General features: G+C 71.1%; 50 protein-coding genes and 1 pseudogene (2 of these 51 running past the window's edge). 14 read left to right on the top strand and 37 right to left on the bottom strand.

What is annotated here, in order from left to right:
• The 6 genes from WCE37_RS09275 to WCE37_RS09250 all read right to left on the bottom strand — a co-directional run.
• Positions 1-587, bottom strand: partial view of a riboflavin synthase gene (locus WCE37_RS09275; protein ID WP_343279092.1) — the 5' portion only. 7 nt of this gene lie to the left of the window's left edge; the window shows 587 of its 594 coding nt (coding positions 1-587); its start codon is at positions 585-587; its stop codon lies beyond the left edge, outside the window.
• 10 nt (positions 588-597) lie between these two features.
• Entirely contained in the window at positions 598-1,716 is a 1,119-nt protein-coding gene (ribD, locus tag WCE37_RS09270) for a bifunctional diaminohydroxyphosphoribosylaminopyrimidine deaminase/5-amino-6-(5-phosphoribosylamino)uracil reductase RibD (protein WP_343279091.1), read from the bottom strand.
• Positions 1,716-2,435, bottom strand: a complete 720-nt coding sequence (locus WCE37_RS09265; RefSeq protein ID WP_343279090.1) for a DUF4272 domain-containing protein — start codon at positions 2,433-2,435, stop codon at positions 1,716-1,718. Before WCE37_RS09265 ends, ribD begins: the two co-directional genes overlap by 1 nt.
• 5 nt (positions 2,436-2,440) lie before the next feature.
• Positions 2,441-2,974, bottom strand: a complete 534-nt coding sequence (nrdR, locus tag WCE37_RS09260) for a transcriptional regulator NrdR (protein ID WP_343254300.1) — start codon at positions 2,972-2,974, stop codon at positions 2,441-2,443.
• Between the two features lie 77 nt (positions 2,975-3,051).
• On the bottom strand, positions 3,052-4,320 hold the full coding sequence (glyA, locus tag WCE37_RS09255; protein ID WP_343279089.1) for a serine hydroxymethyltransferase: 1,269 nt from the start codon (positions 4,318-4,320) through the stop codon (positions 3,052-3,054).
• Positions 4,321-4,447: 127 nt separating this feature from the next.
• Complete coding sequence (locus tag WCE37_RS09250) at positions 4,448-4,933, bottom strand: RcnB family protein (RefSeq protein WP_343254302.1); 486 nt, start codon at positions 4,931-4,933, stop codon at positions 4,448-4,450.
• 170 nt (positions 4,934-5,103) lie between these two features.
• Here WCE37_RS09250 and ettA point away from each other — a divergent pair, with 170 nt between their 5' ends.
• From ettA to WCE37_RS09235, 3 genes are all read left to right on the top strand, one after another.
• Complete coding sequence (gene ettA, locus WCE37_RS09245) at positions 5,104-6,765, top strand: energy-dependent translational throttle protein EttA (protein WP_343254303.1); 1,662 nt, start codon at positions 5,104-5,106, stop codon at positions 6,763-6,765.
• 37 nt (positions 6,766-6,802) lie between these two features.
• Positions 6,803-7,642: an orotidine-5'-phosphate decarboxylase gene (gene pyrF / locus WCE37_RS09240; RefSeq protein WP_343279088.1), complete on the top strand. Its 840-nt coding sequence runs from the start codon at positions 6,803-6,805 to the stop codon at positions 7,640-7,642.
• A gap of 105 nt (positions 7,643-7,747) precedes the next feature.
• The gene (locus WCE37_RS09235; protein ID WP_343279087.1) at positions 7,748-8,404 is read left to right on the top strand and encodes a hypothetical protein; all 657 of its coding nucleotides are present in this window, start codon (positions 7,748-7,750) and stop codon (positions 8,402-8,404) included.
• Positions 8,405-8,473: 69 nt separating this feature from the next.
• Here the strand turns inward: WCE37_RS09235 and pncB are convergent, their stop codons facing one another.
• The 15 genes and pseudogenes from pncB to gspE all read right to left on the bottom strand — a co-directional run bounded on the left by pncB (position 8,474) and on the right by gspE (position 22,892).
• On the bottom strand, positions 8,474-9,655 hold the full coding sequence (gene pncB / locus WCE37_RS09230; RefSeq protein WP_343279086.1) for a nicotinate phosphoribosyltransferase: 1,182 nt from the start codon (positions 9,653-9,655) through the stop codon (positions 8,474-8,476).
• Complete coding sequence (locus tag WCE37_RS09225) at positions 9,652-10,521, bottom strand: glycosyltransferase family 2 protein (protein WP_343279184.1); 870 nt, start codon at positions 10,519-10,521, stop codon at positions 9,652-9,654. The genes pncB and WCE37_RS09225 overlap by 4 nt, the downstream gene beginning before the upstream one ends.
• A gap of 17 nt (positions 10,522-10,538) precedes the next feature.
• Positions 10,539-11,402, bottom strand: coding sequence for a glycosyltransferase (locus tag WCE37_RS09220; protein ID WP_343279085.1), 864 nt, complete (start codon positions 11,400-11,402; stop codon positions 10,539-10,541).
• A 26-nt stretch (positions 11,403-11,428) separates the two neighbouring features.
• Positions 11,429-13,657, bottom strand: coding sequence for a type II secretion system secretin GspD (gspD, locus tag WCE37_RS09215; RefSeq protein ID WP_343279084.1), 2,229 nt, complete (start codon positions 13,655-13,657; stop codon positions 11,429-11,431).
• Between the two features lie 18 nt (positions 13,658-13,675).
• On the bottom strand, positions 13,676-14,476 hold the full coding sequence (locus WCE37_RS09210; protein ID WP_343279083.1) for a hypothetical protein: 801 nt from the start codon (positions 14,474-14,476) through the stop codon (positions 13,676-13,678).
• Complete coding sequence (gspM, locus tag WCE37_RS09205; protein ID WP_343254310.1) at positions 14,466-15,095, bottom strand: type II secretion system protein GspM; 630 nt, start codon at positions 15,093-15,095, stop codon at positions 14,466-14,468. The genes WCE37_RS09210 and gspM overlap by 11 nt, the downstream gene beginning before the upstream one ends.
• Entirely contained in the window at positions 15,076-16,248 is a 1,173-nt protein-coding gene (locus WCE37_RS09200) for a PilN domain-containing protein (RefSeq protein WP_343254311.1), read from the bottom strand. The genes gspM and WCE37_RS09200 overlap by 20 nt, the downstream gene beginning before the upstream one ends.
• Positions 16,248-17,096: a type II secretion system minor pseudopilin GspK gene (locus tag WCE37_RS09195; RefSeq protein WP_343254312.1), complete on the bottom strand. Its 849-nt coding sequence runs from the start codon at positions 17,094-17,096 to the stop codon at positions 16,248-16,250. Before WCE37_RS09195 ends, WCE37_RS09200 begins: the two co-directional genes overlap by 1 nt.
• 122 nt (positions 17,097-17,218) lie before the next feature.
• A pseudogene (locus WCE37_RS09190) lies at positions 17,219-17,860 on the bottom strand (prepilin-type N-terminal cleavage/methylation domain-containing protein); the annotation flags it as partial.
• Positions 17,857-18,279 (bottom strand): type II secretion system protein, encoded by a 423-nt coding sequence (locus tag WCE37_RS09185; RefSeq protein WP_343279082.1) that lies wholly within the window; start codon positions 18,277-18,279, stop codon positions 17,857-17,859. The gene WCE37_RS09185 and the pseudogene WCE37_RS09190, both read right to left, overlap by 4 nt.
• Complete coding sequence (locus WCE37_RS09180; protein ID WP_343279081.1) at positions 18,276-18,746, bottom strand: GspH/FimT family pseudopilin; 471 nt, start codon at positions 18,744-18,746, stop codon at positions 18,276-18,278. The genes WCE37_RS09185 and WCE37_RS09180 overlap by 4 nt, the downstream gene beginning before the upstream one ends.
• A 12-nt stretch (positions 18,747-18,758) precedes the next feature.
• Positions 18,759-19,187, bottom strand: a complete 429-nt coding sequence (gene gspG, locus WCE37_RS09175) for a type II secretion system major pseudopilin GspG (RefSeq protein WP_343279080.1) — start codon at positions 19,185-19,187, stop codon at positions 18,759-18,761.
• 53 nt (positions 19,188-19,240) lie between these two features.
• On the bottom strand, positions 19,241-20,458 hold the full coding sequence (locus WCE37_RS09170) for a type II secretion system F family protein (RefSeq protein WP_343279183.1): 1,218 nt from the start codon (positions 20,456-20,458) through the stop codon (positions 19,241-19,243).
• A gap of 131 nt (positions 20,459-20,589) precedes the next feature.
• On the bottom strand, positions 20,590-21,087 hold the full coding sequence (locus WCE37_RS09165) for a hypothetical protein (protein ID WP_343279079.1): 498 nt from the start codon (positions 21,085-21,087) through the stop codon (positions 20,590-20,592).
• 89 nt (positions 21,088-21,176) lie between these two features.
• Entirely contained in the window at positions 21,177-22,892 is a 1,716-nt protein-coding gene (gspE, locus tag WCE37_RS09160) for a type II secretion system ATPase GspE (protein ID WP_343279078.1), read from the bottom strand.
• A gap of 165 nt (positions 22,893-23,057) precedes the next feature.
• On the opposite strand from gspE, the gene WCE37_RS09155 reads away from it, so the two are divergent.
• Both WCE37_RS09155 and WCE37_RS09150 read left to right on the top strand, forming a co-directional pair.
• Positions 23,058-23,567 carry a hypothetical protein gene (locus WCE37_RS09155; protein ID WP_343254320.1) on the top strand — a complete coding sequence of 170 codons (510 nt, stop codon included), beginning with the start codon at positions 23,058-23,060 and terminating at the stop codon, positions 23,565-23,567.
• 163 nt (positions 23,568-23,730) lie between these two features.
• Complete coding sequence (locus tag WCE37_RS09150; protein WP_343279077.1) at positions 23,731-26,214, top strand: serine/threonine-protein kinase; 2,484 nt, start codon at positions 23,731-23,733, stop codon at positions 26,212-26,214.
• Here WCE37_RS09150 and WCE37_RS09145 read toward each other — a convergent pair.
• Positions 26,135-26,722, bottom strand: a complete 588-nt coding sequence (locus tag WCE37_RS09145; RefSeq protein ID WP_343279076.1) for an ECF-type sigma factor — start codon at positions 26,720-26,722, stop codon at positions 26,135-26,137. The two genes, WCE37_RS09150 and WCE37_RS09145, sit on opposite strands and share 80 nt — an antisense overlap.
• A 235-nt stretch (positions 26,723-26,957) precedes the next feature.
• Here WCE37_RS09145 and WCE37_RS09140 point away from each other — a divergent pair, with 235 nt between their 5' ends.
• Positions 26,958-27,455, top strand: coding sequence for a hypothetical protein (locus WCE37_RS09140; protein ID WP_343279075.1), 498 nt, complete (start codon positions 26,958-26,960; stop codon positions 27,453-27,455).
• Between the two features lie 91 nt (positions 27,456-27,546).
• Positions 27,547-28,098, top strand: a complete 552-nt coding sequence (locus WCE37_RS09135; protein WP_343279074.1) for a hypothetical protein — start codon at positions 27,547-27,549, stop codon at positions 28,096-28,098.
• Positions 28,099-28,198: 100 nt separating this feature from the next.
• On the opposite strand, the gene purL is transcribed toward WCE37_RS09135, so the two are convergent.
• From purL to xerD, 3 genes are all read right to left on the bottom strand, one after another.
• Complete coding sequence (gene purL / locus WCE37_RS09130) at positions 28,199-32,224, bottom strand: phosphoribosylformylglycinamidine synthase (RefSeq protein WP_343279073.1); 4,026 nt, start codon at positions 32,222-32,224, stop codon at positions 28,199-28,201.
• A 76-nt stretch (positions 32,225-32,300) separates the two neighbouring features.
• The gene (locus WCE37_RS09125; protein WP_343279072.1) at positions 32,301-33,161 is read right to left on the bottom strand and encodes a DsbC family protein; all 861 of its coding nucleotides are present in this window, start codon (positions 33,159-33,161) and stop codon (positions 32,301-32,303) included.
• A 151-nt stretch (positions 33,162-33,312) separates the two neighbouring features.
• Positions 33,313-34,281 carry a site-specific tyrosine recombinase XerD gene (gene xerD, locus WCE37_RS09120; RefSeq protein ID WP_343279071.1) on the bottom strand — a complete coding sequence of 323 codons (969 nt, stop codon included), beginning with the start codon at positions 34,279-34,281 and terminating at the stop codon, positions 33,313-33,315.
• A 47-nt stretch (positions 34,282-34,328) separates the two neighbouring features.
• Between xerD and WCE37_RS09115 the strand changes: the two genes are divergently transcribed.
• Positions 34,329-34,829: an RDD family protein gene (locus tag WCE37_RS09115; protein ID WP_343279070.1), complete on the top strand. Its 501-nt coding sequence runs from the start codon at positions 34,329-34,331 to the stop codon at positions 34,827-34,829.
• Positions 34,830-34,834: 5 nt separating this feature from the next.
• The gene (locus WCE37_RS09110; protein ID WP_343279069.1) at positions 34,835-35,524 is read left to right on the top strand and encodes a DsbA family oxidoreductase; all 690 of its coding nucleotides are present in this window, start codon (positions 34,835-34,837) and stop codon (positions 35,522-35,524) included.
• Between the two features lie 52 nt (positions 35,525-35,576).
• On the opposite strand, the gene WCE37_RS09105 is transcribed toward WCE37_RS09110, so the two are convergent.
• Together WCE37_RS09105 and gap are read right to left on the bottom strand one after the other, a co-directional pair.
• On the bottom strand, positions 35,577-38,291 hold the full coding sequence (locus WCE37_RS09105; protein WP_343279068.1) for a DUF2339 domain-containing protein: 2,715 nt from the start codon (positions 38,289-38,291) through the stop codon (positions 35,577-35,579).
• Positions 38,292-38,891: 600 nt separating this feature from the next.
• Positions 38,892-39,896, bottom strand: coding sequence for a type I glyceraldehyde-3-phosphate dehydrogenase (gap, locus tag WCE37_RS09100; protein ID WP_343279067.1), 1,005 nt, complete (start codon positions 39,894-39,896; stop codon positions 38,892-38,894).
• A 170-nt stretch (positions 39,897-40,066) separates the two neighbouring features.
• On the opposite strand from gap, the gene WCE37_RS09095 reads away from it, so the two are divergent.
• The 5 genes from WCE37_RS09095 (at position 40,067) to modC (ending at position 43,951) form a co-directional block, all read left to right on the top strand.
• Positions 40,067-40,705, top strand: coding sequence for an OmpW family outer membrane protein (locus WCE37_RS09095; protein ID WP_343279066.1), 639 nt, complete (start codon positions 40,067-40,069; stop codon positions 40,703-40,705).
• A gap of 69 nt (positions 40,706-40,774) precedes the next feature.
• The gene (locus WCE37_RS09090; protein WP_343279065.1) at positions 40,775-41,590 is read left to right on the top strand and encodes a S1/P1 nuclease; all 816 of its coding nucleotides are present in this window, start codon (positions 40,775-40,777) and stop codon (positions 41,588-41,590) included.
• Between the two features lie 133 nt (positions 41,591-41,723).
• Positions 41,724-42,506: a molybdate ABC transporter substrate-binding protein gene (gene modA / locus WCE37_RS09085; protein ID WP_343279064.1), complete on the top strand. Its 783-nt coding sequence runs from the start codon at positions 41,724-41,726 to the stop codon at positions 42,504-42,506.
• 28 nt (positions 42,507-42,534) lie between these two features.
• Positions 42,535-43,239 (top strand): molybdate ABC transporter permease subunit, encoded by a 705-nt coding sequence (modB, locus tag WCE37_RS09080; RefSeq protein WP_343254689.1) that lies wholly within the window; start codon positions 42,535-42,537, stop codon positions 43,237-43,239.
• Positions 43,240-43,330: 91 nt separating this feature from the next.
• Positions 43,331-43,951: a molybdenum ABC transporter ATP-binding protein gene (gene modC, locus WCE37_RS09075; RefSeq protein WP_343254690.1), complete on the top strand. Its 621-nt coding sequence runs from the start codon at positions 43,331-43,333 to the stop codon at positions 43,949-43,951.
• 8 nt (positions 43,952-43,959) lie between these two features.
• Here the strand turns inward: modC and WCE37_RS09070 are convergent, their stop codons facing one another.
• The 10 genes from WCE37_RS09070 to WCE37_RS09025 form a co-directional block, all read right to left on the bottom strand.
• Positions 43,960-45,462, bottom strand: coding sequence for a TonB family protein (locus WCE37_RS09070; protein WP_343279063.1), 1,503 nt, complete (start codon positions 45,460-45,462; stop codon positions 43,960-43,962).
• Positions 45,452-45,820: a BlaI/MecI/CopY family transcriptional regulator gene (locus tag WCE37_RS09065; protein ID WP_343254692.1), complete on the bottom strand. Its 369-nt coding sequence runs from the start codon at positions 45,818-45,820 to the stop codon at positions 45,452-45,454. Before WCE37_RS09065 ends, WCE37_RS09070 begins: the two co-directional genes overlap by 11 nt.
• A gap of 186 nt (positions 45,821-46,006) precedes the next feature.
• Positions 46,007-47,110 carry a PLP-dependent cysteine synthase family protein gene (locus tag WCE37_RS09060; RefSeq protein ID WP_343279062.1) on the bottom strand — a complete coding sequence of 368 codons (1,104 nt, stop codon included), beginning with the start codon at positions 47,108-47,110 and terminating at the stop codon, positions 46,007-46,009.
• 22 nt (positions 47,111-47,132) lie between these two features.
• Positions 47,133-49,121, bottom strand: a complete 1,989-nt coding sequence (gene tkt / locus WCE37_RS09055; protein WP_343279061.1) for a transketolase — start codon at positions 49,119-49,121, stop codon at positions 47,133-47,135.
• A 35-nt stretch (positions 49,122-49,156) separates the two neighbouring features.
• Complete coding sequence (locus WCE37_RS09050; protein WP_343279060.1) at positions 49,157-50,512, bottom strand: dicarboxylate/amino acid:cation symporter; 1,356 nt, start codon at positions 50,510-50,512, stop codon at positions 49,157-49,159.
• Positions 50,513-50,572: 60 nt separating this feature from the next.
• Complete coding sequence (locus WCE37_RS09045; RefSeq protein WP_343279059.1) at positions 50,573-52,243, bottom strand: BatD family protein; 1,671 nt, start codon at positions 52,241-52,243, stop codon at positions 50,573-50,575.
• 4 nt (positions 52,244-52,247) lie between these two features.
• Positions 52,248-54,053 (bottom strand): VWA domain-containing protein, encoded by a 1,806-nt coding sequence (locus WCE37_RS09040; protein WP_343279058.1) that lies wholly within the window; start codon positions 54,051-54,053, stop codon positions 52,248-52,250.
• On the bottom strand, positions 54,050-55,063 hold the full coding sequence (locus tag WCE37_RS09035; protein ID WP_343279057.1) for a VWA domain-containing protein: 1,014 nt from the start codon (positions 55,061-55,063) through the stop codon (positions 54,050-54,052). The genes WCE37_RS09040 and WCE37_RS09035 overlap by 4 nt, the downstream gene beginning before the upstream one ends.
• Complete coding sequence (locus tag WCE37_RS09030; RefSeq protein ID WP_343279056.1) at positions 55,060-55,515, bottom strand: DUF4381 family protein; 456 nt, start codon at positions 55,513-55,515, stop codon at positions 55,060-55,062. The genes WCE37_RS09035 and WCE37_RS09030 overlap by 4 nt, the downstream gene beginning before the upstream one ends.
• Positions 55,515-56,280 carry the 3' portion of a DUF58 domain-containing protein gene (locus tag WCE37_RS09025; protein WP_343279182.1) on the bottom strand. It continues 146 nt past the right edge of the window, so the window shows 766 of its 912 coding nt (coding positions 147-912); the start codon falls outside the window, past its right edge; the stop codon is at positions 55,515-55,517. Before WCE37_RS09025 ends, WCE37_RS09030 begins: the two co-directional genes overlap by 1 nt.

Genomic DNA, 56,280 nt, shown 5'->3' with positions numbered 1-56,280 from the left:
ACGCTGCGCAGACGCTCCAGATAGCGCGCGACCAGGTCGACCTCAAGGTTGACCGGGTCGCCGGGCTTCGCCGACGCGAAGGCCGTGTTGGCGACGGTGTGCGGCACCAGGGCGACTTCGAAGTCATCGGCGCCGGCGGTATTGACGGTGAGGCTGACGCCATCGACGCAGATCGATCCCTTCTGGGCGACGTATTTCGCCAGCGCCTGCGGCATGGCGAAGCGCCAGCGCTGGGCCCGCCCATCCTCGCGCACCTCGAGCACGCGGCCGACGCCGTCGACGTGGCCGCTGACCAGGTGGCCACCCAGGCGGTCGGTCGGGCGCATCGCGCGTTCGAGGTTCAGCGGCGCACCCTCGCCAAGCCCGCCAAGCGTGGTCAGCGCGAGGGTTTCGTTGCTGGCGTCGGCCTCGAAATGGCCGGCGTCGAAGGCGACCACGGTCAGGCAGACGCCGTTGACGGCGACGCTTTCGCCCAGCTTCGCATCGGCGAACGGCAGCGCGCCGACGGCGATCCGCAGGCGGGCGTCGCCGCCGCGTGCTTCGCGCGCGGCCAGGCTGCCGACGGCTTCGATGATTCCTGTAAACACGGCGCTCTCCTCAGCCCGCCGCGCCGGCGTCGACCATCGCGCGCCCGGGGACCAGCCGCAGCCGCAGGTCATCGCCCACGCTGACGTTGTCGACGATCCGCAGCGCCATTCGCTGCGCCATGTCCTGGATCTGCAGGCCGGCGAACAACGGCCGCGCCTGCGTGCCCAGCAGCACCGGCGCCACGTACAGCAGCACCTCGTCGACCAGGCCCGCGCGCATGAAGGCGCCGGCCAGCGTCGCGCCCGCCTCCACCTGCACCTCGTTGATGCCGCGGTCGGCGAGGACCCGCAGCACCGCTGCCAGATCCAGGGCATTGCCGGCCGCCGGCACCGCGACGCGCTCGCTGCCGAGTTCGCGCGGCGGCTTGGCGTTGGCGGCGTGCACGTACAGCGTGGGCGCGTCGCCCTCGCGGATGCGGCCGCGGGCGATGGTGGCCAGTCCCGGATCGAGCACCACGCGCAGCGGCGGCGCAAATTCGGCGTCGTCGTCCAGGCGCACGGTCAGCTGCGGATCGTCGGCCATCACCGTGCCCGAGCCGGTCAGCAGGGCGCCACTGCGTGCGCGCCAGCGCATCACGTCGCGACGCGAGGCCTCGCCGCTGATCCACTTGGACTCGCCGCTTTCAAGCGCGGTATGGCCATCAAGGCTCATGGCCAGCTTCACGCGCAGCCAGGGCCGGCCGCGCACCAGGCGCGATACGTAGCCTCGGTTGAGCTCCTGCGCCGCCGCCTCCATCAGCCCGTGTTCGACCTCGATGCCGGCCTGGCGCAGGCGCTCGAAGCCGCTGCCGTCGACCTGCGGGAACGGGTCGCGCATTGCCGCGACCACGCGCGACACGCCGGCCGCGACCAGCGCGTCGGCACAGGGGCCGGTGCGGCCGGTGTGCGCGCAGGGTTCCAGGCTGACGTAGGCGGTGGCACCGCGGGCACGCTCGCCGGCGGCCTCGATCGCGAAGACCTCGGCGTGCGGGCCGCCCGGCCGCTGGTGCCAGCCCTCGCCCACCACTTCGTCGCCCTGCGCCAGCACGCAGCCGACCATGGGGTTGGGGCGCGTGGTCCACGCGCCGCGCTCGGCCAGGCGCAGCGCGCGCGCCATCATCAGATGGTCGATGTCGGAATGGCCCTGCATCAGGTGATGTTCTCCACGCTGGAATAGATGGAATCCGCGCCTGCCAGCCAGTTGGCCGCGCGGTGGCGCTCGGCGGCGATGCTGGTGCAGCGCGCCAGCTGGGCATCGTCGGCACGGTCGATGCGGACGCCGTCGATGGCAAGGTCGTCGTCAATCAGGTCGGCATCGTCGATGTCCAGGCGCGCCCAGCCGCCGTTGGCGACCACGGCGGCGAAGTCCATCGGCCCCGGGCGCAGCGAGTACTCGCGCAGCCGCCAGTGCAGCGCGAGCTGGCGGGCGAGGAAGGTGTCGATTTCGCGATCGCCGCGCAACGCCGCGTCATGCAGCCGTTCCGGCGCGGCGTTATCGAGGAAGCCCAGCGTCCAGGCGACGTCGTCGGGATCGACCATGCGGTCGTGCGGCACCGGCGCATGCCGGTCCAGCGCCCAGGCCAGCACGTGGATGCCTTCGGCACGCCAGCTGGCGTCGACCATCGCGACATCGGACAGGCTGCCCAGCGGCAGACCCACCAGCGCCGCCTCGGCGGGCTCAAGCGCCGCCTGCAGCCCGGTGACGCGCAGCCAGTCGAGCATGCGCCGGTGCATGGCCGCGGCCTCGGGTTCGTCGGCGCGGGGCTCGAGCCCCGCGCGGGCGACGACGCTGGCCAGGGCCAATGCACGGCGCAGCACGTCGGTCGCCCGAGGCCTCGGGTAGCGCCCTGGCTCGCCGGGAACGGGCACCGTGCTCAGCGCTTCCGGCCCTTGCCGGATCGGGCGTCGAAGGCCGCGGGTTCGCCGTCGAGGAGCGGCAGCTGGCCCTCGCCGGGCAGGTCGCGCTCCAGGCGGTCAAGCTCGTCGCGGAAATCGGCCACGTCCTGGAACGAGCGGTAGACCGACGCGAAGCGCACGTAGGCGACGTGGTCGATCTTGCGGAGCTCGGCCATCACGAACTCGCCCACGCGGCGGGACGCGAGTTCGCGCTCGGTGGTCATGCGCAACTGGTGGATCACCGCGCGTACCGCCGATTCGATCTGTTCTTCGGTCACCGCGCGCTTGTGCACGGCGCGGTCGAAGCTCTGCCGCAGCTTGCGCGCATCGAAGTGTTCGCGGCGGCCGTCGGTCTTGATGATCGCCGGCAGCTTGAGTTCGATCGTCTCCATGGTGGAGAACCGCTCGCCGCAGGCCTCGCATTCGCGCCTGCGGCGGATGGTCGCGCCATCGTCGCTCACCCGCGAATCGATGACCCGGGTATCCACGTGCTGGCAGAAGGGGCAATGCATCGCTTCGCGGCGGCGTCAGGCGGCGTGACCGACGCCGGCCGCGGCCGCCGGCATCGCGAGTTCCGCCTGCGCGGCCATCAGCCGTACACCGGCAGCCGACGGCACTGTGCTTGCACCTTGGCACGCACGGCCTCGATCACCGCGTCGTCGCCGGGCGCGTCAAGCACGTCGCAGATCCAGCCGGCGAGCTCGGTGCAGTCTGCTTCGGTGTAGCCGCGCGTGGTCACCGCCGGGGTGCCCAGGCGCAGGCCCGATGTCACGAAGGGCTTCTGCGGGTCGTTGGGAACGGCGTTCTTGTTGACGGTGATGTGGGCGCGGCCCAGCGCCTCTTCCGCGGCCTTGCCGGTCACGCCCTTGCCGATCATGTCGACCAGCATCAGGTGGTTCATCGTGCCGCCGGAGACGATCTTGTAGCCGCGGTCGATGATCACCTTCGCCATCGCCTGCGCGTTCTTCACCACCTGCTGCTGGTAGGCCTTGAACTCCGGCTCCAGCGCTTCCTTGAAGGCCACGGCCTTGGCCGCGATCACGTGCATCAACGGGCCGCCCTGGATGCCGGGGAACACGATCGACTGCAGCTTCTTGATGGTGTCGTCGGCGCCCTCGCCCATGGCCTTGCGGCTGGCGACGATGATGCCGCCGCGCGGGCCGCGCAGGGTCTTGTGGGTGGTGGAGGTCACCACGTGCGCGTGCGGCACCGGGTTCGGATACACGCCTGCCGCGACCAGGCCGGCGACGTGCGCCATGTCGACGAACAGGATCGCGCCGACCCTGTCGGCGATGGCGCGGAAGCGCGCCCAGTCGATTTCCTGCGAATAGGCGCTGAAACCACCCACCAGCATCTTCGGCCGGTGCTCGACGGCCAGGCGCTCGACTTCGTCGTAATCGATCAGGCCCTTGTCGTCGACGCCGTACTGCACGGCGTTGAACAGCTTGCCGCTGATGTTGACCTTGGCGCCGTGGGTCAGGTGGCCGCCGTGGGCGAGCGACATGCCGAGGATGGTGTCACCGGGCTTGAGCAGGGCCAGGTAAACGGCCTGGTTGGCCTGCGAGCCGGAATGCGGCTGCACGTTGGCGTAGTCGGCGCCGAAGAGCGCTTTCACACGGTCGATGGCCAGCTGCTCGGCGACGTCGACATGCTCGCAGCCGCCGTAATAGCGCTTGCCCGGATAGCCTTCCGCGTACTTGTTGGTGAGCTGGCTGCCCTGGGCCTCCATGACCCGGGGGCTGGCGTAGTTTTCGCTGGCGATCAGCTCGACGTGGTCTTCCTGGCGCTGGTTTTCGGCGGCGATGGCCGCGGCCAGTTCGGGGTCGTAACCTTCGATACGTGCGTCGCGAGGGAACATCGTGCGCTCCAATGGCCGGAAAGGCCGCCATTGTAGCTCCCCCACCCCCCGGGAAAGGTCCCGGGGCCGGCGCGGGAGCGGCCATGGCCGTGACGCTCTGTTGCAGGCCCGGCCGCTCCCTGGAGCCTCAGCGCCCGGTGATCACGTCGGCGATGATCCCGGTGGCGATCGCCACGAGCAGGAAGTCACCGGCATCGCTGCGGCGCCAATGGTGGCCCCGCGGCGGCTGGCGCAGGCCGTAGTGGCCGTACTGGTTGACGACGTAGGTCGGCGCATAGCCGGAGTGGCCGTAATGGCGGCCGCGCGCCCACGGCGGCGGTCCGCGATAGCCCCGCGGGTGGTGCACGACGAGCGGCCGCGGCACATAGACGACGCGGGTATCACGACGGTCATGGCGGCGGTCGTGCCCGCGGGCATGGCGGCGGTCGCGGCGGTCGTGCCGGTCATTGCCGCGCGAGCGGCTGTCGCCGCGCCAGTCACGCTGGACATGGCCACGGTCGTTTCCACGATCGTGGCCGCGGCGATGGTTGTCGCGGGCCTCGGCGGGCAGTGCGAACGCGAAGGCCATCGCCAGGGTGGCGGCGGCGAGTGCAAGGCGGCTGGCGGACATCATGGTGCGGGCTCCCGGCGGTGGACTGGCCCGACTATTGCCCGCAGCGGCTGAACAGACGCCCTATCCGGCCGCCGCACCGCGGTGGTGGCCGTATAATCGCCCCATCCCAATCCACCGTTCCCGTCCGCTGCTTCCGCGCGGGCGGCGGTCACGTTGCACCGGAGTCCCCCATGTCGCAATACATCTACACCATGAACGGCGTCTCCAAGACCGTTCCGCCCAAGCGCCAGATCATCAAGGACATCTCGCTGTCGTTCTTCCCGGGCGCGAAGATCGGCCTGCTGGGCCTGAACGGTTCCGGCAAGTCCACCGTGCTGCGGATCATGGCCGGCGTCGACACCGATTTCAGCGGTGAGGCGCGCCCGCAGGCGGGCATCAAGGTCGGCTACCTGGCGCAGGAGCCGGAGCTGGATCCCGCGCACACCGTGCGCGAGGCCGTCGAGGAAGGCGTGGGCGAAGTGCTGCAGGCGCAGAAGCGCCTGGACGAGGTCTACAACGCCTATGCCGAGGAAGGCGCGGACTTCGACGCCCTGGCCAAGGAGCAGGAGCGCCTGGAGGCGATCCTCGCCGCCGGCGACGCGCACACGCTGGAAAACCAGCTGGAAGTGGCCGCCGACGCGCTGCGCCTGCCGCCGTGGGACGCGGTGATCGGCAACCTGTCCGGCGGCGAGAAGCGCCGCGTCGCGCTGTGCCGCCTGCTGCTGCAGAAGCCGGACATGCTGCTGCTCGACGAACCCACCAACCACCTGGACGCCGAATCGGTCGAGTGGCTGGAGCAGTTCCTTGCCCGCTACACCGGCACCGTGGTGGCGGTCACCCATGACCGCTACTTCCTCGACAACGCCGCCGAGTGGATCCTCGAGCTCGACCGCGGCCGTGGCATCCCGTGGAAGGGCAACTACACCCAGTGGCTGGAGCAGAAGGAAGACCGCCTCAAGCGTGAGGAGTCGTCCGAGAAGGCCCGCCAGAAGGCGATCCAGAAGGAGCTCGAGTGGGCCCGCAGCAATGCCAAGGGCGGCCGCTCCAAGGGCAAGGCGCGCCTGGCACGCATCGACGAGCTGCAGTCGGTCGACTACCAGCGGCGGCAGGAGACCAACGAGATCTTCATCCCGCCGGGCGAGCGCCTGGGCAGCAAGGTGATGGAATTCAGGAACGTCTCCAAGCGCTTCGGCGACCGCCTGCTGATCGACGACCTGAGCTTCATCGTGCCGCCGGGCGCGATCATCGGCATCATCGGTCCCAACGGCGCCGGCAAGTCGACGCTGTTCAAGATGATCACCGGCCAGGAGAAGCCGGACTCGGGTTCGATCGAAATGGGTCCGACGGTCGACATCGCCTACGTCGACCAGAGCCGCGATGCGCTGACGGGCGACCACAACGTGTTCCAGGAAATCTCCGGCGGCGCCGACATCCTCAACATCAAGGGCATCGAGATCCAGTCGCGCGCCTATATCGGCCGCTTCAACTTCAAGGGCCAGGACCAGCAGAAGATGGTCGGCACGCTGTCGGGCGGCGAGCGCGGCCGGCTGCACATGGCCAAGACCCTGCTGCAGGGCGGCAACGTGCTGCTGCTCGACGAACCGTCCAATGACCTCGACATCGAGACCCTGCGGGCGCTTGAAGACGCGCTGCTGGAGTTCCCGGGCAACACCTTCGTGATCAGCCATGACCGCTGGTTCCTGGACCGCATCGCGACCCACATCCTGGCGTTCGAGGGTGATTCGCACGTGGAGTTCTTCCAGGGCAACTATCGCGAATACGAGGAAGACAAGAAGCGCCGCATGGGTGACGACGCCGGTCCGAAGCGGCTTCGGTTCAAGGCGTTGAAGTAAGAAAACGCTCTTCGCCGTGGCAAAAAAGGAATTCCCGATGACCTTCATGCAGCAGCTGCGACACCGCTGGGACACGTCCGGGTCGCTGGTCTGTGTCGGCCTGGATCCGGAGCCGGGGAGGTTTCCGGCGCGGTTCGCGGGGGATGCGGATTCGGTATTCGGGTTCTGCCGGGACATCGTGGATGCCACGGCGGAGTACGCCTGCGCGTTCAAGCCGCAGATCGCGCACTTCGCGGCGCCCGGTGCCGAGGATGCACTGGAGCGGCTGATCGCCCATGTGCATGCCGCGCATCCAGGCATCCCGGTGATCCTGGATGCCAAGCGGGGCGATATCGGGTCCACGGCGCAGCACTATGCGTCGGAAGCGTTTGATCGCTACGCGGCCGATGCGGTGACGGTGAACCCCTACCTCGGCGGTGATTCGCTGCAACCGTTCCTCGAGCGTGCCGACCGCGGCGTGATCATTCTCTGCCGCACGTCCAACCCGGGCGCGGCGGACCTGCAGGACCTCCTGGTGGAGGGCCGTGCCGGTGGCCCCTCGCGGCCGCTGTATCAGTCCGTCGCCGAGCGTGCGGCGCGCGAGTGGAATGGCAACGGCAACGTGTCGCTGGTGGTGGGTGCGACCTGGCCGGAGCAACTGCGCGAGGTGCGCGCTGTCGTTGGCGACATGCCGCTGCTGGTGCCGGGCGTCGGCGCGCAGGGAGGCGATGCGGGCGCGGTGGTGCGCAACGCGCGCACCGGGGACGGCACCGGGCTGATGGTGAGTTCGTCGCGCGCGATCCTGTATGCATCCTCTGGCGACGACTACGCCGCCGCGGCCGCCCGCGCCGCGCGTGAGTTGCGCGACACGCTCAACCGCCATCGCGTCGCGGACTGAGCCCGGCCGCGTAGATCCGTGGCAGAAGGGATTGCCGCCGGCCTCACGCCGCATGGATATCCTGCTGGCCAACGGGGCTGCCGCCCTGAAGCCGGAAGGACGCCAATGACACGCCTGCCCCTGACCGTCGCCCTCGCCCTGGTGCTCAGCGCCTGCGGCCAGTCCAACGCACCTGCCACGTCCATGGACACCGCCTCACCCGAGGCCCTTGCCGCCGCGCCGGAGCCATCGGCGAGGGTGACCGGCACCGCGCTCATCGCAGGTACCGGTGACGCTACGCCGGCCGCCGCGCCCGCGACCGACGAAGTCGTGGCGACCGCCGGCAGCGACGCCGAAGACACGCAGTATTTCGACTTCAGCGGCCCGGCCCTGGAAAAGGTGCGCAACGAAGGGCGCGCGGCCACGCCGGAACTGCGTGATGCCGCCCGGCGCCTCGTCGACGCGACCGGCGAGGAGCGCGAATGCGGCACCTACCCCGAGGGCGAACGCTTGTTCATGCTCGACCTCGATGGCCAGCCAGGCGATGAGTCGCTTCTGCTGTACACGATGGAAGGTTGCGGCGGCGGCGGGAACTACTACGACCGCAGCGGCTACGTCCTGCGCGAGGTCGATGGCGCATGGAAGGCGGTGGCGGACTTTCCCCTGGGCACGAAGCTCGTCGGCAACGCCACGATCAGTGCGCTCGAGCCGGGCGTGGTGGTGGTGAGCCCCGAAGGCGACAGCATGGTCGAGCAGCAGCGGGTCGAGATTCCCCCGCGCTGAATCCCGCCCCTGTGGGAGCTGAACCCATAGGGCAGGCTCGGGGTGCTCCCACAGTGGATCGGGATGGCCTCAGGTCGGGGATTGCGGGACTTCGAACACCTGCCGCAGGTAGCGCAGGTAAGCCTCGTCGTCGACCATGGTCTTGCCCGGCGAATCGCTCAGCTTGGCTACCGGCTGGCCGTTGCAGGCGACCATCTTCAGCACGATCTGCAGCGCCTTCGGGCCGGTGTCGTTGCTGAGGTTGGTGCCGATGCCGAACGACATCCGGCAGCGGCCGCGGAAATGCGCGTACAGGCGCATCACCTGTTCCATGTCCAGGCCGTCGCTGAAGACCAGTGTCTTGGTGCGGGGATCGATCCGCAGCGCTTCGAGGTGGGCGAGCATGCGCTCGCCCCACTCCACCGGATCGCCGGAGTCGTGGCGCATGCCGTCGAAGAGCTTGCAGAAGAAGAGGTCGAAATCGCGCAGGAACGCGTCCATTCCGATCACGTCGGTCAGCGCGATGCCGAGGTCGCCGCGGTACTCCTGCGCCCAGGCCTCGAACGCGGCGGTCTGCGAATCACGCAGGCGCGCGCCCAGCGCCTGGTGCGCCTGCAGCCATTCGTGCGCCATCGTGCCCTGCGGCACCAGGCCGTGGCGGCGGGCGATGTCGACGTTGCTGGTGCCGGCGAACTTCGGCCCGAGCAGGCCGGCCACGCGCGGCACCAGCAGGCCCTGCCAGCTCCGCGAATAGCGGCGGCGGGTGCCGAAATCGGTGATCCGGCAGTCTTCGTATCCCACTGCGGCGTCGAGACTGTCGACCTTGGCCTGCAGCCGGCGCAGGCCTTCGCCTTCGTCGGCCGGTCCGTGCTCGCCGACCATCCAGGCCTCGCTGACGATCGCCAGCAGCGGCACTTCGAACAGGATGGTGTGCAGCCAGGGTCCCGACAGCGTCAGCGAGATCCCGCCGGGCTCGTCATCCGAACGCTCCAGGCGCACATGCTTGCGGTCGAGCTGGAACAGGCCGAGGAAGTCGACGAAGTCGGGCTTGATGAAGCGCAGGCCGCGCAGGTAATCGAGCTCGTCGTTGGACAGGCGCAGCGCGCACAGGGCGTCGATGGCGTCCGAGATCACGTCGATATGCCGCGCCAAGTCGACGCCGGGCGTGCGGCAGCGGAAGCGGTATCTGGCGTGCGCCGCCGGATAGCGGTGCAGCACCGCCTGCATCATCGTGAACTTGTAGAGATCGGTATCGAGCAGCGACGTGATCATGCGGCATCTTCCCGCATCGACTCGCGCAGCGTGCGCGGAAGGCCCGCCAGCCAGTGCATCCAGACCGCCGCCCACACGCCTGCGCGCAGCAGCGGGCTGCGCGCGGGCGCCTCGAAGCGGCTGAAGTAACGCCACAGTCCGCGATGCTTGTGCCACTCGACGAAGAACGGCCGCGAGCGCGCGGACACGCCGCGCAGGTGCAGCACGCGCACGTCGTTGGCCACCGCGATCCCGGCGCCGGCCTCGCGGGCGCGGCGGCACAGGTCAAGGTCCTCGGCGTGCAGCCGGTAGCCGGCATCGAAACCGCCGATGCGATCGAACAGCGCCCGCGGCAGCAGCATCAGCGCACCGGAGACCGCCTGCACAGGCTGCAGCGCGCGGTCGTCATCGGCCTCCACGTCCAGCGGCCGGCCGCGACCTGCGCGCAGCGGCCCGCGGAGCATGGCGGCGAAATCGGGGTCGTTGCGCCGCGCCGCGCCGTCGCGCACACCGGCCTCGTCGACGAGATCCGCACCCAGCAGCAACTCGCCATCGGCCGCGCCCGCGTGGCGCAGCATCCGCTCGAATGTGTCGGCCTCGACCATGCAGTCGGGATTGACGAAGGCCAGCCACGGCGCCGTGCCGTCGGCCGCGCCCTGGTTGCAGGCGGCGGCGAAGCCGGGGTTGTCGGGGTTGGCGATGAAGCGCAGGCGGGCGTCGGCCAGGGCGTGGCGCTGCACCACCGCCAGCGTGCCGTCGGTGGACGCGTTGTCGACCACGCGGATCTCGGCGATATTCCCAGCGGCGCGCAGTCGTGACAGGCAGGCGTCGATGCTGCTTGCACTCTGGTGGCTGACGACGACGGCGGCGACCGACGGCGCACCCACGGCCGCAACAGGCGCGCTCACGGCGCGAACAGCTCGTGCTGCGACGGCGGCTCAAGACCATCGAGGCGGTGCGCAAGCTCCCGGCGGCAGTCGCCGACTGGATCGTGCATCAGGAACTCCGCCAGCCGCGGCCGCCAACCCGGCCAGCGCGCGGCCAGCGCATCCAGGTCGCCTTCGCCCGGGCCGCCCTCGCCGCCGCGGGCGACGAAGGCGGTTTCGCAGAGCACGTTGCGCCAGCCCAGCCCGGCCATGCGCAGCGACAGGTCGATCAGGGCCGCATACCAGGAGGCGTAGCTGGCGGCGTCCAGGCCACCGGCCTTCGCACGCGCACGACCGCGGATGAAAACCGCATGGTCGATCGCGGAGGGCAGTTCCGGGCAGGTCGACGGCATGCGTTCCGCGGCCCGCGCCAGGCGCGCGAGTTCGACCTCGTCCGGCCGTGCGGAGACCTCGCCGCAGTCCGGCCAGGCCGCGGTCTCGCCGGCGTTGCACCAGGGCGTGGCGGTGGCGATGGCGCCGTCGCGCGCGGCGCATGCTGCCAGCCGCGCTGCCCAGCCGGGACCCGGCAGCGCATCGGTGGCCAGCACGATCACGTCGGCGTCGCCGCAGGCGGCAAGGGCTTCGTCCAGGTGCGCGACTTCGCCCAGGCGCCGCTGGCGCCGGGTGTACTCGGCGCGCAGCGGCGTGCGTTGCAGCCAGCGCTCGATGATCGCGAGCCCCCGGGGACCGGCCTGGGCATCGTCGGCCAACCAGACCCGCGTGCCCGCTGGCGTGCCGGCGTCGAGCGCCGCCAGGCAGGCATCGAGCACGTGGTCATCAACCGCGACCGGGAGCAGCACGATGGGAAGCTCGCCCGCGGCTTCGCTCCGCGGTCCGGGCACGCCGGCGCCCCGCCCGCCGGCCATGCTCAGTCGGTGGTCCGGTGCAGCGGCTCCAGCGCGCGGAAGCGGCGGCCGTATTCGTCGGTCAGGTTGCGGGCGTCGTTGCCGTCGCGAACCAGGGTCGGCGTCAGCAGCACCACGATCTCGCTGCGCTCGGTACGCGAATTCTGCGACCCGAACAGTCCGCCGATCACCGGGATCCGGCTCAGGCCCGGAATGCCGGAGGCGCCCCGGGTCACGCCGTCGGTGATCAGGCCGGCCAGGAACACCGTATCGCCGCTCTGCACCACCGCATTGGTCTTGAGCCGGTTGGTGTTGATGGTGCGGTTGCCGTTGGCATCGGTGTCGGTCGGCGCGCTGACTTCCTGCACGATGTCCAGGAACACGGTGCCGTCGCGGGTCACGCGCGGCCGCACCTTGAGGATGGTGCCGGTGTCGAGGTACTGCACCTGCCCTACGGTGTCGCCACCGCCAAAGCCGGGGTTGTAGGACACCGACGTGATCGGAATCCTGTCGCCGACGTTGAGCGTCGCCTCGTAGTTGTTGCGCACCAGCACCGACGGGGTCTGCAGCATCTGCACGTCCGAGACCTGGTCCAGCGCGCGGATGACCGCGGCGGCATCGTTCTTGACCAGGGTCCAGACCGCGCCCGGGTTCGCCACGGTACCGAGCGCGGCACCGAGCGTGCTCCAGCCGCTGGGGCCGCCCGCGGCCGGGGCCGGGAAGGGACCGATGCCGTTGTCGGTCATGCCTTTTTCAAGGAACCAGCTCACGCCGTATTCCAGGCCGCCGGACAGGGTCACCTTGACCACCTGCGCCTCGATATGGACCTGCAGCGGCATCACGTCCAGACGGTCGATGACCTCGCGGATCGAGCGCCAGGCCTGGCCGGTGGAGCGCACCAGCAGCGTGTTGCTCTCGTCGACCGCGGACACGCCCACTTCGCTGCCGTCGACCTCGAGGGTGACCGAGGCATTGCCGCCCTGGCGTTCACCCAGCGACAGCGTGCCGCCGCCGAGACCGCCGCCGCCACTGCTACTACCATCGCGGCCAAGGCTTGCGCTGGACACCCCACCGTCCATGCCACCGTCGTCGATTTCCGTGGACTCAAGGCCCGGCATCAGCGATGCGCCGCCGCGGCCACCGCCGCCGGAGCGCCCGCCGCCGCCGCTGCCGTAGACCTCCGACAGACGGTCTGCCAGGTCCTTGGCGGTCACGTACTTCAGCTCGTAGGAAAACAGCTGCACGCCGCCGCCGGCGCCGTCGATGCGGTTGATCCACTGTTCGATCTGGTCGAGGTAGGCCGGCTGCGAGGTGATCACCAGCACGGCATTGGCGCCTTCCAGCGGCATGAAGCGGAACATCCCCGCCACCGGCGAACTGCTTTCCGCGCCGAAGACCTTTTCAAGGTCCGCGACCACCTGCGGCGCACGTCCGGCAACCAGTGGAAACACGCCCACCGACATGCCCGACAGCCAGTCGACGTCGAAGATCTGGATCGTGCGCAGGTAATTTTCCAGCTCCTGGCGCGAGCCGGCGACGGTGATGACGTTGCGGCCGGCATCGACGCCGACGATGGCGTTGGCGCGCGCATACGGCTGCAGCACCTTCTCCATTTCCACCGCGGAGATGTACTGCAGCGGCACCACGCGGGTTTCGAAGCCGCGCGCGCCGGTGGCGGTGCCGGTGCGCGCCGCGACCGCGCCGCTGGCGACCGCGCCTTCGGCGGGCACGATGTTGTAGCGGCCGTCGGCATAGATCATGCGGGCGTTGTTCCAGCCCAGCACCATCTCCAGCAGGCTGAGCGCCTGCGCCGGGCTGACGGTCTTCGGCGTGGCCAGGGTCACGGTGCCCTGCACGCCCGGTGCGATCACGTAGTTCTGGCCGAGCATGTCGCCCAGGATCACCTTGACCACGGCGTGCAGCGACTCGCCTTCGAAGTTGAAGGTGGCATCGCCGGAGGTGCCGGCGAGGTTGGGCGGCGGCGAGGCGGCCAGCGATTCATTGATGACCCGGCCGTCGCCGCGGTGCTTCTGCGCCCGCGGGCCGTCGGGGAGCGCCTGCTCGGCGATGCCGTCGCCGCCAAGGGCTGCACCCGCGTCACGCGGGACCCCGTCGACCTGGATCACCGGGGCCGGCATGCGCGCCTCGCGGCGCACGTCGGGCACCGGCGCCGAAGCGCAGGCGGCCAGCAGGGTGGCAAGGAGTGCGGCAAGCGCCGGCTTGAGGGTCTTGGTCAGGGTCATCTTGGGCATTCTAGGGATTCGGGCCGGTCACTGGCTTTCTGCTTCCTGCTGGGCCTGCTCGCGCTGGCGCGCGCGGCGCGCCTCGATGCGCTGGCGGATGGCATTGACCTGGTCTTCCGGAGAGGTCTCGGCGGCGACTTCGGCGTCCGGCGCCGGCTGGCCGGGTGCCGGCACTTCGACTTCGGTTGGCGCAGGCGAGCTCGAGGTCGTCACCACCACCGGGCGGTTGCCGGCCCCGCCATTGCCACCCTCGTCGCTGGCCGTGCGTCCACGGGCCGGAGCATCGCCGGCGGCGGGCGGGGTCGACATCGCCGTCGGGGCCTCGCCGCCAACGCCGTCGAACACCCGCAGCTCCAGCGTGCGCTGGCCCTCGGGGCCATCGAAGACGGCACTGCGCGGCGTCAGCGAGGCCAGCTGCCAGCCCGGCGCCCCCGCCGCGCTTTCGCCCACCTTGAGCCGCAGCGATTCGCCGCCCTCGGCGGGCTGCACGATCGCCACCCCGAGCCCCGGTGTGAGCAGGATGCTGGTCAGCACGTACTCGAACTCCGCCGGCGCTTCCTCCCCCTGCGGATTGATGAAGAAAGGCTGCGGCCGGCGGTCGGTGGTGAACATCGGCCGGTCACCCAGCTCGGCGTACTGCGCCAGCGGACCCAGGCGCTCATCGCCGGGCTGGACGGCCGCGGGCAGGGCCTGCACCAGTTCGGGATCCGGCGGCAGGCGGTCGACGCGCCCGCCGAGCCCGAACAGGCCCAGCGTCCAGGTCGCGAGCGCCCACAGCGCCACGGCGCCGAGCACCCAGGTGCGCGCGCCCGGGACCTCAGCGCGCATCATTGCCTCCCTGGCCCGGGGCGACGGGCGCCGGCCGCAGGTAGCCATACAGGTCGAAGGTGATGTCCAGCCCTGCGCCCTGGGCGCCGTTGCCGGTGCGCCCGAAGACCTGGCGCGGAGCCAGCACGTTGAGGTTGTCGACGAACAGCCGCGGCGAGCCGCCCTCCAGCGAGTGCAGCACCGCCGCGAGCTCGGGATTGCCGCAGTGCAGGCGCACCTGGACCACCGCGCGCGGGAAGCGGCCCTGGCGCGGCTCGGTCATCGGCGAGCGGTTGCGGATGGCGCAGCTGCGGTTGCCCGGGCTGGCCTCGAGCACGGCGGTTTCCAGGCGCGCGATCAGCGCGGCGGTGGCGAGCTCCGTGCTGCCTTCGGCCATGAATCCGGGCACGCGCGCGGCGATCTCCTGCACTTCGGCCATCCGCTCCTGCACGTGCGGGGCCTGTGCGAGCTCCATGCGCACGCGCAGGTCCCGCTGCTGCAGGCTTTCGATGCGCTCGCCGACGTCGAGCATCGGCGCCGTCCACCACGGGTGCACCAGCACCAGGTAGGCCACGGCAAGCACGCCGGCAAGGACTGCCAGCGCCAGCCAGCGGTCGCGGTCAGGGATTGCTTCGCGCACGCGCGGGCTCCGGGTTCTGCGCGGCCGCGGCCGGGGCCACCACCAGTTCGGCGGTCAGGGTGAAGCGGTCGCGGCCGCTGCGTGGATCCGGCTGCAGCGCCCCGGCCAGCGCCGGCGAACGCCACAGCGGCGAACCTTCCAGCCGCTGCACCAGCGAGGGCGCCTCGTTGCTCAGGCCGATCAGCAGGATCCGCGTGTCCTCGATGGACAGCTTTTCAAGATAGGTGGAGTCCGGCAGGCGCCGCGACAGTTCGTCCATCACTTCCACCGTGGTCGGGCGCGCGGCGCGGGTGGCCTGCAGGAAGGCCATGCCTTCGACCAGGTCGACCAGGGCCTGTCGCTGGGTGGAGGCGCCGCGGGCCCGGGTCGCGGCCTGCGCGACTTCGGCTTCGAGGGCGTCGGCCGCGGCGCGGCGGTTGTCCAGGACCTGCCACAGCGCGGCGGCGGTGGCGACCACGGCCACCAGGCCCAAGGCCAGGTTCCAGCTCATCCACGGGTCTGTGCGGCGGTGGCGGCGCGCGCCGGGCAAGAGGTTCACGCCCAGGCCCGAGCCGTCGCCGGCATCCACGTCGACGCCGGTCAGGGTGGTGGCCAGCGGCCCGAGCGCGGCCAGCCGCGCCTCGAGCGCCTGCCGCGGGACCACCACGAGTTCGGCTTCGACCTGGCCGTCGGCACGATGGCCCACCAGGCGCGCGTCGTACTCGACCTCGGCGGCGGGGAATGGCGTCTGGCGCTCGATCTCGAAGCCGAGGACCTCGTGCAGGCGCGCACTGGCCGCCGCCGGCAGCGGCATGCGCCGGCGCAGCGCGGCGGCTTCGGGCAGCAGCAGCCAGCGCGGCAGCTTGGCCACGCGCTGTGCCAGCAGCGAGGCCAGCGGGTCGTCGACGCCTTCCGGCAGCGGCGGCAGGTCGCCCAGCGTTCGCGCCCCGGCGCCGCCGTCGATGGCTACGCGCAGGCCGTCGGCAGTCACATGCAGCAGCAGGCGCTCGCGCGCGAGCCCGAACAGCTCGCGCAGGCGCAGCGGCAGCCAGGTGGCGAGCGCCTGCGTCCACCAGCGCCAGAAACCGGCAGCGCGCGGGCGCAGCGAGCCACCCAGGCGTCCGAGCGCCCGGCGACGCGGTGTTACAGCAGCGGTGTCGTTTGCGACGGCCATCAGCGCGGCGTGGCTCCCTCTTCCCATTGCAGCGGGACGTACGCCGAACCCGGCAATCCGCCCCCTCCTGCGCGAACCACGGCGCGCAGCACGGCCTGGCGACCATCGGCGAGCCGGGCGCGGCTGTCGATACTATACGTGCCGCTGCCGCCGCCCACGAGATCGGGCGCTGATGCATCGTCCGCGTCGCGCTGCATCAGGATCGCCTGCGGGTCGACGCCAATCGCCTGCAGCACGGCGCCGCCGGCAAAGCGCTGGTCGGGCTGCGGCAGGCCGCTGAACACGGTGAGGTGCGGTGCGACGGCTTCGAACAGGCCGCGGTCCATGCCGAGCACCTGCTCGAGCTCGGGCACGGTTTCGAAGGGCGCGTTCTTGGCACCGTAAGGCCGCTCGGCCTGTGCGTATTGCGGAGCCTCGGCGCCGCCCATCGGCTGGGTGAGATCGTCGGCGTCGCGCCAGTCGACGATCGCGGCCGCGACCGCATCGGCCCGATCCTGCCCGGCGCCGACCGCACGGAGCAGCGCCGACAGCAGGCCCACGTCCGCGGCGTTGAGATCGACCTTGCCCGACTCGTCCACGATCCGGACCTCGACCGTCGCCGCGCCGAAGTTCCAGCGATACGGGCGGCCGTCGGGCATCCAGGCATAGTCGGGCTCCTGCGCCTGCACCCGGACAAGCGCGTACTCCAGGCCAGCGCGCGCAGCGGATTCGGCGGCAACCGCGCCGTGCAGGCCGCGCCCCTGCATGTACTCGATGCGCGCGGTCGCCGCATAGGCGCCGATCAGCGCGGTCAAGAGCGCCACCAGCCACATCACCAGGATCAGGGCCGCACCCCGCTGCGTCGACATCAGCGCCTCCCCGGGAACCGGTCGCGCACGCGGGACCGGCCGTTGCCATCGCCCCGTCCGGGCCGCGGGCCAGGTCGTTGTAGGGGCCGCTGGGCAGGCCGTTGCGCGGGCCCCAGGCGCGAGCGCCCGCTGCCCATGTGCGGTGTGGTTCCGGCCTGCGGCAGCGCGACCACCAGCGGCGGCCAGGCACCGCCGCCCGCGCTCTCGATCTCGATCGACACCTGCAGCGGCAGCGTTTCGCTGGATTCCCAAGCATCCAGCCAGTCGGTCAGGCCGTTCTCGTCATCAAGCCCGCGGTAGAGGATGCGCAGCCCGGTCAGGCCCTCGACCAGCGGCTCCGGCTCGCGCGGCCGGTCCTCTTCGATGGTTTCACCGGCCAGCACCATGGCGAAGGACACGGCCAGGGCGGTGTCATCGCCCTGGCCGTACACGGCGATGTCATGCAGGTGCGGACCGCCGCGGCCGAGGTAGCTGGGCAGGTCGGCGACGAAGCGGATGCGGTCAGGTTCGCCGATGAAGCGCAGCGCGCCACCGTTGTCGGGATCCTGGCCGAAGGCGATGGCCTGCGCCGCGGCAAGGCGCCGGCGCAGGAAACCTTCAACCGCACGCATGCGCTCGCTGCGGGCGGCCATGGCTTCGCCACGTTCGACGGTGGCCGTGGCCGCGCGCAGGGTCGCGAAGCCCAGCGCCAGGCCGCTGGCCAGCAGCGCCGTGGCCAGCAGGACCTCGATCAGGGTGAAGCCGGCGGCCCGGGTGCGGCTCATGGCTCCGTCCCCGGCTCTGGCTGCACCAGGCGCAAGGAGTCGACCACCAGCCGCTGCGCGCGCGTGCCGTCGCCCCATGCAAGCTCCAGGCGCAGCTGCATGAGCTGTGCGGCGAACGGATCCCGGGGCGCACCGCCCGGACGCAGCGGATCGACCCAGGGCGCGACCTCGAGCTGCCAGCGGTAGCGGCCGTCCTCGAGATCACCTTCATCGCGCCCGGGCCGCAGCGCCTCGCCAACGCCGATATCGGCCAGCAGGGATTGCGCGTGCAGCGCCGCCCGCCCTGCGTCCGCCGACCAGCGCACCTGGCGCGTGCCGCCGGACAGCGTGCCCAGCAGGAAGGTCAGCGCCAGCGCCAGCACCACGAAGGCCACCAGCACTTCCAGCAGCGTGTATCCGCGTTGCCGCTGCCGGATCATCGCGGCTCGGCCCGGTGCACGGTCACTTCACCGGTCAGCCAGGCCACGTCGATGTCGAACGCGGCCTCGTCGCGGCTCAGCTGCACGCGCCCGCCGGTGGACGCGCCGTCGCCGAAGAACATGATCGCGCCGACGCCGTCCGCCGGCTGCAGCTCGCGGGCACCAGTGAAGTGGATGCCAAGCGACGCCGGCACCTCGCCGCTGCGTCCATCCGCGGCCTGCCACAGATGCCCGCCGGGATCGATGCTGAAGGTCTGGGGCACGCCGGTATCGAGCGCGCGGGCGCGGGTGAAGCGCAGCTGGGTGGCGACCTCGCGGGTCTGGCTGCGCAGCTCCATGCGCGCGAAGCCGCCGCCGACCACGCCCGCGGCCAGCACGCCGGTGGCGGCAATCAGCACCATGACCAGCAGCAGTTCGAGCAGTGAGAAGCCGCCGCAGCCGCCCGCACCGCCGCACCCGGCGTTCATTGCCGCGACTCCCTATTCGTAGCGGATGTCCGCGTCCACGCTTTCGCCACCCGGCTTGCGGTCGGCGCCATAGCTGACGATGTCGAAGGCGCCGGCATCGCCGGGCACGCGGTATTCGAAGGGCGTGTTCCAGGGATCGTTGAGCTCCGAGGCCTTGGCATAGGGCCCAAGCCAGCCCGCCGTGCCGCCGGGCGAATTGACCAGCTCCGACAGGGCGTTGGGCAGGCTGCCGGTGTCCATCTCGAACTGGTTGATCTTCTCGGCCATGGTCTGCACCTGCGCTTCGGCCAGGCGGACCTTGGCCCGATCGCCACCGCCCATGATGCGCGAGGCCGCGAACGCGACGATGCCGCCCATGAGCATCACCACGACGATGATCTCGATGAGGCTGAAGCCGCCCTGGGACCGGCGGGGGGAAACGGTGAAGGGTCGCTTGTGCATGGAACCTGCCTGTATTGATGAAGGGAGTCGGGTGCCCGCGGCCGGGCAGGCGGCTAGCCTATGACATTGGTGAGGTCGTAGATCGGTACCAGGACCGCCAGGATCACCACCATGACCACCACCGCCAGCAGCAGGGTGATCACCGGGACCAGCGCGGCGAGCATGCGGTCCAGCGCCTGGCCGGTTTCGGCCTCGAAGGTGTCAGCGGTCTTGAGCAGCATCGTGTCCAGCGCGCCCGATTCCTCGCCAACCTGCACCATCTGCAGCGCCAGCCGCGGGAAACGCTTGCCCCGGGCCAGCGCCGTGGACAGCGCGACGCCGTTCTTGACCTCCTCGCCCGCTGCTTCGACGTCGGCTGCGAGCGCGCGGTTGCCGAGGACATTGCGGCCGATGCCCAGGGCCGCTATCAGCGGCACGCCGTTCTTCAGCAGGGTGCCCAGGGTGCGCATCAGCCGCGCGGTCTCGATCCGGGCCACCAGGCCGCCGACGAACTTGAGTCCAAGCAGCCATTCATCGAAGCGGGCGCGGAACGCCGGGTCGCGCAGGCGGCGGTCGAACCACAGCGCTGCCAGCGCCGGCACCGCCAGCAGCACGATCCACCAGTCGCGCACCAGTTCGCCCAGGCCGAGGACGATTTTCGTGAAGAACGGGAGCTCCGCATCCAGGCTTTCGTACATCACGCCGAACTGGGGCACCACGTAGCCAAGCAGGAACAGCAGCGCCAGGCCAACCATCAGGATCAGGATCGCCGGGTAGATCAGCGCGTTCATCACCCGGCCGCGCAGCGAACGCGAGCGCTCCAGATAGTCCGCCAGGCGCTGCAGCGTGTCCTGCAGGGTGCCGCCGGCCTCGCCGGCGCGGACCATGTTGATGTACAGGCGCGAGAAGCTGCCGTGCTGGCGCTCGAGCGCGGTCGACAGCGCCGTGCCGCCGCGCACCTGGTCGCGGACGTCGCTGATGGTGCGCTTGGCGCCTTCGTCCTCGGGCAGGTCGAGCAGGATGGTCAGCGCGCGATCCAGCGGCTGGCCGGCGCCGAGCAGCGTCGCCAGCTGCTGGGTGAACTGCACCAGGCGTTCGCCCGAGAACGGCTTGGGCTTGAACAGCGACCTGAGCGAACCCTCGCCGCCGCCTTCACTGGCCAGCCGGGCTTCGACCGGCAGGTGGCCCTGCTCCTGCAGGCGCAGCACCACCTCGGCGTCGCTGGCGGCCTCCATCTGGCCGTCCAGGGTCTCGCCGCGGGTGTTCAGTGCTTTGTAGCGGTAGAGCGGCATCGGCGGGGCGGACATTCGGACACGGGGCCGACACGTTACCGCAGGTCGCGGCGGTGCTGGGCGCGGCGGAAGGGCAAGGCGTCGCGTGACGCGCCGCCGCCGGATGGGCAGCGGCGCGGCGGCAGCCGGGTTCAGCCGACGGTTTCGGAGTAATGAAGCCAGAAATCGTTGAGGCCAGTGCCCGGTGCAAGCTTGCATGACATCGCGAGGAAGCTGGTCGGGAACTCGGTGGCCCCTTCGACGAAGTCCGACGCATTCCAGAAGAACCCGCCATAGCCGTAGGCGGTATCGGTGACCTTCGTCGCGTAGTAGTTGGTCCCGCCGTGCCAGCCAGTCACCGCCGTGCAGGCAACCGGTGCGTCACTGCCGTCCTGGCTCGAGACATAGACCTCGAGACCTTGGACCTGGCCCTGGGTGGGGATCGCGCAGGTCACGAAGACACTGGTCGTGCCCTCGTTCTGCACCGCAAGCGGGCGCTTGCGCAGTGCGTCATCGAATTTCGACAGCGACGCCTGGCAATGCGCCGCGGCGTTGAAATACTGGGTGCGCTCGACCGCCGGCACTCCGGCCTGGGCGACGCCCGCGGCCAGGACGGCCGAACACAGCAACGACTTCGTCAAGAACTTCATCCAATTCCCCCTGTTGCCGGCGAGAAGAATGGCGCGCCGGCTCCGCCGCATCCTGTCTATCATGGATTCATCCCGGCATGGGCGGCGGCTCAGGCGTCCTCGGTCACCCGCAGCACTTCCTCGATGGTGGTCATGCCGGCCATCGCCTTGATGATGCCGTCCTCGTACATCGTGCGCATGCCCGCTTCGCGGGCGAGCTGCTCGATCTCGCCCATGCCGGCATGGCGCATCACCGCGCGGCGCAGCGCGTCGTTCATCACCAGGAACTCCATGATCGTGGTGCGGCCGAGATAGCCGGTGGGCGCGATGGCCGAGCCGCGCGGGCGGTACAGGAAGATGTCGCCCTCGGGCTGGTACTTGCGCAGCGCGAACTTCTCGATCTCCTCGGGCGATGCCGGGTAGCGCTCCGCGTGCGTCGGCTCCAGGCGGCGCACCAGGCGCTGGGCGAGGATGCCGTTGATGGTCGAGGTGAGCAGGTAGTCCTCCACCCCCATGTCGAGCATGCGGGTGATGCCGCCGGCGGCGTTGTTGGTATGCAGCGTGCTGAGCACCAGGTGGCCGGTCAGCGCCGACTGGATGGCGATGCGCGCGGTCTCGAGGTCGCGCATCTCGCCGATCATGATGATGTCGGGATCCTGGCGCACGATCGAGCGCAGCGCGTGCGAGAAATCCAGGCCGATCTGCGGCTTGGCCTGGATCTGGTTGATGCCCTCGATCTGGTACTCGACCGGATCCTCGACGGTGATGATCTTGACGTCGGCGGTGTTGAGCTTCGACAGCGCGGTGTACAGCGTGGTGGTCTTGCCGGAGCCGGTGGGGCCGGTGACCAGCAGGATGCCGTGCGGCTGCTGCAGCACGGCCTCGAACTGCGGCAGGAAGTTGTCGGTGAAGCCGAGCTTGTGGAAGTCGAACACCACCGTCTCGCGGTCGAGCAGGCGCATCACCACGCTTTCGCCGTGCGCGGTGGGCACGGTGCTGACGCGCAGGTCGAGCTCCTTGCCCTGCACGCGCAGCATGATGCGGCCATCCTGCGGCAGGCGGCGCTCGGCGATGTTGAGCTTGGCCATGATCTTGATGCGGCTGATCACCGCCGCGGTGAGGTTGGTCGGCGGGCTTTCGCCCTCCTCCAGCACGCCGTCGACGCGGTAGCGGACCTTCAGCCGGTTCTCGAACGGTTCGACGTGGATATCGGAGGCGCGCAGCTCGACCGCGCGCTGGATCACCAGGTTCACCAGCCGGATCACCGGGGCTTCCGAGGCGAGGTCGCGCAGGTGCTCGACGTCGTCCATGTCGCCGCCGTCGCCTTCCGCGCTTTCGACGATCGCACCCATCGCGCTGCGGCCCTGGCCGTGCCAGCGCTCGACCAGCCCCGCTATTTCCGAACGCAGCGCCACGCTGACGCGCACCGCCTTGCCCGTGGCCAGGCGCACGGCGTCGAGTGCATAGGGGTCCTGCGGATCGGCGGCAAGCACATCGATGACCCCATCGCCCTCGCCCACCGGCACGACGTGGAACTGGGTCATGAAGCGCGCGGTCAGCGGCGTGCCCTCGGGCGGCATCTCCGGCAGGTCCTTGACGCTGGCAAGCGGCAGGTCCATGACCTGGGCGCAGGCCTCGGCGTGGTCGCGCTCGGACACCAGGCCCAGGCGCCCGAGCAGCGACAGCAGGCTGCCGCCGGTTTCCTCCTGCAGGCGCCGCGCGCGGCCGAGGTCGGCGTCTTTCACCCGGCCCTTCTCGAGCAGGGCAGCGACGATGCGTTCGTCGGCCGTGGTTTCCAGGGTGGCGTGGGCGCTCACGGTATTCATGCTGCGTCTGCAGGGCCTGTGTGGGTGGCGGGACTTTAGCAGGCGGGAGGCGGCGCGACAGGCCACCACCGGTGTCCGGCAGCAGGCCATGCCATGCCATGCGCATGTGGCGGTTCACCAACGCCTCCTGCGATCTACCTCCGTCAACCACGGAGGCAATCACCAATGAAGTTCCAGGCCATCGCATCTCTTGCATTGATCACCAGCGTCGCCTTTCCACTGGATTCCCATGCGGCAGATGTCACCCGCGACGAGCAACGTCCGGCCGCCGACATCTGTCGGCCCGCCCTGCCCGCCTACGACGGGAGGATCCGCGTCAGGCCGCTGGGCCTTGTCAACGAGTCGTCCGGCACCGCTTTTGTCACCTGCGCACTGACCGGGCACAGCGCCGGAAGGACCAATGTGATCGAACTCGTGTTCATGAACCCCAGCGCCGTGACGAGGAGCTGCACGCTGGTGTCGTGGCGGGCCAGCACCAACGGCGGAATCTCGGCGCTCGGGTACCAGGCGGGATCCACGTCGATGTTGGAGGGTTATGAAAACCACATCAGGTGGACCAGTGCCATCCATAACGGCGGAGCGGCGTACGCATCGGCCGCGATCAGCTGTGCGCTGTCTCCAGGAGATGGAATCCGGCACGTCCGGCAGATGTTCGTCGAGAACATCGGGCAGTAAGCCTGCAAGCAGCGCATCTCCGCAGCTGGAATATGCCGCGGCCGTGGCCGGGGGCGGGGCGGGGCGGCCGGTTGCAATCGCTTCGGATACCATCGACCAAGGGGAGTACCGGCGCCGGCTGTGAATATCCGGCGCCGGTCGCACAGGCGAGGAGCGGGAGCACATGGATGCAGCACGCTGGAAGCGGACGTGGAAGCTGTTCGACGAGGTCGTCGATGCATCGGCCGGGGAGCAGCCGGCGCTGCTGGCGTCGCTTGAAGCGGATGCCGGCATCCGCGCCGAAGTAGAGCGCCTGCTGCAGGCGAGCCAGACCCGCGACGTCACCGCGCCGGGCCCGGCCCCGGCCTTGCAGCCGCGCCTGCAGCCCGGGACCCTGGTCGACAACTGGCGCGTGGAACGCCTGATTGGCCGCGGCGGAATGGGCGAGGTCTACCTCGCGCAGCGGGTGGACGCGGATTTCGAGCAGCGCGCTGCGCTGAAGCTCCTGCTGCGCATGGAGTCGGAGGAGGACCGCACCCGGTTCGCCGCCGAGCGTCGCATCCTCGCCCGCCTCGAGCATCCTTCGATCGCGCGCCTTCTGGACGGCAGCGAGTACCAGGGCACGCCGTATGCCGTCATGGAATACGTCGACGGCCAGCCGGTGACCGACTACGCACGCCACCTGCCGCTGCGCGAGCGCCTGGGGCTGGTGCTGCAGGCCTGCGATGCGGTCGGGCATGCGCACCGGCACCTGGTGGTGCATCGCGACCTGAAGCCCGGGAACATGCTGGTGTCGGCCGACGGACGCCTGCGCCTGCTCGATTTCGGCATCGCGAAGCACTTGTCCGGCGTCGACGACGACGCCACCCAGGTGATCCGCGCCTCGCCGGACTACTGCGCGCCGGAGCAACTCGACGGCGGCACGATCTCCACCGCCACCGACGTGTTCGCACTCGGCGTGATCATGTTCGAACTGCTGACCGGCGAGCGGCCGTGGCAGCTCGGGGGCCTGCCCTTGATGCGCGCGCTGGAGCGGCTGTGGGTGCAGGACACCCCGCGGCCGAGCAGCCGGCTGCGCGGAGCGGCCGCGCGCGCGGTGCGCGGGGACCTGGACACCATCGTGCTGAAGGCGCTGCAGCCCGAGCCCGGCAAGCGCTACCGCAACACCGACGAGCTCGCGTACGACCTGAAGGCGCATCTTCAGCAACGCCCGATCAGGGCGCGCAAACCGACGCTTGCCTACGTCGTGGTGCGCACCGTGCGTCGCCACAGGCTGGCCACCGCACTGGCCGGCGTTGCCGCCGCCAGCCTGCTCCTGGGCCTTGGCGGCGTGATCGTGCAGGGGCGCGAAGCCGCCATGGAGCGAGACCATGCCCGGCGCGAGGTGGTCCGCAACGACGCCGTGCGCCAGTACCTGATGCTGATGTTCCGGTCCGCCGGCGAGCTGCAGGGCAACGACGACATGACCGCGCGCGACGTGCTTGCCCGTGCCGCGGACGAGGTCGACGAACAGTTCGCCAACGACCCCGAAGCCCACGCCGACATCTCCATCGCGCTTTCCGAACTGTTCTTCCAGCTCAACGACTATACCGGCGCCCGGCCACTGCTCGAGCGACTGGTCCAGCGGGGCAACCGGATCCCCGCGGACGTGCGGGCGATGGCGCAGCACGACCTGGCGCAGGTGAACTATCGCGAAAGCCGGATCGAGGAAGCCTGGGACCTCCTGCGCCAGGCGCAGGCATTCTGGTCCGGCGAACCCCGGCGCTATCAGTCCGAGTTGCTCGACAGCCGCCTGATCCAGTCACAGCTGGAACGCGCGGACGGCGACTTCCCGCGCGCGCTGGCAACGCTTGAACAGGCGCTCGAGCAGCGGATCGCGCTCTCCGGGCGAACGCATCGCGACACCGCAGTGCTGATCAACAACCTCGGCATCACGTATTTCCAGGCCGGCCAGCTGGAACAGGCCAGCGACCGGTTCCAGCAGGCGAACTCACTGTGGACCGCTCTGGGCCAGGAGCGCAGCGCCGATGCGCTGAACACGCTCAACAACCTGGCTGCGGTCGAGGCGCGCCTGCTGCGCTCCGAGCAGGCAGCGGCCAGCATGCGCGCGGCCCTGCAGCTGCGACGGGAGCTCTACGGGCCATCCACCGCGACTGCGGCCCTGTTGAACAACCTGGGCAAGACCCTCAGCCAGCTCGGTCGCCACCAGGAGGCGATCCCGCTCCTGCGCGAGGCGATCGAGATGGGCCAGGCCCACGCCGGCGGGCCGGCGGCACCGGTGTCGCTGGCCGCGGGACTCGGCCTAGCCGAGGCGCTCGCAGGTATCGGCAGCCCCCTCGAAGGCCACGGCGTGCTGGACGAACTCCTGCCCCTGATCCGCGATGCCCACGGCGAGCAGCACCTGCTGGCGGCGATGCTGGGCATCTCGCGGGCGCGAATCCACTATTCGACAGGTGCGCGCGACAGCGCCACGCAAGCCGCCTCGGATGCCCGTCGGATACTGGCGTCCCTGGGTCCCGGGGGCAGCGGCGCGCTGGAGCAGCTGGATCGGCTCGAGGCAGGTTGGCGCGATGGCGAGCCGCCCGGAGTCAATCCGTCGCCGGCTCCGCATGCGCAGGCTGCTCCCCGAAGTCACGCAGCTGGTGCTGCAGCCAGTCCCGGGCTTTGACCCAGTCACGCCGCACCGTGCGTTCGGTGACGCCGAGGATCTCGGCTGTCTCCGCCTCGGTATAGCCGGCGAAATAGCGGCACTCGACCACCCGCGCCAGGCGCGGGCTGATCCGCTCCAGGTCACGGATGGCATCGCCGATCGCGATGCTGGCGTCGTCGTCCGGCCCCGCGATGTCCGTTGCCACCTCGAACGAGTGGAAGGCTTCGTCCAGGCTGACCGCCGCCACGCCACCGCCCCGGCGCTGGCGTGAGCGCGCACGCGCCTGGTCGACCAGCACGTGGCGCATGGCCACGGCCGCCGCCGCGAGGAAATGCCTGCGGCTTTCCCAGGGTCCCCCGCGCAGCACCTTGAGCCAGGCCTCGTGGATCAGCGCCGTGGTCTGCAGGGTTCCCCCTCCGCGATAGCCGGCGCGGATGCCGCGCGCCGCCCGCCGCAGGTCCGGATACAGCAGTGGCGCGAGCTCGACCGCGCTGGCGCAGATCTCTTCCGTGCAATCGTCTGGCAAATCCGTACCCCGTTCCATCGCAGTGGGTGTCGCGGCATCCGTGCCCGCCAGCCAATCGTATATGGAGGGGCGGCCGCGCAGCCTCGGATACTAGCAAGTGATGCCTGGACAAATCGGTGCGCGGCGAACGCAGCGGCCGCCGCGAGCGGCTCCACGATGTCCGCAATCGCCTTCCTGCGTCGTTCATTGGAGATGCGTGCGTTGTGCACGCACCACCATCACAACGAGACACGACATGGCAAAAACAGCGCTCATCCTCGCCCTCACGCTGGCCCTCCCCGCCGCGGCCAACGCCGGCACGCCCTCCGATTCGCGCGTGACCCTGGCTGCAGGCGCGTGCCAGACCGCGCTCCCGGTCTTTGATGGCGTGGTACGCAAGCGCCCGTTGGCGGTGCAGAACGAAGGCACCAGCATCACGTTTGTCACCTGCGGCCTGGAAGGGAGGTTCAACGCGGAGCAGGTCACCACCCGTGTGTTCATCGGCTTCGTCAACAATTCCAGCAGCGAGGCCACGGTGAACTGCACCCTCGTCGACGGCCGCGACAGCATTTCGAATCCGGTCTACATGCCGAAAACGGTGCTGCTGGGCGCCAACACGCCGATGACGGAAGCGGCGTGGACGAGCGTCGACAACGAGGGCGACAACTTCATCTACCCGGCGATCAGCTGCTCGCTGCCCCCGGGCACCGGCATCAAGGCGGTGGGCCAAAGGCTCGTGACCGCGACGCCCTGATAGCGTGGCCCGGCCGTCGTCGCTGGTCAGGCCGGCGGCGGCGTCGGCGCCGAGATCGGGCTGCAGGCCCGGCGCATCGAAGTGCAGCGCGGTGTCGCGCTCGGCATCGGCGCAGTCGGGGTTGTCGCGCAATCACATGTTGAAAAATGTCACCCTGGCCGCTCTGGCCACGCTCGTAGCGACGACTGCGGGCACCGCATCCGCCGACACCATCGACCGCAGCCGGGTGGTGATGGCGGCTGCGGCCTGCCAGAGTGCGTTGCCGGTGTTCGACGCGGTCGTGCGCAAGCGTCCGTTGGCAGTGCAGAACGAAGGCGACACGAGAACGTTCATCACCTGCGGTCTCGAAGGGGTGGGGCTTGCTGCGCCCCACTTTTCGTCCCTCAGGGTGACCCTGATCAATAACTCCGCCGTCGCAGCGCCCGTCTCATGCACCCTTGTAGATGGCGGCCGCTACTTGCTGTATCCAATTTATCTGACAAGGTCGGTGAGCATGCCCGCCAACATTGACCACGTAACCTTGACATGGTCGGCGAGCGAACGCGGCATTGACTTCGCTAATCCTGCTTTCAGCTGCAGCCTGCCCCCGGGTGTCGGCATCAAGACCGTGGAGCAGGACTACAAGGAAGACATCGGCAACTGATCAGAAACGGCCGCGCCACCGCGCAGGCAGTCATGCGATTGCGACGAGCCTGTTGTGCGCGAGTTCCCCCTGCACACAACACGCCCGATTGCCCTGGCTCTCAGCCCACGGAAACCCGCGCGTTCCGGAACATCCTGAGCCAGGGCGAAGCCTCCGGCCAACCGGCCGGCGCCCAGCTGAAGTTGGCCGTGGCCAGGGTGCGCTCCGGGTGCGGCATCAGCAGCGTCACCCGTCCGTCGTCGCTGGTCAGGCCGGCGATGGCGGAATCCGAGCCGTTGGGATTGGCGGGATAGGCCGTTGCCGGGCGACCGTCGCCGTCGACATAGCGCAGCGCCACGCGGGCAGCGGCGCGGGCGGTTTCGTCGCTGAATTCCGCCCGGCCCTCGCCGTGCGACACCACCACCGGGATCCGCGAGCCGGCCATGCCGCGCAGGAACAGCGAGGGCGATTCCACCACCTCCAGCATCGACAGGCGTGCCTCGAACTGCTCGCTCAGGTTGCGCTGGAAGCCGGGCCAGTGGGCGGCGCCGGGCACGATGTCCTTGAGCTGCGACAGCATCTGGCAGCCGTTGCAGACGCCCAGGGCGAAGCTGTCGCCACGGACGAAAAAGCGCGTGAACATCTCGCGCAGCATGTCGCGCTCGAGGATCGAGGTCGCCCAGCCGCGGCCGGCGCCCAGCACGTCGCCGTAGCTGAAGCCACCGCAGGCGGCGAGGCCGGCGAAACCGTCCAGCCGCGCGCGGCCTTCGATCAGGTCGCTCATGTGCACGTCGACGGCCTCGAAGCCGGCCAGCGTGAACGCTGCGCCCATCTCCACCTGGCCGTTGACGCCCTGCTCGCGCAGGATCGCGACCCGCGGCGCCGCACCGGTGGCGACATAGGGCGCGGCGATGTCATCGCCGGGGTCGAAGCCGAGATCGGGCTGCAGGCCCGGCGCATCGAAGCGCAGCGCGGTGTCGCGCTCGGCGTCGGCGCAGTCGGGGTTGTCGCGCTGGCGCTGCATGGCGTGGCTGACCGACCACCATGCAGCCATCAGGTCCTGCCAGGCCCATTCCGCCACCACTTCGCCGTCGTCGAGCACGCGCACCGAGGAGGCGGTGGTGGGACGGGCGATGCGCTGCGCGCATTCGACCAGGCCGTGGCGCTCGATGAGATCGACGAACTCGACGCGGTCGCCGGCGGCGATCTGCACCACCGCGCCCAGCTCTTCGTTGAACAGGGTGCGGAACACGTTCTCGGTGCGGTCGTCGCCCCAGGTGTCGAGGTCGATGTCCATGCCGACGCGCGAGCAGAACGCCATTTCGCACAGGGTGGCGAAGACGCCGCCGTCGGAACGGTCGTGGTAGGCCAGCAGCAGGCCGGCCTCGCGTGCGTCGCGGATCAGCTCGAAGAACGCCCGCAGGCGCTGCGCATCGTCGAGATCCGGGCAGGCGCCGCCAAAGGCGCCGTGCACCTGCGACAGGATCGAGCCGCCCAGGCGCTGCTTGCCGGCGCCCAGGCCGATCAGCCAGAGCTCGGTGCCCGGCTCGCGCGCAAGCAGCGGCGTGAGCTGGGCGCGCACGTCGGCCACCGGCGCGAAGGCGGTGACCACCAGCGAGACCGGCGACACCGAGGCCTGCGCGGTGCCGTCGGCCTGCCACTGCGCCTGCATCGACAGCGAATCCTTGCCGACCGGGATCGACAGCTCGATCTCCGGGCACAGCTCCATGCCGACCGCGTGCACGGCGTCGAACAGGCGCGCGTCCTCGCCGGGGTGGCCGGCGGCGGCCATCCAGTTGGCGGACAGCTTGGTGCGCGCAAGCGATTCCACCGGCGCCGCGCAGAGGTTGGTGATCGCCTCTCCCACCGCCATGCGCGCGCTGGCGGCGGCGTCGATCAGGGCCAGCGGGCTGCGTTCGCCGATCGCCATCGCTTCGCCGGACTGGCCGTGGAAGCCGGCCAGGGTGATGGCGCAGTCGGCCACCGGCAGCTGCCACGGCCCGACCATCTGGTCGCGCGCGGTCAGGCCGCCTACGCTGCGGTCGCCGATGGTGACCAGGAACTGCTTGGCGGCCACCGTCGGATGCGCGAGCACGCGCAGGCCGGCTTCGTGCAGGGCCTCGCCCGGGCGGCCGGCGGCGGCCAGGGCGACGGCGTTGAGCTGGGGCCAGCGGTGCGGCGTGGTGCGCGCGGTATCGCGGTGCATCTTCGGCGGCTTGCCGAAGATCAGGTCCATCGGCAGGTCGATCGGCAGCACGCCGCTCGACAGCAGGGGTCGCGTGGCGACATCGCCTGCGCCCTGCCCCGGGCCCTCGATAGCCGCAGCGGCCGTCACGGTTTCGAGGTGCTCCGTCGCGGACGGCGTCGGCAGCACGTCGTAACCGACCACCAGCCGCTCCTCGGCGGTGGCGTAGCCCACCACCGCAAACGGGCAGCGCTCGCGCCTGCAGAGTGCCGCGAATTCCTCGACGCGCTCCGGCGCGATGCCGAGCACGTAGCGCTCCTGTGACTCGTTGCACCACAGCTGCATCGGCGACAGCGATGGATCGTCGCTGGGCACGCGGCCAAGGTCGACCACCCCACCCACGCCGGAGTCGTGCAGCAGCTCCGGGATCGCGTTGGACAGGCCGCCGGCGCCGACGTCGTGGCACCACTTGATCGGATTACCGGCTTCGCCCAGCGCCGTGCAGCGGTCAAGGACCTCCTGGCAGCGGCGCTCCATTTCCGGGTTGTCGCGCTGGACGCTGGCGAAGTCGAGCGCTTCGGCGCTTTCGCCCGAGGCCACCGAGCTTGCCGCACCGCCGCCCAGGCCGATCAGCATCGCCGGGCCGCCCAGCACCACCACCGCGTCGCCCGGCGACAGCCGGAGCTTCGTGACCTGGTCGCGATCGATCGCGCCAAGGCCACCGGCAAGCATGATCGGCTTGTCGTAGGCACGCACCAGGCGCTCGCTCTCGGCGAGTTCGAAGCTGCGGAAATAACCGGTCAGGCTCGGCCGGCCGAACTCGTTGTTGAACGCCGCCGCGCCCAGCGGGCCCTCGGTCATGATCTCCAGCGCCGGCGCCATGCGCGGGTTCAGCGCGCGCGGCGCCTCCCAGGGCTGCGGCAGCGAAGGAATGCGCAGGTGCGAGACGCTGAAGCCGACCAGGCCGGCCTTGGGCTTGCCGCCGCGGCCGGTGGCGCCCTCGTCGCGGATCTCGCCGCCGGCGCCGGTGGAGGCGCCCGCGAAGGGCGAGATCGCGGTCGGGTGGTTGTGGGTCTCGACCTTGATGCAGAACGCGCCGTCGCGCTCGGGCCCGGCGCGGTACACGGCACTTTCCGGGTCGGGCTGGAAGCGCCGTGCCGGATAGCCTTCGACCACCGCGGCGTTGTCGCTGTAGGCCGAAAGCGTGTGTTCCGGGGTCTGCGCGTGGGTGTGGCGGATCATCCCGAACAGCGACTGCGGACTGCTGGCGGCCCCGCCCCGGGCCAGCATGTCCTCGCCGTCGATGGTCCAGGAGGCGTTGAAGATCTTGTGCCGGCAGTGCTCGGAGTTGGCCTGCGCGAACATCATCAGCTCGACGTCGTGCGGGTCGCGGCCCAGCGCGCCGTAGCGCTCGCGCAGGTAGGCGATCTCGTCGTCGGCCAGCGCCAGGCCCAGGCGCTGGTTGGCGGCTTCCAGGCCGGCCAGCGGGATCACTTCGACGGAGCCGCGCGGCGGCACGGTGAACAGCGCCCCGGCGTCCCCGTGCGAGGCCAGCAGCGACTGGGTCATCGGGTCGTGCAGCGCCTGTGCCAGCACGGCGGCGACGGCGGGATCGGCCGGCCAGCCGACGATGTCGAGCCGGGTTCCGCGCTCCACGCGCGCTACCGGCAGGCGGGCCCCGCGCAGCAGCTCGGCGGCCTTGCTCGCCCACGGCGACAGCGTGCCCAGGCGCGGCGAGACATAGCGCGTGGTGGCGCCCGGCTCCACCGGCGCAGCGGCGTCGGAGGCCTTGAGGATGCGGTGCAGGGCCGGCCGGTCGATCGCCGCGCCGGCGTCGGCGAGCACCCAGTACACTTGCCAGGCGCCGCTGATGCGGATGCCGGGATCGATGGATTGCAGGCGGGCCTGGAGGCGTTCGCGCCGGAACGGCGGCAGCGCGGGAGCGCCTTCGAGGACGATCATGACCGGATTGGACCGTGATGGAACGGGCCGGCCATTGTAGCGAAGCCGCGGCGCTGCCGGCGTGCGGCCCGGCGGCTCAGCGGCTGCCGGCGACGCCCGGGGCGGCCGACTCGACGGCGGCGGCGGGCACCGTGGCGCCGGCGTCCGCGGCCAGCCGGTCCAGCGCGGCGCGAAGATCCGCCGGCGGCATGTAGCCCGGCATCTGCGTGCCGTCGGCGGTGACAATCATCGGCGTGCCGGTCAGGCCCACGCGGCGGCCGATGTCGTAGTGCCTGGCGACCGGGTTGGTGCAATCGCTCGCGGGCACCTTGCGGCCCTGCTTGGCGGCCGACAGCGCCGCGGGACGGTCGGCCGCGCACCACACCGACACCATCTTGCCGAAGTCCTCGCTGGCGGGTCCCATGCGCGGGAAGGCCAGGTATTCGATGGCGATGCCGAGGCGGTTGTATTCCTCGATGTCCTCATGGAGCTTCTGGCAGTAGCCGCACTCGACGTCGGTGAACACGCTGACCGTGTACTCGGGATTGGCCGGCGCGAACACGATGCGCTCCGAGGCCGGGATGGTCGCCAGCAGCTCCCGGCGCACCTCGGCCATGCCGGCCTGGCTCAGGTCCTTCTTTTCGCGGACGTCGAACAGCGCGCCCTGCAGCAGGTAGCGGCCGTCGTCGCTGATGTAGACCATCTGCCCGCCCACCACCGCCTCGCGGAAGCCGGGCAGCGGCGCGGCGCCGACGTGGTCGACCTCGATCCGCGGATTGATCGACTGCAGCGCCTGGATCGCGCGCTCCTCGGCCGACCCGGCCGCGGCGCTGGCCAGGCCCTGTCCGCCGGCCGTGGCCGCGCCCGGCGACGCTTCGCCTGCCGGGGCATCGCCGGGCGACTGGGCGCAGGCGGTGAGGCTGGCGGCACACAGGAGGAGGGGCAGCAAGGACTTCATTCGCGGTCTCGACTCGACGGCGCCGCCCGGGGTCCGGCGGCTGGCCGGTCATTCTCGCACGCGTCCCCGCGCCGATGGCCCGGCGGCGGCTTCGCGTTGCGCCGGCTTTCAGGCAGGCCGACAGGCGCGCGTCGGCCAGGCTTCGCGGGCCTCAGGCGCGCGGATGGTGCTTCGCGTGCAGCCGCTTGAGCTGCTCGCGCGCGACCAGGGTGTAGATCTGGGTGGTGGAGAGCGAACTGTGGCCCAGCAGCATCTGCAGCGAGCGCAGGTCGGCGCCGTGGTTGAGCAGGTGGGTGGCGAAGCTGTGGCGCAGGCCATGCGGGCTCACGCGAGCCGGGTCGATGCCGGCGGCTGCCGCGTGGCGTTTCACCGTGGCCCAGAACGCCTGGCGGCTGGGCGGCGCCAGGCGGCGGCCGATGAACAGGGGTGCCTCGCCGCTGTCGTCGACCGGGATCGCGCGGCCGCCGGCGAGCACCGGGCGCGCATCGGCCAGGTAGCGCTCCAGCCAGTGCCGCGCCTCCTCGCCCAGGGGCACTACCCGGTCCCTGCCGCCCTTGCCCGACACCCGCAGCACGCCCTGGCGCAGGTTGACGCCGTTGGCCGCGATCCCCACCAGTTCGCTCACCCGCAGGCCGCAGGCGTACATCAGCTCGAGCATGGCGCGGTCGCGCAGGCCGTCGGCACCGCCCACGTCCGGCGCGGCCAGCAAGCGGTCGATCTCGCCCTCGGCCAAGGCCTTTGGCAGCAGCCGCGGCAGCTTCGGCGGCTCCAGCAACGCGGTGGGATCGTCCGCGCGCAGGCCCTGACGCAGGCGCCAGCGATAGAAGGCGCGCAGGGCCGAAAGCAGGCGTGCGTTGCTGCGCGGCGACCAGCCGCCATGGCTGCGCCACGCCAGGTAGTCGAAGAGATCGCCGCGGCCGGCATCGGCGATGTCGCCGCGGTCGCGCCAGCGCGCGAAACCGCCAAGGTCGCGGCGATAGCTGTCCAGGGTCTGCCGGGCGGCGCCGGATTCGGCCCACCAGGCATCGATGAAGGCATCGATGGCGCGCGCATCCGCATCGCGCAGCGGCGGCAGCCGCATCGCGCGCGTTCGGCGCTCGGCGGGCGTGGACGCGGACATCAACGCCAGCTTAGCGGTGCGGGCATGGCGGCGGCTATCCTGTGGCGATGACCCAGGCCGCCCCGCACGATCCCGTCCCGAAGGCCGACGCCGGCCCTGCGCGAGCCGGCGCGCACATCGGCAAGCGCCTGCTGGCGATGCTGTACGACCTGCTTCCGGTGCTGTCGCTGTGGTTCCTGCTCGGTTTCCTGTTTGCGCTCGGTTACACCCTGGCCGGGCACGGAACCCGCGAGAACATCGCGCCCTGGAGCCTGCTGCAGTGGCTGCTGTGGCTGTGCTGCTGGGCGGTGACCGGTGCCTACGCCACGGCCAGCTGGCGCCGCGGCGGCCAGACCCTGGGCATGCGGCCCTGGCGGCTGCGCGTGGTCGCCGCCGACGGCTCCGCACCCTCGTGGCCGATGCTCCGGCGCCGCTACGCCGTGGCCACGCTGTCGGTGGCGGCGGCGGGCCTGGGCTTCTGGTGGGCCTGGTTCGACCGCGACCGCCTGACCTGGCACGACCGCGCCGCCGGCACCCGCGTGGTCCACGAACGCAAACCGCAGAGGTGAACCCCATGCGCATCGACATCTGGTCCGATCTGGTCTGTCCCTGGTGCTGGATCGGCAAGCACCGCCTGCGGCGCGCGCTCGCGCTGCTGGGCGACGAGGTGCCCGCCGTCGAGGTGCACTGGCATCCGTTCCTGCTTGAACCGGAAGCCGACGCGACGCCGGTTCCGCTGCGCGAAGCCTATGCGGCCAAGTTCGGCGGCGAGGCCCGGGCCACGGAGCTGCTGGCGCAGACCGAGGCCACCGCGCGCGCAGAAGGCCTGCCGATGGACTTCGACCGCGGCCAGGTGCGCGTCACCACCCTGCCCGGCCACCGCCTCATGTGGCTGGCCGCGCGCGAGGGCGATGCCGACGCCGTCGGCGAGGCCCTGTTCCGCGCGCACTTCGCCGAAGGCCGCAACCTGGCCGATCCCGAGGTGCTGGTCGCGGTCGGCGCCGAAGGCGGCCTGGCGGAAGCACGCGTGCGCGCGATGCTGGCTTCCGACGAGGGTGTGGCCGAGGTCAGGGCCGCGCTGGGTCGCGCGCAGGCGATGGGCATCCGCGCGGTGCCGACCTTCGTGATCGATGGCGAACACGGCATCCAGGGCGCGCATCCTCCGGAAGCACTTGCGGAAGCGCTGCGGAAGCTGGCGCCGACGCCCGCCGCCGGCAGCGGTGCCGACGGCGGCGCATGCGGCCCGGAAGACTGCGACGCCTGAGCGCCCGTCCCGCGGCGGAACCCACGACGCTGGGTGTCCCTGCCCGGGTTGCTCAGACGCCTGCCGGAGCCTCCGCCGCGGCAGCGTCCGGGTCGGCGCCTGCGCGCGGCGGCGCCGGCGCGAACCAGCCGACCAGCGTGCACAGCAGGCCGTAAGCCATGAACGAGCCGATGCCCAGCAGGTTGCCCAGGTGCTGGCGATCGACCAGCACCAGCTTGGCCAGCACCAGCGCCATCAGCACCGCGCCCGCCAGCCACAGCGTGCGCTGGCCGCGCCGCGATCCCGCGATCCAGCCGCCGACCCCGAGCACGCTCCAGACCACGGTGAGCGCGGTGTGCGCCAGGCTGCTTGACCACAGCCCCTCGCCCCAGGGCGCACCGCCCCAGTGATGCACCGCGCGCAGGGTCACGCAGGTCGCCAGCACGAAGCCGGCCGCCGACACTGCGGCGATTCGCCGCCGCGCGAACTCCACCGGCGCCAGCGCCGACCAAAGCCAGCATGCGAACAGCCCCAGCGCCACGAGCTGGGCAAGATCGAGCGGGTTGAGCAGTGGCAGCCAGGGCAGCGGCGCACTGTCGCCGGCATCGCGCAGGGCGCGCAGCCAGCCCAGGCCCACCACGGCCAGGGACACGCCGATCAGCGCGCCGCGCGATGCATCGAAACCCGCACCCAGCGGCTGCCGCAGCCAGCGCCAGCGGAACTGCAGCAGCGCCGCCAGCACCAGCCATGGCAGGGCGGGCAGCGCCAGCTGCCAGCCGCCGCCCAAGGCCTGCGCACGCGCCCACTCACCCGCCGCCAGCGAAAGCACCAGCGGCCACAGCAGCCACCAGGCGAACTGCGCCCAGATTGCAAAGCGTCCGCCATCTCCACGCAGGCTCACCAGACTCTGCACCCCGCAGGCGGCAAAGAGCAGCCAGGCCGCCGCGCCCCAGCCTGCAAGCGGTTGGCCACGAATCCCGAGCTGGGCGAGTGCCAGCGGGGCCGCCAGCACGAAGGTGCCGAGCACGGTCAGCGCCAGCGCCGTCGCAGGACGACGACGATGCACCAGCGCCGCCAGTACGGCGGTCACCGCCGATGCAGCCAGCAGCGCGTCGGCGCGCAGCGCGTACGCGACATGCGCGCCCACTTCGTGCAGCACGTTGCCGCACCACCAGGCCAGGCCCCAGCAATAGAACGCCGCCGCGGCCGGTGATCGCCCGACGCCGCGATACCACCACGCGCTGGCGAAGCCGGCCAGCGCCAGCAGCAGGGCGCCGGTGAACACCGGATTGGCGAGCGCAGTCGCAGGCCGGGGCAGGTCGGCCACGCCGATGGAAAACGCCACTGCCGCTGCGATCTGGAGACCGGCACCGGCCCATTGCGGCAGCCGACGTTGCTGGCGCAGGCCCAGCCAGACCAGCGCCGCGCCTTCGATCGCGAACACCGCCGCCGTCGCACGTGCCGAGAGCGCCAGCGGTACCGCCAACGTGGCAAAGCCCGCTGCGAGCAGCACGTAGGATTCGCCGAGCACTGGATGCGCGCCGCGCCGCTGCCACAACGCGAACGCGGCATAGAGCGCCGCCAGCCCGAGCGCACAGATCGCCAGGGGCATGCGCTCGCCTTCAAGCAGCGCCGCCTGCAGGCTGAACGCCACCAGCGGCGTGCCGAACAGCATGCAGCCGTCGACCACGTCGCGCCGGCCGGGCGCACGCTTGCGCGCGTAGAGGATCGGCAGCAGCAGGTAGAAGGCGAAAAACAGCAGCAGGAACGGCTGCGTGCTGGCGTATTTGCCCGGGTCGTAGGCAAGCACGCCCCAGGCCACGCCGATGCCCCAGGTGAATACCCAGCCCAGCAGGTTGAGTTCGCGCCACGGGCGCAGCCAGGCGATCGCGAAGATCGCGGCGTTGAGCAGCGCGTAGTACGAAAACAGCACCACGTGGTTGCCGCTGCCGGTGGACAGCCAGATCGGCGCCAGGAAGCCGGCCAGGATGCCGAGCACCGCCATCGTGCGCGACCCCTGCAGCACCGCCAGCACGCCCAGCGCCGTCACCAGTCCCACGCTGAGCGCGAACGCGGCGCCCGCCGGCAGCATTCCATGGAGCTTGAACGCGGCGAACACCACCAGCAGCAGCACGCCGATCGCACCGCCCTGCACCGCCAGCGCGAAGCTGCGGTGGCTTTCACGCTTGCGCCACGCGAACGCCAGCGCGGCCAGTGCCGCCAGCGCAATGGCCGCCAGGCGCATGCCGATGGGCAGCGTCAGCCAGCCCTGGTCGCTGGCGTACTTGAGCAGCGCCGCCACGCCGGCCAGCAGCACCAGCATGCCGACCTTCACCGGCACGTTGCCTTCGGTGAACCAGCGCCTGGCCATCGTGGCCAGACGATCCAGCGCGGGCGGAGATCCGGGCACGGGCCGTGCCGTTCCGGGAACCGGTTCGATGCGCGGCGGCGGCGGCATGGCGCGTGCCGGCGCGGCGGGCGGCCTCGACGCCGCGACAGCCGCCGGTTCAGCGGTCGATCGCGCAGCGTCGGCGTGGGCCGGGGTCGACCCGCGCAGCGGCGGCTCCGCGGGCCTGGCGGCTGCTGCGGGCGCGCCAGCCGCGGCTCCGCGCCGTGCCGACGCGCCTTGCGCAGCCAGCTCCGTCCATTCCCCCGCGCGTAGTCGCCCCAGCTCGCCTTCCAGTTCGCCGACGCGCCGCTTCAGGTTGCCGAGCGCCACAAGCACCACGACCAGCAGCACGGGCAGCGCCAATACGGCGAGCGCCAACAGCATGAGCATCGATTCCATTCCCCGGATCCCGCCTCCGCCGCATCCGCGGCCCCGGCCGGAACATTAACCGACGACTCCGTTGTCGTGCGCGCTGCCCGTCCCGCGCAGGAGGTGTACTCCCTAACGCTCCGTTGTGGGTGTGCGCTGCCCGTCCCGCGCACAGGGGGTGTGCTGCGCCGGCGTCTCCGCGTCCTGCTCCCAGCGCCGGGCGCCGGCCATCCATGGCCGGCTCTCCGCACACCCCCTGTACGCGGGACGGGCTCCGGTCTTCTTTGGCTTCGGGACGGAGGTCAAGAGCGTCGCGACTGGAAGGTCCTGGTGGTTACGAACCGACCGGCTCGACCTCGACGTTGCGACCTTGCCCTCCACCAGATCGCGAAACAGGTCGAGCCCGCCGCGGATGCAGGGGGGGATGCCCAGAGCCGGCCATGGATGGCCGGCGCCCGGAACTGGGAGCAGGAAGCGCATATTCCGGCTGGGCATCCCCCCCTGCGTCCGCGGCGGGCGGCGCACGCCCCAACGGAGCGCACGCCTTCTATACCTTCCGCGAGGCAGAGAAGAACCAGAAAGAAGCCCCGCACTGGGCGGGGCTTCGGATATTGCCTTGGCGTTGCGCGCTTACTTCGCCGCCACCACGCGGGCCAGCTCCAGGCACTTGGTGGAATAGCCCCACTCGTTGTCGTACCAGGCCACCAGCTTGACGAAGGTGTCGTCGAGCTGGATGCCGGCTTCGGCGTCGAAGATCGAGGTGCGGGTGTCGCCGCGGAAATCGGTGGCCACCACCTTGTCCTCGGTGTAGCCGAGGATGCCCTTCAGCGCGCCTTCCGACTGCGCCTTCATCTCGGCCTTGATCTCTTCGTAGCTCGCACCCTTCTCCAGCTCGACGGTCAGGTCGACCACCGAGACATCCGAGGTCGGGATCCGGAACGACATGCCGGTGAGCTTGCCGTTGAGCTCCGGGATCACCTTGCCCACGGCCTTGGCCGCGCCGGTGCTCGACGGAATGATGTTCTCGAGGATGCCGCGGCCACCGCGCCAGTCCTTGTTGGACGGGCCGTCAACCACCTTCTGGCTGGCGGTCGCGGCGTGCACCGTGGTCATCAAGCCGCGCTTGATGCCCCATTTGTCGTGCAGCACCTTGGCCAGCGGCGCCAGGCAGTTGGTGGTGCACGAGGCGTTGGAGACGATCGCCTCGCCGGCATACTTTTCGTGGTTCACGCCGTAGACGAACATCGGCGTGTCGTCCTTCGACGGCGCCGACAGAATCACCTTCTTCGCGCCCGCATCCAGGTGCTTCTGCGCGCTCGCCTTGTCGAGGAACAGGCCGGTGGACTCGATCACCACCTCGGCGCCGACTTCGTCCCACTTGAGATTGGCCGGGTCGCGCTCCTGGGTCAGGCGGATGCGCTTGCCGTTGACCACCAGGGTGTCGCCGTCGACCGACACTTGGCCGTCGAAGCGACCGTGCACGGAGTCGTACTTCAGCATGTAGGCCAGGTAGTCCGGCTCAAGCAGGTCGTTGATGGCCACGATCTCGATGTCGCTGCCGAAATTCTCCACCGCCGAACGCAGGACGTTGCGCCCGATGCGGCCGAAACCGTTGATGCCTACCTTGATCGCCATGGAATGCTGACTCCGTAGTGCCGCGCGCCGCGGCAGGGATGGGTGGAACACGCAGAACGCCTATTTTAGCAGGCCCGGACGGGTCCGGCCCCGGACTTGACCACGATCAATGCGGCGCCGTATGGGACAGCGGACCATGGCGGCATCCTCCACAGAGAACAGGTGCCTCGATGGCCCGCAACATCCGCTCCCTCTCCCTTCCGCTGCTCGCCCTTGCCGTCGCCGGCACCCTCGCCGCCCCGGCCGCCTTCGCACAGTCCGCCGGCGACTGGACCGTCGCCGTCGGCGCGCACCAGGTCAACCCGGATTCCGACAACGGCAAGCTTGCCGCCGGCACCCTGCCGCTGGACATCGGCTCCAGCACGCGCCCGACCATCGCCGTCGAGTATTTCGTGCGCGACAACCTGGGCCTGGAAGTGCTGGCCGCACTGCCGTTCCAGCACGACATCAGCATCGACGGCCTCGGCCGCGTGGGCAGCACCAAGCACCTGCCGCCGACCGTCAGCCTGCAGTACCACTTCAACGGCCAGGGCACGATCTCGCCGCTGCTGGGCGTGGGCCTGAACTACACCACCTTTTTCAGCGAAGACGCCCGCGGCGCGCTTGCGGGTTCGAAGCTCGAGCTTGACGACTCCTTCGGCCTGGCGCTGCACGCCGGCGTCGACTTCAAGCTCGGCGAAAAGGGCGCGATCCGCGTCGACGTGCGCTGGATGGACATCGACAGCGACGTCAGCCTCGACGGCGTGAAGCTGGGCAGCGCGAAGATCGACCCGCTGGTCTACGGCGCCGCCTACGTCATGCGCTTCTGATCCGCCCCGGCGGGCTCGGCGGGTGCATGCGGCTAGAATCGCCGCATGCACCCGAACCGAGTCCCCCGAATGCATCGATACCTCTCCCTCCTCGCGCTTGCCGGCGCCCTGTTCGCCGGCGACGCCCTGGCCTGGAGCGCCGAAGGCCACCGCATCGTCGCCCGCATCGCCGAGGCCGGCCTCACGCCCGCGGCCCGCGCCGAGGTCGACCGCCTGCTCGCCGCCGAGCCCGACCCGACCCTGGCCGGCATCTCCACCTGGGCCGACGAACTGCGCGACACCGACCCCGTAGTCGCCAAACGCACGGCCAAGTGGCACTACATCAACTTCGATGGCCGCTGCGGTTTCGAGCCGCCGAAGGACTGTCCGGGCAACAACTGCGTGGTTACCCAGGCCAACCTGATGTTCGGCGTCCTGGCCAACCGCGACAAGGACGACGCCTCGCGCACCGCTGCGCTGAAGTGGGTCGTGCACCTCATCGGCGACCTGCACCAGCCGATGCACGCCAGCATGCGCGACGACAAGGGCGGCAACGACTACCAGGTGAACCTGGACGGTGAAGGCAGCAACATGCACCGCATCTGGGACGGCACCATCATCGAGCGCCGCGCGCTGGGGGCGGAGGCCTACGCCACCGAACTGCTGCTGCAGCCCCTGCCCGACGACCCGACCCTGGCCTCCGACCGCCCAACCCTGGAATGGGCGCTTGAATCCTGCCGCCTGGTGGAGTCCGGCGATCTCTATCCGGCCGAGGGCACGCACGTGATCGACGAGGCCTTCCTCGACGCGCAGCTGCCGCTGGCCGAACGCCGGCTGCGCGAAGCCGGCTATCGCCTGGCGATGATGCTCAACTACGCCCTGGCGCGGCCCAAGAACGTCCCGTGACCGCCGCGACCGTCGTCCACCCGTTCCACCATGCCGGCACCGGCAGCGCCGGTGCCCTGCCCGAACCGCAGGGGTAACGGCATCCGCTATCTCGACGTCCCGCTGGACACCCTTTGGATCCCCGACGATGTTGATGTCCCGACGCGCCATGATCGCCCTTTGCGGGCTCGCCGCCGCTGCCGCACTGTGCGCTGCACCCTCCGCGCACGCGGCCGACGGGCCGCTGACCGTGTTCGCCGCGGCCAGCCTCAAGGAGTCGATGGACGAAGCCGCCGACGCGTACGCCGCCGCCACCGGGCAGCAGGTGCGGGTGTCCTATGCCGCCAGCTCCGCGCTCGCGCGGCAGGTCGCGCAGGGCGCGCCGGCGGACGTCTTCGTCTCCGCCGACCTCGAATGGATGGACGAGCTGCAGGGCAAGGGCCTGGTCGACGCCGGGACCCGCAGCGAGCTGCTCGGCAACACCCTGGTGCTGGTGGCGCCCGCGGCATCGGGTCCAACCGTGGTCAAGCTGCAGCAGGGCCTGGACCTGCGTCCGCTGCTGGGTGAACGCGGGCGCATCGCGCTGGGCATGGTCGACAGCGTGCCGGCCGGCAAGTACGCCAGGGCCGGCTTCGAATCCCTGGGCATGTGGGAGGCGCTTGAGCCACGCGTGGCCGGCGTCGAGAACGTGCGCGCGGCGCTGATGCTGGTGGCACGGAGCGAGGCGCCGCTGGGCGTGGTCTACGCCAGCGACGCACAGGCCGAACCGCGGGTGCGCGTGCTGGCCACGTTCCCGTCCCGGTCGCATCCGGAGATCGTCTATCCGGCGGCGCGCGTGACCGCGAGCCGGCATCCGCACGCAGCCAGCTTCGTGCGCTGGCTGCAGGATGCAGAAGCGCGCGCGATCTTCGCCCGCCACGGCTTCAGCCTGCGCTGAAGCGCCGAGCCGGAACGCCGACCACGCAATGCCCGACTTCAGCCCCGCCGAACTCGCAGCGATCGCACTCAGCCTGAAGGTGGCCTGTGTCGCCGCGCTGGCCAGCCTGCCAGCCGGGATCGCGCTCGCCTGGCTGCTGGCACGCCGGCGCTTCCCGGGCAAGGCGCTGCTCGACGCGCTGGTGCACCTGCCGCTGGTGCTGCCGCCGGTGGTGGTCGGCTATGCCCTGCTGGTGGTCTTCGGCAGCCAGGGTGCGGTCGGCGCCTTCCTGGCCGAGCACTTCGGGATCACGTTCGCGTTCCGCTGGACCGGCGCGGCGCTGGCCAGCGCGATCATGGGTTTCCCGCTGATGGTGCGCGCGATCCGGCTGTCGATCGAGTCGGTCGACCGCCGCCTGGAGCATGCCGCCGCCACCCTTGGCGCCAGCCCCTGGCGCGTCTTCGCCACCATCACCCTGCCCCTGGCCTGGCCGGGCATTGTCGCCGGCGGCGTGCTGGCGTTTGCCAAGGCGCTGGGCGAGTTCGGCGCCACGATCACCTTCGTGTCCAACATCCCGGGCGAGACCCAGACCATCTCGTCGGCCATCTACGAGCTGATGCAGGTCCCCGGCGGCGAGCTGGGAATCTGGCGGATGGCGGTGGTGGCGGTGGCGATCTCGCTGCTGGCGCTGCTGGCCTCGGAATGGCTGGTGCAGCGGCAGCACGGGCGTCGCGACGATGGGGATGAGGCATGAGCAGCCCATGCCTGGCTTCCGGGCACTGCCTTCGACAGCCACGCCGGAGCGCTGCGGCCGCAGCGCCCGATACAGGGCAGGAAGCCGGCCGATGCTGAGCCTGGACATCGAGCTGCGCCGCGGCCGTTTCCAGCGCCATCTGCGGATCGAGGACGGCGCGCGCGTGGTCGCGCTGGTCGGGCCATCCGGCTCGGGCAAGACCACGGTGCTCAATGCCATCGCCGGGCTGGTCACGCCGCGTGCCGGGCGCATCGAGGTCGACGGCCGCGTGCTGTTCGACAGCGCGCGCCGGATCAACCTGCCCGTGCATCGGCGCCGCGTGGGCTACGTGTTCCAGGATGCGCGGCTGTTCCCGCACCTCGACGTGCGCGGCAACCTGCTTTACGGCCGCCACGCGATGGCGGGAACCGGCAGGCGCTTCGAACTCGACGCCGTAGTCACCCTGCTCGGCATCGAATCGCTGCTGCCACGGCGGACCGCGAACCTCTCCGGCGGCGAGGCGCAGCGCGTGGCCATCGGCCGCGCCCTGCTGTCACAGCCGGCGATCCTGCTGTTCGACGAGCCGCTGTCCGCGCTCGACCAGGCGCGCCGCGAGGAGCTGATTCCGTACCTGCAGCGGGTCCGTGACGAGGTGCGGCTGCCGATGCTCTACGTCAGCCACCATCCCGACGAGGTCCGCCGGCTGGCCGAGGCCGTGCACCGGCTTGACTGACGCGCGCCTCAGCGCCCGGGCGATCCGGTCGCGGCCACGCCGCAGTGCACGCTGGATGACCCGGCGTCCTGCATGACCAGCCTGTCGCAGACCAGCTCCCTCAGCGGGCTTTCGCCCCCCACGTCCATCTGCATCCAGCCGACCTCCTCGTCCACGGGCCCGGGGACGGGGTCCGGCGCTTCGAAATCGACCGGGACACGCACCCAGCCCTCCACGGGCCTGCCGTCCTGGAGCGCCGGCTGCAGCCTCCACTTCCTGGCGGCTTCCACGGTGGCGGCATCGAACACGCCCGCCGGCTCCGACTGCTCCACCACGACATCCTTGACGCGGCCCCCGGTGTCGACCAGCAGTTTCAGCACCACACGACCGCCTTGCCCCGCCGCGACGGCATCGGCCGGGTAGCGCGGCGGCGGCATGGCCGGGGCTGCAGGCGGTGGAGGCGGCGGTGCAGCGGCGGGCCGGGCCGGCGCCGGGGGCGCTGGCGGCGATGGTGCATCGGCGGGCCGGGCGGCCGCCGGGGGCGCTGGCGGCGCGACCGGCGGTACGGGTGCCTGCGCGATGGCGGGCTGCGGCGGTGGCGGTGGCGGCGCGGCGTCGGGGGCCGCCGCCGGGCGTACGGCCCAGGCCGCGTAGCTGCAGGCCGACAGGACGAGGCCCAGGGCCACGAGGCCGGTGCGTCGACGGCTGGAGCCGGGTTGTGGTCGCTTCAACATGAGGATTCGCTCCTTCAGGGATTGGCTGGACTGCCAATGGCAGCCGACCGGCAGTCCAGGGACGGCCAGCTGCACGTTCAACATCGCGTCCGCGTAGCGGCGGCGGGCGTGGGGATGGCGCGCAAGCACGGTGGCGTCGCAGGCCAGTTCCTGGTCGAGGCGGAAGCTCCGCTCGGCCAGGTGCATGAGCGGGTTGAACCACTGCAGGCAGCGCAGCGCCACGGCCGCCAGGTTGGCGCGGGTATCGCCGCGCGCCAGATGGGCGCGCTCGTGGGCGATGACCAGCGCGGCCTCCGCCGCCGCGTGGCATGCCTCGAAGTCGACCGGCAGCACGATGCGCGGTCGCAGCGCGCCCACCACCGCGGGGCCATGTACGCGCTCGCCGCGCCAATGGCCTGCGGCATCGCGCTCCAGCGGGCCCAGACCGGCAACGAAGCGCCGCTGCTGGCGCGCCGCCCGCCATGCCGCCAGCACCGCGCCGGACAGCCATGCAGCGACCAGCACCAGCGCCCAGTCGATGCCGTGGACCCCGGCCATGGCCCGCGACGGATCCGCCGAAGCCACTACCAGCACGCCCGGATGCAGGGACACCAGGTCCGGAGCCAGCCCCTGGCCCACGCCGGGCCGCGGCAGCGCGGCCGCGAACAGCGACAGCGGCACCAGCGCCCATGCCCCGTACGCCACGCGAACACCAAAGGCGCGGCGCACCGGGCGCCGCAGCGCCAGCACCAGCAGGACGGCCGCCGTGGCGGCCAGGCTGCCGTCGACGAGCCATCGCAAGAGCGTGTCAGCGCCCATCATCAAGCTCCTCGACCAGCCGGCGCAGCTCATCGATATCGGTCTGGCTGAGCTTGCCGCGCTCGCTGAAGTGCGCCACCAGCGGTGCCACGCGGCCTCCAAACAGGCGGTCGAGCACGCCCTCGCTCTGCTGCGCGACCCATGCCTCCCGGCCCAGCACCGGCGAGTAGAGGTAGCGCCGGCCGTCGCGCTCGGCTCGCACCGCGCCCTTCTTCAGCAGGCGGTTGAGCAGGGTCTTGATGGTCGGCTCGGCCCAGTCGCTTTGCCCGGACAGGCGCGCCACCACGTCTTCGGCGGCGAGCGGGTGCTCGCTCCAGAGGATTTCCATCACCACGGCTTCGGCATCGCTGATCGACATATCGATTACACCTGTAAACATCAAGATCGATTACAGGCGTAAATGTTTGTGATGTCAAGTGCCGGGTGCCGGACCGTCGCGATGGCTTTCCGGCGCTGGCGCGGTGAAGGGGTCGCAGCTGTAGCTGCTCCTGCAGGTGCGGGTTCGGCGAGCGGAGCAGGCCTGGCTCCGGCGAGCCGATACCGCTCAGGCTTCGCCGAGGGGATCCAGGCCTTCGAGGCCGCCACCCGCTACAGCGGCGGCGATCGCGGCGTCGGAATGCTCCGTGTCGATGCCGTTGGCCGCGTACCAGGCCGGCGCGTAGTAGCTGTGCGCGTAGCGGTCGCCGGCGTCGCAGAGGATGGTGACGATCGAACCGTCGCGGCCTTCCTCGCGCATGCGCCGCGCCGCGTGCAGCACGCCGACGAAGTTGGTGCCGGTGGAGCCGCCCACGCGCCGGCCCAGCGTGGCGCTGACGTGGCGCATTCCGGCCAGCGCCAGCGCATCGGGCACCTTGACCATGCCGTCGATGCAGCTTGGGATGAAACTCGCCTCCACGCGCGGCCGGCCGATGCCTTCCACCCGCGAGCCGCAGGGGTGGGTGAACTCGCGCCAGGGCTCGTCGGCCAGCGCTGCGTGGTAGGCCCGGTGGAACACCGACTCCTGCGGGTCCGCGCACAGCACGCGCGTGTCGTGGCGGCGGTAGCGCGCGTAGCGGCCAAGCGTGGCCGCGGTGCCACCGGTGCCCGGGCTGCACACGATCCAGGCCGGCACCGGGTGCGGCTCTTCGGCCATCTGGCGGAAGATCGACTCGGCGATGTTGTTGTTCGCGCGCCAGTCGGTGGCGCGCTCGGCGTAGGTGAACTGGTCCATGAAATGACCGCCGGTGTCCTGCGCCACGCGGTGCGACTCGGCGTCCAGGCCGCAGGCGGTGTCGACCAGTCGGCAGCGGCCGCCGTGGAACTCGATCGCGGCGATCTTCTCCGGCGAGGTCGAGGCGGGGATCACGGCGATGAAGGGCAGGCCCAGCAGGCGCGCGAAATACGCTTCCGAGACCGCGGTCGAACCGCTGGACGCTTCGACCACCGGCCGCCCTTCGCGCAGCCAGCCGTTGGCCAGCGCGTACAGGAACAGTGAGCGCGCCAGCCGGTGCTTCAGGCTGCCGGTGGGGTGGCTGGACTCGTCCTTCAGGTAGACATCGATGCCCGGATAGCCGGGCAGCGGCATCGGGATCAGGTGGGTGTCGGCCGACCGGTTGAAGTCGGCCTCGATGGTGTGGATGGCGCGCGCCACCCACTCACGCTGTGCCATGTCGCCGTGCTCCCCGCGCGCCTTACAGCGCGCGCGCGGCGGCGACCACCGCCTCGACGGTGAAGCCGAAGTGCGGGAACAGCACCTCGGCCGGCGCGCTGGCACCGAAGCGGTCGATGCCGATCACGGCGCCGTCCAGGCCCACGTACTTGCGCCAGAAGTCGGACACGCCGGCTTCCACGGCGACGCGCTTGCGGCAGGCATTCGGCAGCACCGATTCGCGCCAGGCCGCGTCCTGGCGATCGAAGACATCGCTGGAGGGCATGGACACCACGCGCACGGTGTCGCCGAGCTGCGCGGCGGCATCCATCGCAAGGCCGACTTCCGAGCCGGTGGCGATCAGGATGATTTCAGGCGCGCCGACCGAATCCTTCAGCACGTAGCCGCCGCGCGCGATCGCCGCAACCTGGGCTGCGTCGCGCGCCTGCGGCGCAAGGTTCTGGCGCGAGAACACCAGGCAGCTGGGGCCGTTGCCGCGTTCGATGGCGGCCTTCCAGCACACCGCGGATTCGACCGCGTCGCAGGGGCGCCAGACGTCGTTGCCGGGGATGTATCGCAGGCTTGCCATGTGTTCGATCGGCTGGTGCGTCGGGCCGTCCTCGCCCAGGCCGATGGAGTCGTGGGTGTAGACGTGGATCGCGTGCGCGCCCATCAGCGCGCTCATGCGCACGGCGTTGCGGGCGTAGTCGCTGAACACCAGGAAGGTGGCGTCGTAGGGGATGAAGCCGCCGTGCACCGCAAGACCGTTCGAGATCGCGGTCATCGCGAACTCGCGCACGCCGTAATAGATGTAGTTGGCGTCCGGATCGTCACCGGCCACCGACCTGCTGCCGCTCCACAGGGTGAGGTTCGAGCCGGCGAGGTCGGCCGAACCGCCGATGAGCTCCGGCAGCAGCGGCGCAAAGGCTTCGATCGCCATCTGCGAGGCCTTGCGCGAGGCAACCTTGGGGCTCTCGGCCTGCAGCTTGGCGATGTACGCATCCGCGGCGGCGGCAAAGCCGTCCGGGAGATCGCCGTGCGAACGGCGGGTCAGCTCCGCGGCCAGCTCCGGATGGCGCTGCGCGTAACCGTCGAACATCCGGTTCCACTGCTCCTCGCGCACGGTGCCGGCATTGTTCGCGCGCCAGCCGTCGCGGATCGCCTGCGGGATCTCGAAGTCGCCGTGTTCCCAGCCCAGCGCCTTGCGCGTGGCGGCGATCTCGTCCTTGCCCAGCGGCGCACCGTGCGACGACTCCTTGCCCGCCTTGGCCGGCGAGCCGAAGCCGATGGTGGTGCGGCAGCAGACCAGCACCGGCTTGTCGTCGTGCTGCATCGCCTTGTCGATCGCGGCCTTGATCGAATCCGCATCGTGGCCGTCGACGTTGCGGATCACGCGCCAGCCGTAGGCCTCGAAGCGCGCGGGAGTGTCGTCGGTAAACCAGCCGGCGGTATCGCCGTCAATCGAGATGCGGTTGTCGTCCCAGAACGCGACCAGCTTGCCCAGGCCCCAGGTTCCGGCGAGTGAAGCGGCCTCGTGGCTGATGCCCTCCATCAGGCAGCCGTCGCCCATGAACGCCCAGGTGCGGTGGTCGACGACCGCGTGCTCGGGGCGGTTGAAGCGCTGCGCCATCAGCTTTTCGGCCAGCGCGAAGCCGACGGCGTTGGCGAAGCCCTGGCCCAGCGGCCCGGTGGTGGTCTCGACGCCACCGGTGACGAAGTTTTCCGGATGCCCCGGGGTGCGGTGGCCGAGCTGGCGGAAGTGCTTCAGCTCTTCCAGCGACAGGTCGTAGCCGGACAGGTGCAGCAGCGCGTACTGCAGCATCGAACCATGCCCGTTGGACAGCACGAAGCGGTCGCGGTTGAACCACTTCGGGTTGCCCGGATTGTGGTTCAGATAGTCGTTCCACAGCACTTCGGCGATGTCGGCCATGCCCATGGGCATGCCGGGATGGCCGGAGTTGGCCGCCTGGACGGCGTCCATGGCGAGGATGCGGATGGCATTGGCGAGGTCGCGGCGGCTGGGGCTGGTCATGGGGTCTCGGGCGGCTGGGACGGCGGACGAAGCCGTCATTGTCCCACCCCCTGCCCGCCGAGTCTCCCGCGGGGTTCCCCGTCCGACAGGTCGAGCGGCGCGTCCGCCTCGCCCTTCGACACGATCGCGGCGATGCCGAGGTCGCCGGTGACATTGACCGTGGTCCGGCACATGTCGAGGAAGTGGTTCACGCCCAGGATCAGGCCGATGCCTTCCGGCGGCACGCCGACCATCGCGCAGATCAGCGCCACCACCGGCAGCGAGCCCGAGGGCACGCCGGCGGTGCCGATGCCGCCGAGGATGCAGACCAGCATCACCATGAACTGCTGGCCGAGGGTGAGATCCACGCCGAAGAACTGCGCCAGGAAAATCACCGTCACGCCCTCGAACAGCGCGGTGCCGTTCTGGTTGGCGGTGGCACCGATGGTCAGCACGAAACGCGAGACCTTCGACGGCAGGTGCAGCTCCTCGTCGGCCACCTTCAGCGCCGTCGGCAGCGTTGCGTTGCTGGACGCGGTGGAGAAGGCCATCAGCATCGCTTCCTGCACGCCCTTGAAGAACTTCAGCGGCGAATAGCCGCCGATGAACTTCAGCGCCAGCGAATAGGTCACCACCATGTGCAGGAACAGCGCCCCGACCACCACCAGCACGAAGGCGCCCAGGCGCAGCAGCAGGTCCCAGCCGAACAACGCGGCGAGGTTGAACATGAAGCAGAACACCGCTACCGGCGCCATGCGGATGATCAGGCCGATCAGGGTCATCGATATTTCGAAGATGCCTTCGATGCCGCGGCGCAGCGTGCGGATCGGCGCGGTATCCGGGCTCATCACGACGCCGATGCCGAACATCAGCGCAAAGAACATCAGCGCCAGGATGTTGGCGTTGTTGGCCGCCGCGCCGACCACGTTCTGCGGCACGATGTCGAGCAGCATCTGCATGCCCGAGGGCTGCTCGCCGCTGTCGCGGACGATGGCCGCGGCGCGCTCGGCGCCCTCGCTCAGAAGCTGCTGCGCAAGCACCGGGTCGACGCCCTCGCCGGGCTTGAACACGTTCACCATGACCAGGCCCAGCAGCACGGCAATGCCCGAGAACACCACGGTGCAGACCAGGGTGCGCCAGCCGATGCGCCCGAGCGACTTCACGTCGCCCATCTCCGAGACGCCGACCACCAGCGCAGAAAACAAGAGCGGCACGATCATCATGAAGATGAGGCTGAGGAACAGGGTCGACAGCGGCTGGGTCACGTAGCGCGTCAGGCCCTGCACCCAGGCGGCATCGGCACCGGCGACGTAGTGCACGAACAGGCCGAGGACCAGGCCGGCGACGAAGCCGATGGCGATCTTCCAGTGCAGCGGCATGCGCTGGCGGCTGGGCGCGGTCGGCTCGGTCATGCGGTGTTCCCCGGAACGGTGTGGACGGCGGAGCTTAGCAAAGCGCCCCGCCGCGGCAGTTCAGCGCGGATAGAGCGGCGGCAGCGGTCCATCGGCACCGGGGTCTTGCGCCACCCAGTCGGGTCCGCGCGCGAAGGCCTCGCGCACCGCGGCGCGGGCCTGCGCCGCGGTGCCCTCGCCTTGGCCCCAGCGCGCGCGCTGCAGCCCGGCGACCGCGTCGCGCTGCGGACCGGCCACCAACCTTCGCGACAGCGCGTCGAGGTCGGCGGCGGGCGGCGAGGCCAGCGCGCACAGGGCGTCGGCAACATCGCCCAGGTCGCCGGTATCGAGCGCCTTGCGGAGCATGGGCGATGGCCCCGCGCGACGAGCCGGCGTGGCGCCGGCGGCCGCTTCCCCGGCCCCGTCCCGGACGCCTGCACTGGCACCCGCACGCTGCCGCAGGCCCAGCGCCCAGCCCAGGGTCAGCAGCCATAGCAGGGCGAACGCCACCGTCGCCAGCGCCCAGGTGCGTACTTCTCCCTGCACGCCGGGCACGCGCATCCATCCCCCGTCGCGCGGCGACGCCGCGGTGGCGTCACCGCCCGATGCCGATGCCGCGACGTCGAGCTCCAGCGGCGGCAGCGTCGCCACGCGTGCGCGATCGGCATCCACGTCCCACCACTGCAGGCGCGGCGCCTCGATGCGGACGCGACCCTCGCGCGCGGGCAGGATCGAGAAGCGGCGCACCATGCGCACGCGTGGCCGGCCGTCCTCGACGGTCTCGTCGTGCTGCGCGGGTTCGGGGAACACCTGCGCGCCCTGGTCGGCGCCGAGCACCGGCGGCTCGATCTGGGCGGCGATCGCGCCATCGGCGACCAGCTCCAGTTCGACCGTGAACGCATCGCCCGCGCGCGCCGCGGTGGGCGTCTCCAGCCAGCGCAGCCGCAGCCCGTGCAGGGGCAGCCAGGGCCGGACCGCCGCGTCGGGCATCGGCTTGGTGTCCAGCACGATCGCCGGGCCGTCGGCGGCCAGTGCACGCTGGCCATCGCCGAACAGGTCGTCGAGCCAGCCGCCCACGCCGCGGCCGCGGAAGCGCGCCGGGGGCAGCTCGATCCGGCCGCTGCGCTCGGGCACCAGCAGGTAGTTGCGTTCGACCACTTGGAAGCGGCGGCCATCGACCTCCCGCGTGTACTGCAGGTCGCTGCCGACGCGCTGCAGGGACGCGCCATCGGGTTCCGGCTGGTCCAGCTGTCCGGACACCAGCCGCGCCGAGTAGTACAGCCGCAGGCGCAGCCCCACGGGCTGCTGCACATAGGGCGCGATGTCGTCGACCTCGGCCTCGATGTAGGCCGGTCCGCGTGCACGGGCCGGCGCCGCGCGCGCGGCGGTGACCGTAAGCACGACGGGCGCTGTGCGTTCGCTGCCGACCCGCAGCGCCGGGATCGTGATCCTGCCCTCGCGCTCCGGCTGCAGCGCCACCGCGTACAGCGTGCGGGCAACCGTTTGCCCGCCGCGCTGCACGAAGGACTGGCGGCTGCTGCGCTGTTCGATGCGGAAGTCGTCCTCGAGCGGCGCGTAGTCCGGACGGCCGCCGCCGTCGGTCTCGACGTTGAGGGTGACGGTCTCGCCGAGTTCGATGCCGTCGCGATCCAGCCAGGCGCGGACCTCGGCGTGGGCGAGGCCGGGGACGAGCATGGCCAGCAGCAGGAGCAGCGTGAGCGGCCGGCGGAAGGCCTTGGACAGGATGGGCATGCGGTCAGCGCTCCCCGGCGCGGCGGCGCAGGTGTTCGTTGCGGAAGCGGGCGCGCAGCAGCGCCCCGGGGTCGTCGGGCACGCGGCGCAGCCAGGCGGCGTTGGCCTGTTCGCGCTCGTCGGCTGCGGTGGACTCGCTGCGTTCGGACGCGTTGTGCTGGTCGTCCGCTTCGCTGCCGGCACCGCGCGCGGTGCCGGCGTCGAGGGCACGCTGCATGGCTTCGCGCTGGGCGTCATCGGCGGCCTGCTGGCGGGCGCGGGCATCGGCGTCGCTGTCGTCGCCAGGCGCAGGTGGCGGTCCGGCATTCGCGTCGGCATCCCCGGGCGGCTGCGGCCTTGGCGCGGACGGGTCACCCTCCTGCTCTTTGCCCGCGTCGTCATCAGGCGGGGCGCGTCCGTCATCGCCGCGGTCACCGGCCTCGTCGCCCGCGCCCCGGTCGCCCTTGCCACCATCGGGAGGCATGTCGCCGCCGCCGGCGCCGCCGCTCGGCGGCTCGCGGTCCATCACGGCTTCGACAGCGGCGCGGTTGGCCACCGCGTCGGACATGTCGGGGGCTTCGCGCAGAGCCTCGTCGTAAGCGGCGATCGCCTCTTCGTAGCGGCCCGCGCGGGCCAGGGCATTGCCGCGGTTGTAGGCGGCGTCGGCGCCTGGCAGGTCGGCGAAGCCGCGCGCCGCGGCCGCGAAGTCGCCTTCGCGATAGGCGGCCTCGGCTTCGACGCTGCGTGCGTGTGCGGCCTGGTCCGCACGGCGCCATGCATCGGCCACAGGCGGCCCGGCGCCGGCTGCGAGGGCCGGCTGCATCGGCAGCACCATGCAAAGCGCCAGCACCGCCAGCACGCCGCCGCGCCGGAAGGCGGCCAGCAGCAGGAGCATCGCCAGCGGCAGCAGCCAGTAGCCGCCGTCCTCGCGCACCAGGCCGCGCGAACCATCGGCGGCCACTGCGCCCGTGCCGGCATCCGCGGCGCCACCGCCGCCCAGCGCGGCGAGGACCTGCCCCGGCGCTTCATCCCAGCCGTGGACGCGGCCACCTCCTGCCGCGGCCAGCGCGCGCAGGGACCCGGGGTCAAGTGCGCTGCGATGGATCTCGCCGTCGCGGCCGCGATAGCCGGCGCCGGCTTCGGTGCCCATCGCCAGCACCGAGACGCGATAGCCATCGGCCGCGGCGCGGGTCGCGGTGCGAACAGCAGCGCGTCCGGCCTCCGGGGCCAGCAGCAGGATGTCGCCGCGGGCATGCCCGGCCCGGGCCAGCAGTTCGCGTGCGCGGTCGATGGCGCGCTCGGGTCGCTGGCCATCCACCGGCATCACCTCGGGTGCCAGGGCATCGAGGAAGACGGCGACGTTGTCGGGATCGGAGGTGACCGGCGACACCACGAAGGCATCGTCGGCGTAGGCCACCAGCGCAACCTCGCCGGCATGCGCGTGCAGCAGGGCGTCGATCCTGGCGCGGGCCTGCGCCAGGCGCGAAGGCTGGAGGTCGTTGGCCAGGGTCGCGCTGGACAGGTCAAGCACGATGACCAGGGCACTGCCGCCGCCCTGCAGCGGCTGCGGCACGCCGCGCCAGCCTGGTCCGGCCAGGGCGACGATCGCCACGGCCAGGCCCGCGAGCGTGGCGAGGCCGGCCAGCGAGCTGTCGCGCCCGCCGCCGCGGGCATCGAGCAGGTGCGGCAGAAGATGTGCATCGACCGCCGTGCGCCAGCCGCTGCGCCGGCGCGCGCGCTGCCTCCAGGCCCAGGCCAGCAGCGGCAGGAACAGCAGCGCCAGCAGCCAGGCCGGGCGCAGGAACTGGAGGTCGGCGAACGGCAGCGTCATCGTCCACCCCTCCGCCACGCCTGCGCCGCTGCAAGCAGACCGGCGAACAGTGCCAGGGCCAGCGGCCAGTGGTAGCGCTCGAGGCGGGGGCGCATGGCCTCGCCCGGCGCCTCGACCGGTTCGATGCGGTCGATCTCAGCGTAGATGCCGGCCAGGGCTTCGGTGTCGCGGGCGCGGAAGCTGCGGCCACCGGTCATCTCCGCAATCCGAGCCAGCGACTCCTCATCGATCTCGCTGCCGCCCGAGGGCAGGCGGAAGCCGAACACCGACAGCTGTTCTCCACTGCCGCCGAAAGCGATGGTGTGGATGCGCACGCCCTCATCGCGGGCGATTTCAGCGGCCTTCAGCGGATCGAGGGCGCCGGCGGTGTTGACGCCATCGGTGAGCAGCACCAGCACGCGCTCGCCTTCGCTCTGCGCCTGCAGGCGCTTGACCCCGAGCCCGATCGCATCGCCGATGGCAGTTTCGCGACCGGCCAACGAGACCTCGGTCGCCAGCAGCTGCTCACGCACGGTGCCGAGGTCGGCGGTGGCCGGCGCCAGCACGTAGGCGCCGCGGCCGAATACGAGCAGGCCGACGCGGTCGCCCTCGCGCCGGTCGAGGAAATCGGCGATCACCGCCCTGGCCGCGGCAAGCCGGTCGACCACTTCGTTGCCGACCAGCATGTCGCGCTCGCCCATGCTTGCCGAGAGATCAACGGCAAGCATCAGTTCGCGCGCGCTGTGCGGCGGCTGCACGACCTCGCCCCACGCCAGCGGTCGGGCCGCGGCCAGGCACAGCAGCGCCCAGCCGAGCCAGGCCAGCCACGGCTGTCCGGCCGTGCTCCTGCGCAGACCGGACGGGGCGGAGATCGTTGCCAGACGCGCGGCCCAGGGCACGCGCAGCGCCGGTCCGGTGTCGCGCAGCGGCGGCAGCAGAGCCCGCAACAGCAGGGGCAGAGGCAGCGCGAGCAGAAGCCAGGGCCAGGCGAAGCCCGCGAACGCCGGCCAGGCGGAAGACAGCGCACTCATTTGCGGCCCTCCATCCATTCGACGAAGCGCTCGCGCGCGACGTGGCGCAGGTCGGCCACTTCCGAAGCATCCGCGTCACGCCGGAACGGGCCTTCAACCAACAGGGTCCCACGGGCGCCGTCAAAGCGCGTGGTCCCGCGGCCGGCATCCAGGAACGCGAGCCAAGCCTGGCCTTGCAGGCGATCCGCCGCGGGGTCGCGCAGCCGCGCCGCACGGCGCAGCAGGGCCGAGATCGCGGCGACGGACGCGGCGGGTCCTGCCGCGGCGTCCACCTCGGCGTCGAACAGGGCCTGAAGCCGGCGACGGCGGCGGGCGCGCCACCAGCGCCAGGCGATGGTCGCGGCCAGCACCAGCAGCAGCGCTGCGGCCAGCATCCACCAGCCCGGTGCCGGCGGCCACCACGGCGGGGCCGTCGACAGGTGGATGTCGCGCAGGAGCAGCCCGTCGTCCATCAGCCGCGTCCCGCCCCTGTGGCCGCGAGCCAGGCGTCGCTCGGCGCGTCGGACGACAGCGGTATCGCGCGCACGCCGCGCGCGGCCAGGGCCGCGACCGTGGCCGATACGCTGCCCGCGAACGCCTCCTGCCAGCGCCGGCGCTGGGGATCGGCGGCCAGGTCCAGGTCGATGCGCGGGCCGGACGCCTGCCCCGCGCCCCCGGCTGCGAACGCAAGCAGGGCTTCGGGCGGCGCAGTTTCCAGCGGGTCGGTCAGCAGCAGCACCACAACCTGGCTGTGCGCAGCCAGCGCCGGCCAGCGCGCGGGGGGAATAGCGGCAACGCTGGCCGGGTCGGCCAGCACCAGCAGCCGCGAGCCGGGACGCAGCAGGCGGCGGGCATGGTCGAGGGCGACATCGAGGCCCGCATCGGCATCGGGCGGTCGTGCATACCAGCGCACCAGGGCGTCCAGGACGCGCAGTGCGCCGCGCGCGCCCGACGCTGCGGGAACTGGCGGTGAAGCATCGCTGCCGCGGAGCGCGGCGATGCGGTCGCCGTCGGCCACCGCGCGCCATGCCGCGACCGCGCCGGCGCGCGCAGCCTGCACCGACTTGAAGCGCACGCGGGTGCCGAAATACAGCGCCGGCGCAGTGTCGGCCACGATCAGGCTGAGTCGCTCGCGCTCGGCCTGGAACAGCTTCGTGTGCGGCTTGCCGCTGCGGGCGGTCAGGCGCCAGTCGATGTGGCGCGCGTCGTCGCCGATCGCATAGCCGCGCGACTCCGCG

The organism is Luteimonas sp. MJ250 (assembly GCF_039548455.1).
GTDB lineage: Bacteria > Pseudomonadota > Gammaproteobacteria > Xanthomonadales > Xanthomonadaceae > Luteimonas.
The sequence above is the reverse complement of the archived record's forward strand: the minus strand, read 5'-3'. Positions and strand labels throughout refer to the sequence as shown.

What these genes read in the sequence shown, in the direction of transcription:
- ribD (WP_343279091.1), bottom strand. Translation starts at nt 1,716, where the DNA reads ATGCAGGGCCATTCCGACATCGACCATCTGATGATGGCGCGCGCGCTG.
- nrdR (WP_343254300.1), bottom strand. Translation starts at nt 2,974, where the DNA reads ATGCATTGCCCCTTCTGCCAGCACGTGGATACCCGGGTCATCGATTCG.
- glyA (WP_343279089.1), bottom strand. Translation starts at nt 4,320, where the DNA reads ATGTTCCCTCGCGACGCACGTATCGAAGGTTACGACCCCGAACTGGCC.
- WCE37_RS09250 (WP_343254302.1), bottom strand. Translation starts at nt 4,933, where the DNA reads ATGATGTCCGCCAGCCGCCTTGCACTCGCCGCCGCCACCCTGGCGATG.
- ettA (WP_343254303.1), top strand. Translation starts at nt 5,104, where the DNA reads ATGTCGCAATACATCTACACCATGAACGGCGTCTCCAAGACCGTTCCG.
- pyrF (WP_343279088.1), top strand. Translation starts at nt 6,803, where the DNA reads ATGACCTTCATGCAGCAGCTGCGACACCGCTGGGACACGTCCGGGTCG.
- WCE37_RS09235 (WP_343279087.1), top strand. Translation starts at nt 7,748, where the DNA reads ATGACACGCCTGCCCCTGACCGTCGCCCTCGCCCTGGTGCTCAGCGCC.
- pncB (WP_343279086.1), bottom strand. Translation starts at nt 9,655, where the DNA reads ATGATCACGTCGCTGCTCGATACCGATCTCTACAAGTTCACGATGATG.
- gspD (WP_343279084.1), bottom strand. Translation starts at nt 13,657, where the DNA reads ATGCCCAAGATGACCCTGACCAAGACCCTCAAGCCGGCGCTTGCCGCA.
- WCE37_RS09210 (WP_343279083.1), bottom strand. Translation starts at nt 14,476, where the DNA reads ATGCGCGCTGAGGTCCCGGGCGCGCGCACCTGGGTGCTCGGCGCCGTG.
- WCE37_RS09200 (WP_343254311.1), bottom strand. Translation starts at nt 16,248, where the DNA reads ATGGCCGTCGCAAACGACACCGCTGCTGTAACACCGCGTCGCCGGGCG.
- WCE37_RS09195 (WP_343254312.1), bottom strand. Translation starts at nt 17,096, where the DNA reads ATGTCGACGCAGCGGGGTGCGGCCCTGATCCTGGTGATGTGGCTGGTG.
- WCE37_RS09185 (WP_343279082.1), bottom strand. Translation starts at nt 18,279, where the DNA reads ATGATCCGGCAGCGGCAACGCGGATACACGCTGCTGGAAGTGCTGGTG.
- WCE37_RS09180 (WP_343279081.1), bottom strand. Translation starts at nt 18,746, where the DNA reads ATGAACGCCGGGTGCGGCGGTGCGGGCGGCTGCGGCGGCTTCTCACTG.
- gspG (WP_343279080.1), bottom strand. Translation starts at nt 19,187, where the DNA reads ATGCACAAGCGACCCTTCACCGTTTCCCCCCGCCGGTCCCAGGGCGGC.
- WCE37_RS09170 (WP_343279183.1), bottom strand. Translation starts at nt 20,458, where the DNA reads ATGCCGCTCTACCGCTACAAAGCACTGAACACCCGCGGCGAGACCCTG.
- WCE37_RS09165 (WP_343279079.1), bottom strand. Translation starts at nt 21,087, where the DNA reads ATGAAGTTCTTGACGAAGTCGTTGCTGTGTTCGGCCGTCCTGGCCGCG.
- gspE (WP_343279078.1), bottom strand. Translation starts at nt 22,892, where the DNA reads ATGAATACCGTGAGCGCCCACGCCACCCTGGAAACCACGGCCGACGAA.
- WCE37_RS09155 (WP_343254320.1), top strand. Translation starts at nt 23,058, where the DNA reads ATGAAGTTCCAGGCCATCGCATCTCTTGCATTGATCACCAGCGTCGCC.
- WCE37_RS09150 (WP_343279077.1), top strand. Translation starts at nt 23,731, where the DNA reads ATGGATGCAGCACGCTGGAAGCGGACGTGGAAGCTGTTCGACGAGGTC.
- WCE37_RS09140 (WP_343279075.1), top strand. Translation starts at nt 26,958, where the DNA reads ATGGCAAAAACAGCGCTCATCCTCGCCCTCACGCTGGCCCTCCCCGCC.
- purL (WP_343279073.1), bottom strand. Translation starts at nt 32,224, where the DNA reads ATGATCGTCCTCGAAGGCGCTCCCGCGCTGCCGCCGTTCCGGCGCGAA.
- WCE37_RS09125 (WP_343279072.1), bottom strand. Translation starts at nt 33,161, where the DNA reads ATGAAGTCCTTGCTGCCCCTCCTCCTGTGTGCCGCCAGCCTCACCGCC.
- xerD (WP_343279071.1), bottom strand. Translation starts at nt 34,281, where the DNA reads ATGTCCGCGTCCACGCCCGCCGAGCGCCGAACGCGCGCGATGCGGCTG.
- WCE37_RS09115 (WP_343279070.1), top strand. Translation starts at nt 34,329, where the DNA reads ATGACCCAGGCCGCCCCGCACGATCCCGTCCCGAAGGCCGACGCCGGC.
- WCE37_RS09110 (WP_343279069.1), top strand. Translation starts at nt 34,835, where the DNA reads ATGCGCATCGACATCTGGTCCGATCTGGTCTGTCCCTGGTGCTGGATC.
- WCE37_RS09105 (WP_343279068.1), bottom strand. Translation starts at nt 38,291, where the DNA reads ATGGAATCGATGCTCATGCTGTTGGCGCTCGCCGTATTGGCGCTGCCC.
- gap (WP_343279067.1), bottom strand. Translation starts at nt 39,896, where the DNA reads ATGGCGATCAAGGTAGGCATCAACGGTTTCGGCCGCATCGGGCGCAAC.
- WCE37_RS09095 (WP_343279066.1), top strand. Translation starts at nt 40,067, where the DNA reads ATGGCCCGCAACATCCGCTCCCTCTCCCTTCCGCTGCTCGCCCTTGCC.
- WCE37_RS09090 (WP_343279065.1), top strand. Translation starts at nt 40,775, where the DNA reads ATGCATCGATACCTCTCCCTCCTCGCGCTTGCCGGCGCCCTGTTCGCC.
- modA (WP_343279064.1), top strand. Translation starts at nt 41,724, where the DNA reads ATGTCCCGACGCGCCATGATCGCCCTTTGCGGGCTCGCCGCCGCTGCC.
- modB (WP_343254689.1), top strand. Translation starts at nt 42,535, where the DNA reads ATGCCCGACTTCAGCCCCGCCGAACTCGCAGCGATCGCACTCAGCCTG.
- modC (WP_343254690.1), top strand. Translation starts at nt 43,331, where the DNA reads ATGCTGAGCCTGGACATCGAGCTGCGCCGCGGCCGTTTCCAGCGCCAT.
- WCE37_RS09070 (WP_343279063.1), bottom strand. Translation starts at nt 45,462, where the DNA reads ATGGGCGCTGACACGCTCTTGCGATGGCTCGTCGACGGCAGCCTGGCC.
- WCE37_RS09065 (WP_343254692.1), bottom strand. Translation starts at nt 45,820, where the DNA reads ATGTCGATCAGCGATGCCGAAGCCGTGGTGATGGAAATCCTCTGGAGC.
- WCE37_RS09060 (WP_343279062.1), bottom strand. Translation starts at nt 47,110, where the DNA reads ATGGCACAGCGTGAGTGGGTGGCGCGCGCCATCCACACCATCGAGGCC.
- tkt (WP_343279061.1), bottom strand. Translation starts at nt 49,121, where the DNA reads ATGACCAGCCCCAGCCGCCGCGACCTCGCCAATGCCATCCGCATCCTC.
- WCE37_RS09050 (WP_343279060.1), bottom strand. Translation starts at nt 50,512, where the DNA reads ATGACCGAGCCGACCGCGCCCAGCCGCCAGCGCATGCCGCTGCACTGG.
- WCE37_RS09045 (WP_343279059.1), bottom strand. Translation starts at nt 52,243, where the DNA reads ATGCCCATCCTGTCCAAGGCCTTCCGCCGGCCGCTCACGCTGCTCCTG.
- WCE37_RS09040 (WP_343279058.1), bottom strand. Translation starts at nt 54,053, where the DNA reads ATGACGCTGCCGTTCGCCGACCTCCAGTTCCTGCGCCCGGCCTGGCTG.
- WCE37_RS09035 (WP_343279057.1), bottom strand. Translation starts at nt 55,063, where the DNA reads ATGAGTGCGCTGTCTTCCGCCTGGCCGGCGTTCGCGGGCTTCGCCTGG.
- WCE37_RS09030 (WP_343279056.1), bottom strand. Translation starts at nt 55,515, where the DNA reads ATGGACGACGGGCTGCTCCTGCGCGACATCCACCTGTCGACGGCCCCG.